50 protein-coding genes, 2 pseudogenes and 1 other annotated feature are annotated in these 51,859 nt (G+C 37.3%); of the genes and pseudogenes, 15 read left to right on the forward strand and 37 right to left on the reverse strand.

The genetic code is table 11. From position 1 onward, the window contains the following. Window positions 1-19: 19 nt before the first annotated feature. A complete protein-coding gene (acsA, locus tag BTHG_RS19590; RefSeq protein ID WP_010678446.1) occupies window positions 20-1,738 on the reverse strand; it encodes an acetate--CoA ligase in 1,719 nt (572 codons plus the stop codon). A 193-nt stretch (window positions 1,739-1,931) separates the two neighbouring features. Here acsA and BTHG_RS19595 point away from each other — a divergent pair, with 193 nt between their 5' ends. The 3 genes and pseudogenes from BTHG_RS19595 to BTHG_RS19605 all read left to right on the forward strand — a co-directional run bounded on the left by BTHG_RS19595 (window position 1,932) and on the right by BTHG_RS19605 (window position 4,385). Continuing rightward, window positions 1,932-2,564 (forward strand): GNAT family N-acetyltransferase, encoded by a 633-nt coding sequence (locus BTHG_RS19595; protein ID WP_010678447.1) that lies wholly within the window; start codon window positions 1,932-1,934, stop codon window positions 2,562-2,564. A 26-nt stretch (window positions 2,565-2,590) separates the two neighbouring features. Then, a pseudogene (locus BTHG_RS19600) lies at window positions 2,591-3,234 on the forward strand (acetoin utilization AcuB family protein). Then, a complete protein-coding gene (locus BTHG_RS19605; RefSeq protein ID WP_010678449.1) occupies window positions 3,231-4,385 on the forward strand; it encodes an acetoin utilization protein AcuC in 1,155 nt (384 codons plus the stop codon). The pseudogene BTHG_RS19600 and the gene BTHG_RS19605 overlap by 4 nt, the downstream one beginning before the upstream one ends. Window positions 4,386-4,416: 31 nt before the next feature. On the opposite strand, the gene ccpA is transcribed toward BTHG_RS19605, so the two are convergent. The 5 genes from ccpA to BTHG_RS19630 all read right to left on the reverse strand — a co-directional run bounded on the left by ccpA (window position 4,417) and on the right by BTHG_RS19630 (window position 8,154). After that, window positions 4,417-5,418 (reverse strand): catabolite control protein A, encoded by a 1,002-nt coding sequence (gene ccpA / locus BTHG_RS19610; protein WP_010678450.1) that lies wholly within the window; start codon window positions 5,416-5,418, stop codon window positions 4,417-4,419. A gap of 202 nt (window positions 5,419-5,620) precedes the next feature. Continuing rightward, entirely contained in the window at window positions 5,621-6,697 is a 1,077-nt protein-coding gene (locus tag BTHG_RS19615; protein ID WP_010678451.1) for a bifunctional 3-deoxy-7-phosphoheptulonate synthase/chorismate mutase, read from the reverse strand. Window positions 6,698-6,962: 265 nt separating this feature from the next. Continuing rightward, a complete protein-coding gene (gene ytxJ, locus BTHG_RS19620) occupies window positions 6,963-7,289 on the reverse strand; it encodes a bacillithiol system redox-active protein YtxJ (RefSeq protein WP_010678452.1) in 327 nt (108 codons plus the stop codon). Window positions 7,290-7,309: 20 nt separating this feature from the next. Further along, entirely contained in the window at window positions 7,310-7,702 is a 393-nt protein-coding gene (locus tag BTHG_RS19625) for a YtxH domain-containing protein (protein ID WP_010678453.1), read from the reverse strand. 14 nt (window positions 7,703-7,716) lie between these two features. Next, window positions 7,717-8,154 (reverse strand): DUF948 domain-containing protein, encoded by a 438-nt coding sequence (locus BTHG_RS19630; protein WP_010678454.1) that lies wholly within the window; start codon window positions 8,152-8,154, stop codon window positions 7,717-7,719. A gap of 192 nt (window positions 8,155-8,346) precedes the next feature. Between BTHG_RS19630 and BTHG_RS19635 the strand changes: the two genes are divergently transcribed. Then, window positions 8,347-9,462: an aminopeptidase gene (locus BTHG_RS19635; RefSeq protein ID WP_010678455.1), complete on the forward strand. Its 1,116-nt coding sequence runs from the start codon at window positions 8,347-8,349 to the stop codon at window positions 9,460-9,462. A 50-nt stretch (window positions 9,463-9,512) separates the two neighbouring features. Here the strand turns inward: BTHG_RS19635 and murC are convergent, their stop codons facing one another. From murC to BTHG_RS19670, 7 genes are all read right to left on the reverse strand, one after another. Then, complete coding sequence (gene murC, locus BTHG_RS19640) at window positions 9,513-10,811, reverse strand: UDP-N-acetylmuramate--L-alanine ligase (protein ID WP_010678456.1); 1,299 nt, start codon at window positions 10,809-10,811, stop codon at window positions 9,513-9,515. Between the two features lie 578 nt (window positions 10,812-11,389). Further along, window positions 11,390-13,906: a DNA translocase FtsK gene (locus BTHG_RS19645; protein WP_010678457.1), complete on the reverse strand. Its 2,517-nt coding sequence runs from the start codon at window positions 13,904-13,906 to the stop codon at window positions 11,390-11,392. Between the two features lie 282 nt (window positions 13,907-14,188). Then, a complete protein-coding gene (locus tag BTHG_RS19650; RefSeq protein ID WP_010678458.1) occupies window positions 14,189-14,986 on the reverse strand; it encodes a DUF1444 domain-containing protein in 798 nt (265 codons plus the stop codon). A 53-nt stretch (window positions 14,987-15,039) separates the two neighbouring features. Continuing rightward, the gene (locus BTHG_RS19655) at window positions 15,040-15,354 is read right to left on the reverse strand and encodes a thioredoxin family protein (protein WP_010678459.1); all 315 of its coding nucleotides are present in this window, start codon (window positions 15,352-15,354) and stop codon (window positions 15,040-15,042) included. 90 nt (window positions 15,355-15,444) lie between these two features. After that, window positions 15,445-15,942 carry a hypothetical protein gene (locus BTHG_RS19660; protein WP_010678460.1) on the reverse strand — a complete coding sequence of 166 codons (498 nt, stop codon included), beginning with the start codon at window positions 15,940-15,942 and terminating at the stop codon, window positions 15,445-15,447. Between the two features lie 178 nt (window positions 15,943-16,120). Further along, window positions 16,121-16,636, reverse strand: coding sequence for a DUF84 family protein (locus BTHG_RS19665; RefSeq protein ID WP_010678461.1), 516 nt, complete (start codon window positions 16,634-16,636; stop codon window positions 16,121-16,123). Window positions 16,637-16,701: 65 nt separating this feature from the next. Further along, complete coding sequence (locus tag BTHG_RS19670) at window positions 16,702-17,775, reverse strand: M42 family metallopeptidase (protein WP_010678462.1); 1,074 nt, start codon at window positions 17,773-17,775, stop codon at window positions 16,702-16,704. A gap of 173 nt (window positions 17,776-17,948) precedes the next feature. Between BTHG_RS19670 and BTHG_RS19675 the strand changes: the two genes are divergently transcribed. Continuing rightward, a complete protein-coding gene (locus BTHG_RS19675; protein WP_010678463.1) occupies window positions 17,949-18,257 on the forward strand; it encodes a PepSY domain-containing protein in 309 nt (102 codons plus the stop codon). A gap of 40 nt (window positions 18,258-18,297) precedes the next feature. On the opposite strand, the gene BTHG_RS19680 is transcribed toward BTHG_RS19675, so the two are convergent. Together BTHG_RS19680 and trmB are read right to left on the reverse strand one after the other, a co-directional pair. Then, window positions 18,298-19,143, reverse strand: coding sequence for a YtnP family quorum-quenching lactonase (locus tag BTHG_RS19680; RefSeq protein WP_010678464.1), 846 nt, complete (start codon window positions 19,141-19,143; stop codon window positions 18,298-18,300). 96 nt (window positions 19,144-19,239) lie between these two features. Continuing rightward, on the reverse strand, window positions 19,240-19,890 hold the full coding sequence (gene trmB / locus BTHG_RS19685; RefSeq protein WP_010678465.1) for a tRNA (guanosine(46)-N7)-methyltransferase TrmB: 651 nt from the start codon (window positions 19,888-19,890) through the stop codon (window positions 19,240-19,242). Window positions 19,891-20,269: 379 nt separating this feature from the next. Between trmB and BTHG_RS19690 the strand changes: the two genes are divergently transcribed. Beyond that, a complete protein-coding gene (locus tag BTHG_RS19690) occupies window positions 20,270-20,548 on the forward strand; it encodes a YtzH-like family protein (protein WP_010678466.1) in 279 nt (92 codons plus the stop codon). On the opposite strand, the gene BTHG_RS19695 is transcribed toward BTHG_RS19690, so the two are convergent. From BTHG_RS19695 to BTHG_RS19735, 9 genes are all read right to left on the reverse strand, one after another. Further along, window positions 20,543-21,331, reverse strand: coding sequence for a phosphotransferase family protein (locus BTHG_RS19695; protein WP_010678467.1), 789 nt, complete (start codon window positions 21,329-21,331; stop codon window positions 20,543-20,545). The two genes, BTHG_RS19690 and BTHG_RS19695, sit on opposite strands and share 6 nt — an antisense overlap. 300 nt (window positions 21,332-21,631) lie before the next feature. Continuing rightward, the gene (locus tag BTHG_RS19700; protein ID WP_010678468.1) at window positions 21,632-22,567 is read right to left on the reverse strand and encodes a diacylglycerol/lipid kinase family protein; all 936 of its coding nucleotides are present in this window, start codon (window positions 22,565-22,567) and stop codon (window positions 21,632-21,634) included. Window positions 22,568-22,784: 217 nt separating this feature from the next. Further along, window positions 22,785-23,504 (reverse strand): hypothetical protein, encoded by a 720-nt coding sequence (locus BTHG_RS19705; RefSeq protein WP_010678469.1) that lies wholly within the window; start codon window positions 23,502-23,504, stop codon window positions 22,785-22,787. 170 nt (window positions 23,505-23,674) lie between these two features. Next, window positions 23,675-24,361 (reverse strand): LrgB family protein, encoded by a 687-nt coding sequence (locus tag BTHG_RS19710; protein ID WP_010678470.1) that lies wholly within the window; start codon window positions 24,359-24,361, stop codon window positions 23,675-23,677. Next, window positions 24,358-24,753: a CidA/LrgA family holin-like protein gene (locus tag BTHG_RS19715; RefSeq protein WP_010678471.1), complete on the reverse strand. Its 396-nt coding sequence runs from the start codon at window positions 24,751-24,753 to the stop codon at window positions 24,358-24,360. Before BTHG_RS19715 ends, BTHG_RS19710 begins: the two co-directional genes overlap by 4 nt. Window positions 24,754-24,768: 15 nt before the next feature. Then, window positions 24,769-25,338 carry an RNA 2',3'-cyclic phosphodiesterase gene (thpR, locus tag BTHG_RS19720; protein ID WP_010678472.1) on the reverse strand — a complete coding sequence of 190 codons (570 nt, stop codon included), beginning with the start codon at window positions 25,336-25,338 and terminating at the stop codon, window positions 24,769-24,771. Between the two features lie 263 nt (window positions 25,339-25,601). Further along, a complete protein-coding gene (gene pepV / locus BTHG_RS19725) occupies window positions 25,602-27,011 on the reverse strand; it encodes a dipeptidase PepV (RefSeq protein ID WP_010678473.1) in 1,410 nt (469 codons plus the stop codon). An 11-nt stretch (window positions 27,012-27,022) separates the two neighbouring features. Next, window positions 27,023-28,168: an ABC transporter permease gene (locus tag BTHG_RS19730; RefSeq protein ID WP_010678474.1), complete on the reverse strand. Its 1,146-nt coding sequence runs from the start codon at window positions 28,166-28,168 to the stop codon at window positions 27,023-27,025. Beyond that, window positions 28,161-28,883 carry an ABC transporter ATP-binding protein gene (locus BTHG_RS19735; RefSeq protein ID WP_010678475.1) on the reverse strand — a complete coding sequence of 241 codons (723 nt, stop codon included), beginning with the start codon at window positions 28,881-28,883 and terminating at the stop codon, window positions 28,161-28,163. The genes BTHG_RS19730 and BTHG_RS19735 overlap by 8 nt, the downstream gene beginning before the upstream one ends. A gap of 368 nt (window positions 28,884-29,251) precedes the next feature. Here BTHG_RS19735 and BTHG_RS19740 point away from each other — a divergent pair, with 368 nt between their 5' ends. Continuing rightward, window positions 29,252-29,470 carry a DeoR family transcriptional regulator gene (locus BTHG_RS19740; protein WP_010678476.1) on the forward strand — a complete coding sequence of 73 codons (219 nt, stop codon included), beginning with the start codon at window positions 29,252-29,254 and terminating at the stop codon, window positions 29,468-29,470. Window positions 29,471-29,596: 126 nt separating this feature from the next. Here BTHG_RS19740 and BTHG_RS19745 read toward each other — a convergent pair whose 3' ends face one another. Further along, on the reverse strand, window positions 29,597-30,316 hold the full coding sequence (locus BTHG_RS19745; protein WP_010678477.1) for a pseudouridine synthase: 720 nt from the start codon (window positions 30,314-30,316) through the stop codon (window positions 29,597-29,599). Between the two features lie 241 nt (window positions 30,317-30,557). Here BTHG_RS19745 and BTHG_RS19750 point away from each other — a divergent pair, with 241 nt between their 5' ends. Then, window positions 30,558-30,770, forward strand: a complete 213-nt coding sequence (locus BTHG_RS19750; protein ID WP_010678478.1) for a hypothetical protein — start codon at window positions 30,558-30,560, stop codon at window positions 30,768-30,770. Window positions 30,771-30,854: 84 nt separating this feature from the next. On the opposite strand, the gene BTHG_RS19755 is transcribed toward BTHG_RS19750, so the two are convergent. After that, window positions 30,855-32,483 carry a putative polysaccharide biosynthesis protein gene (locus BTHG_RS19755; protein ID WP_010678479.1) on the reverse strand — a complete coding sequence of 543 codons (1,629 nt, stop codon included), beginning with the start codon at window positions 32,481-32,483 and terminating at the stop codon, window positions 30,855-30,857. 229 nt (window positions 32,484-32,712) lie between these two features. Here BTHG_RS19755 and BTHG_RS19760 point away from each other — a divergent pair, with 229 nt between their 5' ends. Together BTHG_RS19760 and BTHG_RS19765 are read left to right on the forward strand one after the other, a co-directional pair. After that, window positions 32,713-33,105: a thiol-disulfide oxidoreductase DCC family protein gene (locus BTHG_RS19760; RefSeq protein WP_010678480.1), complete on the forward strand. Its 393-nt coding sequence runs from the start codon at window positions 32,713-32,715 to the stop codon at window positions 33,103-33,105. 18 nt (window positions 33,106-33,123) lie between these two features. After that, complete coding sequence (locus BTHG_RS19765; protein ID WP_010678481.1) at window positions 33,124-34,398, forward strand: BaiN/RdsA family NAD(P)/FAD-dependent oxidoreductase; 1,275 nt, start codon at window positions 33,124-33,126, stop codon at window positions 34,396-34,398. 32 nt (window positions 34,399-34,430) lie between these two features. On the opposite strand, the gene BTHG_RS19770 is transcribed toward BTHG_RS19765, so the two are convergent. From BTHG_RS19770 to BTHG_RS19780, 3 genes are all read right to left on the reverse strand, one after another. Then, window positions 34,431-34,616, reverse strand: a complete 186-nt coding sequence (locus BTHG_RS19770; protein ID WP_010678482.1) for a sporulation protein Cse60 — start codon at window positions 34,614-34,616, stop codon at window positions 34,431-34,433. 266 nt (window positions 34,617-34,882) lie between these two features. Beyond that, the gene (locus BTHG_RS19775) at window positions 34,883-35,413 is read right to left on the reverse strand and encodes a hypothetical protein (RefSeq protein WP_010678483.1); all 531 of its coding nucleotides are present in this window, start codon (window positions 35,411-35,413) and stop codon (window positions 34,883-34,885) included. A gap of 217 nt (window positions 35,414-35,630) precedes the next feature. Continuing rightward, a complete protein-coding gene (locus BTHG_RS19780) occupies window positions 35,631-35,930 on the reverse strand; it encodes a rhodanese-like domain-containing protein (protein ID WP_010678484.1) in 300 nt (99 codons plus the stop codon). Window positions 35,931-36,286: 356 nt separating this feature from the next. On the opposite strand from BTHG_RS19780, the gene BTHG_RS19785 reads away from it, so the two are divergent. Continuing rightward, window positions 36,287-37,342: a M42 family metallopeptidase gene (locus BTHG_RS19785; protein WP_187370815.1), complete on the forward strand. Its 1,056-nt coding sequence runs from the start codon at window positions 36,287-36,289 to the stop codon at window positions 37,340-37,342. A gap of 782 nt (window positions 37,343-38,124) precedes the next feature. Here the strand turns inward: BTHG_RS19785 and leuS are convergent. Then, window positions 38,125-40,542, reverse strand: coding sequence for a leucine--tRNA ligase (gene leuS, locus BTHG_RS19790; protein WP_010678486.1), 2,418 nt, complete (start codon window positions 40,540-40,542; stop codon window positions 38,125-38,127). 58 nt (window positions 40,543-40,600) lie between these two features. Then, window positions 40,601-40,833: a binding site (T-box leader), on the reverse strand. A gap of 348 nt (window positions 40,834-41,181) precedes the next feature. Between leuS and BTHG_RS19795 the strand changes: the two genes are divergently transcribed. Beyond that, window positions 41,182-42,243, forward strand: a complete 1,062-nt coding sequence (locus BTHG_RS19795; protein WP_010678487.1) for a multicopper oxidase domain-containing protein — start codon at window positions 41,182-41,184, stop codon at window positions 42,241-42,243. 133 nt (window positions 42,244-42,376) lie between these two features. Here BTHG_RS19795 and BTHG_RS19800 read toward each other — a convergent pair whose 3' ends face one another. The 6 genes from BTHG_RS19800 to BTHG_RS19825 form a co-directional block, all read right to left on the reverse strand. Further along, window positions 42,377-43,153, reverse strand: a complete 777-nt coding sequence (locus tag BTHG_RS19800) for a 3-hydroxybutyrate dehydrogenase (RefSeq protein WP_010678488.1) — start codon at window positions 43,151-43,153, stop codon at window positions 42,377-42,379. A 9-nt stretch (window positions 43,154-43,162) separates the two neighbouring features. Then, window positions 43,163-44,482, reverse strand: a complete 1,320-nt coding sequence (locus BTHG_RS19805) for a GntP family permease (RefSeq protein WP_010678489.1) — start codon at window positions 44,480-44,482, stop codon at window positions 43,163-43,165. A 319-nt stretch (window positions 44,483-44,801) separates the two neighbouring features. After that, window positions 44,802-46,160: a sigma-54 interaction domain-containing protein gene (locus tag BTHG_RS19810; protein WP_010678490.1), complete on the reverse strand. Its 1,359-nt coding sequence runs from the start codon at window positions 46,158-46,160 to the stop codon at window positions 44,802-44,804. Window positions 46,161-46,254: 94 nt separating this feature from the next. Continuing rightward, the gene (locus BTHG_RS19815; protein WP_010678491.1) at window positions 46,255-47,445 is read right to left on the reverse strand and encodes an MDR family MFS transporter; all 1,191 of its coding nucleotides are present in this window, start codon (window positions 47,443-47,445) and stop codon (window positions 46,255-46,257) included. Window positions 47,446-47,599: 154 nt separating this feature from the next. Beyond that, window positions 47,600-47,761: a hypothetical protein gene (locus BTHG_RS19820; RefSeq protein ID WP_010678492.1), complete on the reverse strand. Its 162-nt coding sequence runs from the start codon at window positions 47,759-47,761 to the stop codon at window positions 47,600-47,602. 11 nt (window positions 47,762-47,772) lie between these two features. After that, complete coding sequence (locus tag BTHG_RS19825) at window positions 47,773-48,057, reverse strand: YtzC family protein (RefSeq protein WP_010678493.1); 285 nt, start codon at window positions 48,055-48,057, stop codon at window positions 47,773-47,775. Between the two features lie 245 nt (window positions 48,058-48,302). On the opposite strand from BTHG_RS19825, the gene BTHG_RS19830 reads away from it, so the two are divergent. Both BTHG_RS19830 and BTHG_RS19835 read left to right on the forward strand, forming a co-directional pair. Further along, a complete protein-coding gene (locus tag BTHG_RS19830; protein ID WP_010678494.1) occupies window positions 48,303-49,265 on the forward strand; it encodes a TIGR01212 family radical SAM protein in 963 nt (320 codons plus the stop codon). Beyond that, entirely contained in the window at window positions 49,262-49,834 is a 573-nt protein-coding gene (locus BTHG_RS19835) for a tRNA (mnm(5)s(2)U34)-methyltransferase (protein ID WP_010678495.1), read from the forward strand. Before BTHG_RS19830 ends, BTHG_RS19835 begins: the two co-directional genes overlap by 4 nt. A gap of 152 nt (window positions 49,835-49,986) precedes the next feature. On the opposite strand, the pseudogene BTHG_RS25460 reads toward BTHG_RS19835, so the two are convergent. After that, window positions 49,987-51,050 (reverse strand): annotated as a pseudogene (locus tag BTHG_RS25460) (tetraprenyl-beta-curcumene synthase family protein). A gap of 140 nt (window positions 51,051-51,190) precedes the next feature. Between BTHG_RS25460 and BTHG_RS19845 the strand changes: the two are divergent. Further along, window positions 51,191-51,742, forward strand: a complete 552-nt coding sequence (locus BTHG_RS19845; RefSeq protein ID WP_010678497.1) for a gamma carbonic anhydrase — start codon at window positions 51,191-51,193, stop codon at window positions 51,740-51,742. Window positions 51,743-51,859 lie beyond the last annotated feature (117 nt).

The following is a 51,859-nucleotide window of genomic DNA, read 5'->3' on the forward strand; positions in this document are numbered from 1 at the left end:
TTTTTGTTAGCTGTATTTTTTAATCTTCCATTGTGGAAAGGTCACCTGTTGGTAAATCAAGCTCCCATGCCTTTAAAACACGTCTCATGATTTTTCCACTACGGGTTTTCGGAAGTTTATCCTTAAACTCAATTTCACGAGGCGCAGCATGTGCTGCTAAACCCTTTTTCACAAAGTTTCTAATTTCTTCTTTTAACTCATCTGTCGGTTCATAACCATCAATTAGTGCAACGAAAGCTTTAATAATTTCTCCACGTACAGGGTCTGGCTTTCCGATTACCCCCGCCTCAGCAATTGCTGGGTGTTCAACTAATTTACTTTCTACCTCAAACGGTCCAACCCGCTCACCAGAGGTCATAATTACATCATCAACTCGACCTTGGAACCAGAAATAACCGTCCTCATCCATATAGGCTGAATCCCCTGATACATACCAATCACCAGGCATAAAGTAAGACTCATATTTTGCTGGATTGTTCCAAATTTGATGCATCATTGAAGGCCAGCCTTTTTTAATTGCTAAGTTACCCATTCGGTTCGGTGGTAATTCATTCCCTTGATCATCTACAATAGCAGCTTTGATTCCAGGGAATGGTTTACCCATTGAGCCAGGCTTAATTTCCATACAAGGGTAATTGCTTATTAGCTGAGCTCCTGTTTCTGTCATCCACCAGTTATCATGAATGCGTAAATTAAATACTTTTACTCCCCAACGTACAACTTCAGGGTTAAGTGGCTCACCAACACTTAACACATGACGCAAGGATCGTAAATCAAATTGTTTTACAAGCTCATCTCCAGCGCCCATTAGCATTCTAAATGCAGTCGGAGCACTATACCAAACTGTAATTCCATAATCCTCAATTGTTTGGTACCAATTTTCAGGTCTGAAACGTCCTCCTACAATGACGTTTGAGGCCCCGTTCAGCCAAGGACCAAAAATACCATAAGACGTTCCTGTTACCCATCCTGGGTCAGCCGTACACCAATAGATATCATCTTCTTTTAAATCTAGAATCCAATTGGCTGTTTGATATTGTTGAATCATCGCGTTATGAACATGCAAGACTCCCTTTGGCTTACCTGTGGAGCCAGAAGTATAGTGTAAGAGCATGCCATCGGTTCTTTCCACCCATTCAATTTGCAATTCTTTACTTGCCGTTTTTAAACGACCTTGAAAGTCAATAAAAGGACCTTCCTCTTTTACATCTTCACCGACAAGAACGATATGCTCTAATGCAGGAAGATCATTGAATGGAATTCGATCTACTAGCTCTGGAGTTGTCACAATAACCTTTGCTTCACTGTCTTCTAAGCGGTCACGAACAGCGCCTTCCATAAATGCTTCAAATAGTGGACCAACGATTGCACCTAATTTAATAGCTCCTAATACTGTAAAATACAATTCAGGAGAGCGCGGCATAAATACAAATACACGGTCCCCCTTTACCACATCAGCAGCTTGTTTTAACACGTTAGCCGCACGGTTCGTATATTCTTTCATTTCCTTAAATGTATATTTCTCATCACGTGATGGATCACGATAATATAGGGCAACTTTATTTTTCCTTTCACCCTCAGCATGGCGGTCGATTGCTTCATAGGCAATATTTACTTTGCCTGTTTCATACCAAGAAAAATTCTTTTCTACTTCTGCCCAATCAAAATTCGCATATGCTTCATCATAATCTTTTAAATTATAATTACCTTTTGTCACTGGTAGCGCTTCCACTTTCACATTACATTTCCCCTTTATGTAATTTATTTACTATTCTATTATAAAATAAAATTTACCTTTTCTCAATTTTTAAAATTTTGTTTATATATTATTTTTCTGTAAAATTGTATAATTAGTGTAATAACAGTTGAAAACGCTTCATTTTTACTAGATTCATGTATAATGATAATGACTTTAGAATGGTGGTGACATTGTGGAGCATAAGAAAACATATAATGCAAAGGAACTAAAGACCCCTCATGGTACACTTATAATAGAAGGTCCCATTTCTGGAGAAACCCTTGCTAGCTATGATTTTCACGAAGATTTGGTAGCATTTCGTACACCAGACCAACAGCATAAAGCATTGGTTGAAATTGCAGACCTACCTGAAGGAAGAATCATTATTGCGAGAGAGCATAATACCATCGTTGGTTATGTTACATACCTTTATCCAGACCCACTTGAGCGTTGGTCTGAGGGAAAAATAGAAAATCTAATAGAATTAGGTGCAATTGAAGTTATCCCAAAATTTCGAGGCTCTAGGGTTGGTAAAAATCTCTTAATTGTTTCAATGATGGATGATGCGATGGAAGATTACCTAATTATTACAACTGAATATTATTGGCACTGGGATTTGAAAGGCACCGCCCTAAATGTATGGGAATATCGAAAGGTAATGGAAAAAATGATGAGTGCCGGTGGACTCGAATGGTTTGCAACAGATGACCCTGAAATTAGTTCACACCCTGCCAATTGTTTAATGGCGCGAATTGGAAAGCGTGTAAATCAAGATACAATTGAAAGGTTTGATAGGTTACGCTTTATGAACCGATTTATGTATTAAGGAGTTTAAAGTAAGGGGGATCTCACATGATTGTTGAAGAAATAATGAAAAAAATGTGATAACGTTATCACCGAATGATACCATTTCTACCGCGATAAAACTAATGGACGAAAAAAAGATTCGACATATTCCTGTCGTAGATACAAATCAACATGTGATTGGGCTTATTAGTGACCGTGATATTCGCGATGCAAAGCCCTCCATCCTAGACTTTACTAATCAAGAAAAAACACTAGAATCACCAATAAAGGAAATTATGGTGAAAGACGTCATAACCGGTCATCCACTCGATTTTGTGGAGGAAATTTCTGCTGTCTTTTCTCAGAATCGAATTGGCTGTCTACCAATAGAATCCAATGGACAATTAGTTGGAATTATCACAGAAACAGATTTACTGCATACTTTTGCACAACTTACAGGTGCAAACCAACCCGGCTCCCAACTAGAAATAAAAGTACATAATCGAGCTGGTGCTTTGGCAGACGTTGTCAATGTTATAAAAAACCATAATGTAAATATACACAGTGTGCTTGTTTATCCTGACAAGAACACCCAATTTAAAATTGTAGTCTTACGAGTTCAAACGATGAATCCAACAAAAATTATTACAAATCTAAAAAATGAGGGGTACACTGTGATGTGGCCTTCCATTCCAGGGTCTCTATCATGACAAAAGAATCTGCTTTTGTCTATTCAGACCATTTGTTAAAATATCGTTTTAGTCATGATCATCCCTTTAACCAAACGAGGGTAAAGCTTACATATGATCTACTTAAAAGTTTGAACTTGTTAGATGACTCGGATATTATTCCACCTAGAATTGCTTCAGATGAAGAATTGCAGCTTGTCCATGATCCAAGATTTATAGAAGCTGTTAAGTTAGCTGGTGAGGGAAAGCTCCCTGAAGAAATTGGACACAACTATGGGATTGGTACAGAGGATACTCCTATTTTCCCAGGGATGCATGAAGCAAGTGCCTTATTAGTAGGCGCTACCCTTTCCGCTGTTGACCATGTGATGTCAGGAAAATCAAAGCATGCTTTAAATCTAGGCGGGGGATTACACCACGGCTTCCGTGGGAAAGCATCAGGATTTTGTGTATATAATGACAGTGCCGTTGCAATTCGCTATATGCAAAAGAAGTATAATGTAAGGGTACTTTATGTAGACACGGATGCACATCATGGAGACGGTGTTCAATGGACGTTCTATGATGACCCTGACGTATGCACACTATCCATTCATGAGACAGGACGATATCTATTCCCTGGAACCGGAAATGTTACGGAGAGGGGCTCTGGTAAAGGCTATGGGTATTCCTTCAATATCCCATTAGATGCATTCACTGAGGATGACTCTTGGTTACACGCCTACAAGACTGCCTTTACTGAAGTAACGGAATTTTTTAAGCCTGACGTTATATTTACGCAAAATGGTGTGGATTCACATTACTATGATCCGTTAACACATTTGTCTGCGACTATGAAAATCTATCGTGAAATCCCTAAGCTTGCTCACCATCTTGCCCATCAATATTGTGATGGCCGATGGATTGCAGTTGGCGGAGGAGGGTATGACATCTGGAGAGTCGTACCAAGAGCATGGTCATTCATTTGGCTTGAAATGATTGAAAAATCCGATATTAGTGGTGCACTTCCAGTTGATTGGATTAATAAGTGGCAGCCAAAGGCAAAATTAACCCTTCCTACATACTGGGATGACGAACCAAATATTTATCCTCCGATCCCAAGAAAAGCAGAAATTGAAGAAAAAAATGCCTTAACTGTTTCAAAAACTCTTTACCCTATACGGAATAAATAAAAAAAACACGGTTAACCGTGTTTTTTTATCTTTATTGTTTAGTTGAATTTCTATATTCAATCCGGTGTGGTAATACCACGATTTGTTCTTCAACATTTTCTTTGTTCATGAGCTTCGTTAATAGTCTCATTGCCACCGCGCCAATATCATACATTGGTTGTACAACCGTGGTAAGCTGTGGACGTACCATGAGTGCTAAACGGGTATTATCAAAGCCGATTACTTCAATATCATTTGGAATTGAATATCCTAAATCTTGTGCACTATGGATAACTCCTAATGCCATTTCATCCGTACCAACAAATATAGCAGTCGGCTTGTCCGCTAATTCATGAATCTTTTCAAAACCTTCAATACCTGAATCATATGTGTAATCACCTTCATATACATATTCTTCATTGAATGAAAGTCCTGCGTCCTCGAGGGCACGTTTGTAACCTGCTAATTTCTTTTCTGCATTAATCGGCTCGTTTAACGGTCCGATAATAAACGCAATTTTCTTATGTCCTCTGTTTGCTAATTCCGTAACTGCATCGTACGAAGCTTGCTCCGAATCAATTATAACGGATGGAACCGTATCTGAGCTTTCAACTGAAGCAGCCAACACAATTGGCACAGGTGACTTTTCGAATTCCTCAACATGTTCCTGAGTAACATTTCCACTCATAAAAACAATACCATCTACTTGTTTTCCTAGCATTGTATTTAATAGGTGAAATTCTTTATCCTTGTTTTGATCCGAGTTGCTTAGAATGATATTGTATTTATACATTGTTGCAATATCTTCAATTCCACGTGCAAGCTCTGAATAAAAAATATTTGAGATATCCGGAATGATAACTCCTACTGTAGTCGTTTTTTTACTAGCTAGTCCACGAGCTACAGCATTTGGACGATACCCTAATCGTTCAATTGCTTCTTGTACTTTTTTTCGGGTTGTTGGTTTTACATTGGGATTGCCATTTACAACACGAGATACGGTTGCCATTGATACATTGGCTTCCCTTGCTACATCATAGATTGTCACATTCATTGACAGCACTCCTTATTTCAAGTAACTCTTATATGTAGTATGAGCTTTTTTATACAAACAAATGTTAAATTTGTTCACTTTATCTAAATAATCATACGACACTTAGCTTACAAGGGCAATTAATTTGTGTAATTCTTAACAAATTCGTTAAAAAAACCCCTAAAAAACCTCCTACTATAGTAGTAAGAGGTTTTGATGAAAACTATACACGAACGGCTTGAGATGCCTTAAGTTCAGTGATCCATTTTTCAAATTGATCAAAATCCATTTGCTGTGCTGAGTCTGATAAAGCAACTGCTGGATCTGGATGTACCTCCGCCATAACACCATCCGCTCCAATTGCAAGAGCAGCCTTTGCACATGGCAATAATAAATCTCGGCGTCCAGTTGAATGTGTTACATCAACAAATACCGGTAAATGTGTTTCCTGTTTTAAAATTGGAACTGCAGAAATATCTAATGTATTACGAGTTGCTTTTTCGTAAGTACGGATACCTCTTTCACAAAGAATAATTTGGTCATTACCTTGAGAGATGATATATTCAGCTGCATTTACGAATTCGTCGATTGTAGCAGCTAATCCACGTTTCAACAATACAGGCTTTTTAACAGAACCTGCTGCCTTTAATAATTCAAAGTTCTGCATGTTACGTGCACCAATTTGAATAACATCGATGTATTCACAAGCAACTTCAATATCCGCAGGATTTACAATTTCACTGATAACAGCCATATCAAATTGATCAGCGACACGTTTTAAGATTTTTAATCCTTCAAGTCCTAATCCTTGGAAGTCGTAAGGAGAAGTTCTAGGCTTGAACGCACCACCACGAAGTAAACGTAAACCATGTTTCTTCGCTTCCTGCGCAACTGCAGCTGTTTGCTCAAAGCTTTCAACCGCACAAGGTCCAACGATGAATTGTTGTGTGCCATTACCAATTTTTACGCCTTTTACATCAACAATTGTATCTTCAGGTTTTTTCTTACGCGAAACAAGGAGAGCTTTGCGATGATCATCCTCTTGTATCTCAAGACCCGCCTTAAAGATTTCTTTAAAGATATGTTGAATAGTTGATGTTTCGAAAGGTCCTTCATTATGCTCTAAAATGTTATTTAACATTTTTCTTTCGCGTACAGGATCATAGCGGTTAACACCTTGTGTCTCTTTTACTTTACCAATTTCTTGAACTAATTTTCCCCGTTCACTAATAAGTTTAAGAATTTCAAGATTAATTTCTTCAACTCTTTCACGAAGGTTATCTAATTCTGCTTTACTCATCTCTCTCTTCCTTTCTCCCGCAAGTTATAAGTCGCAATTTAGTCGAAATTATGATATATTTCTAGTAATTAGAATTCATTATAAACGATAAAATTCAATATGTCACTAAAAACTTTATTACCTAAACGCTTTTAAGCAATAAAGTATTATATGCTTATAAAAATTATCGGTGACAACTAAATTAAATAGTGATATTTAAAAAGTCCATGGTTTATCCATGGACTTTTTGTAGTTAGAGAAAAACGGATTTCCGACTATTACTATATTATTCTCCAGCAGCCACTAATGATTCCTTTGTAATACTTCTATGGGATGCGTTCCATTTTATCTTGCCATCCTCAAATAGAAGTGCTTGAGGTGATTCATGTTTGATTCCAAAGGTTTCCGCTATGTAATTGGAAAGCTGTTTTGCTTCTTGTACATATAGAAAATAAGTTGGTACATCCTTATGTTCCTCTACAAACTGCTCATACTCATCAAATGCCGCTTTACTAATTGGACAGGTTAAACTGTGTTTGATAAAGATAAATTTATTTTCGTTAGTAAGGACTTGGTTAAATTCTTCAATTGTTTCAACTTTTGCTTTCCCCATGTTTACATCTCTCCCTTTGTTTATTGGTTATGTTGAGTATTACTTTCTGCTTCGGTTAAGGCTTGCTTTGCTTCGGCAAGCTTTTCCTGGAACAACTGCTCATTTTCTGCATGATCTTGGTTCGTTACTTCTGGCACTTCTTCTGTTTCTTGAATGTCTTGTTGTAATTCGGGCTCATTTTGCAAATTAGGTGCTTTAAAGTCTTTTACTTTCGTTAAAATTTGATTTGATTGCTCGGAAATTGTTTTGGATAGTGTATTTGTTTTTTCTTTTACAACACTTGCTTGATCATTTAGTTGCCTACGTAATTCCTGTCCTGTTTTTGGAGCTAAAAATAGAGCTGTTGCTGCTCCAACTGCAGCACCAACAATTGTACCAAGGATAAAATTTGAACCACTATTCTTTTTTCCCATCGAAATCCCCTTTCTTAATTTGAAAAATGTTTTTCATGCTTTTGTTTTTTATCTTTCCATTTATCCCATATCTCTATTACAGCGTTTCCTACTTGAACGACTTGTGAGATTTTGGTTTTGTTTTTCTCCAATTGCACAGCAACCTCATCTGTCACATTTCCAACTGATTTGTTAAAGCGTTGCAATGAAGTTCCAACATCCTTAACGGCATCAACTACTGTATTTAGACTTTCCGACTTCTGCTGAATATCATCTGCAAGCTTATTTGTTTTATTCAGTAGGGCAGTCGTTTCACTTGTTATACCTTCCATTTGTTTCTCTAATCCAGATAAGGTACCTGCAACATTATCCAATGTATGTTGAAGCGAACGAAGCGTTTTGGAGAGATAAATAACTAAAATTAAAAATGCTACTGCAATTACTGCAACACTTATGTAAACGATAAGAATCATTCGTGATGCACCTCCTTATATCTTTCTTACCCGTTTTTACCACAAATAATCATATTCTCCCATTGTTTAACTTTCGACATATCTCAACGAAATCCCTTCAGAGAATTAGTAGGCTTTTATTTAGTAAACAAATTTCTTTTATTAGGTTACAATAAGAATGTACATATGCAAATAGAAAATGGAGGCAAAATCATGAAAGATTCACGAATTGAAACACTCGCTCGAAATTTAATTAATTATTCTGTACGCCTTCAAAAGGGTGAAAAAGTTCTTATTGAAAACTTTGGGTTACAGCGTGAACTCGTTATTGCATTAATTAACGAGGCATATAAAGCAGGAGGATATCCATTTGTCTCTTTAAAGGACCATCAGGTAGACCGTGCTTTATTACTGGGAGCACAGGACAAGCAATTTGAAATGAAAGCGGATTTTGAAGCTAACGTTATGAGTAAAATGGATGCTTATATTGGCTTGCGATCAGGTGATAACATTAATGAATTCGCTGATGTTCCCGATGATAAAATGAAAATTGAAGGTAATACAGTCGGCAAAAAAGTACATCGGGAAATTCGTGTACCAAAGACAAAATGGGTGGTTTTACGTTATCCAAATTCATCAATGGCTCAGCTTGCAAAAATGAGCACAGAAGCATTTGAAGATTTTTATTTCAATGTATGTAATCTTGACTACGGTAAAATGAGCACTGCAATGGACGCTCTAGTTGAACTTATGGACAAGACAGACAAGGTTCGCCTTACAGGCCAAGGAACAGATCTCACATTCTCCATCAAAGGAATCAAAGCGATTAAATGTGCGGGAGAAATGAATATTCCAGATGGTGAAGTATATACGGCACCTGTTCGAGATTCAATCAACGGAACGCTAACTTATAATACACCTTCACCATATCAAGGTTTTACTTTTGAAAATGTTTCACTTACTTTCAAAGACGGAAAAATTGTTGAGGCTACCTCTAATGATACAGAGCGTATTAATAAAATACTAGATACAGATGAGGGCGCACGTTATATAGGTGAATTTGCAATCGGGGTAAATCCATATATTCAACATCCAATGCAAGACATTCTTTTTGATGAAAAAATTGATGGCAGCTTCCACTTTACCCCAGGTCAAGCCTATGATGATGCTTATAATGGAAACAACTCAAATATCCAGTGGGATATGGTAAATATTCAGCGTCCTGAATACGGTGGTGGAGAAATTTACTTTGATGATGTTCTTATTCGTAAAGATGGCCGTTTTGTCATCCCTGAACTTGAGCCATTAAATCCCGAGAATCTTAAGTAATTGTAAAAGGACCTTTGCGATTGATTCGCAAGGTCCCTTTTTTTACAGTATTATACTAAAGCTTTTTCATAAGCGTCCTGAAACTTTTGAATATCGCCTGCTCCCATAAAGATTAAAACACTGTTCTCATGTTTTTTAAGTATCACAGTATTATCCTCTTTAATTAGCTCTGAACCAGGGATTTTTCCTTGTAAGTCAGTGATTGAAAGTTCTCCTTTGTTCTCACGTGCTGAGCCGAAAATATCACAAAGATATACTTGATCTGCCTTTTCTAGGCTTGCAGCAAAGTCATCCAAAAATGTCTGTGTTCTAGTAAAAGTATGTGGCTGGAAAATAGCAACAATTTCACGTTCCGGGAATTTCTGACGAGCAGCTTCAATTGTTGCATTAATCTCAGTCGGATGATGAGCATAATCATCAATGACAATTTGGTTTCCAACTCGCTTCTCAGAGAATCTACGTTTCACTCCTTGGAAACTTAACAAACGTTCTTGAATAATTGACATATCAATATTTTCGTAATGGCATAATGCAATTACGCCTAAGGCATTTAATACATTATGATTTCCATATCCGTGGATAGAAAAGCTTGCAAAGAACGTATTTCGTACAAACACATCAAAGGTAGTACCTTCCGTACTCTTTTTAATATTACGAGCTTGAAAATCATTTTCTTCCCCAAATCCGTAAAATACGACAGGAACCTTTGCCTTGATACTTTGAAGATATTCATCGTCACCACAAGCAATAATTCCCTTTTTCACCTGAAGTGCCATTTCCTGAAATGCATTAAAAACATCTTCTACATTTGCAAAATAATCCGGATGGTCAAAATCAATATTTGTCATAATTGCATAGTCAGGGTGATAGCTTAAGAAATGTCTTCTATATTCACATGCTTCAAAAACAAAGTTCTTACTATCCTCAGAACCCTTTCCACTTCCATCTCCAATTAAATAAGAAGTAGGCTCTGCTCCCTGCAATACATGAGCAAGTAAGCCAGTCGTTGATGTTTTACCATGGGAGCCTGTAACGGCAACACTCGTATATTTTTTCATAAATTCACCTAAGAAACGGTGATATCGAATAACAGGTAATCCCATTTCGACTGCTTTTGCTATTTCTTCATGAGTATCAGGAAAGGCATTCCCGGCAATAACCGTCAGACCTTCATGAATATTTTCCTTGTTAAAAGGTAAAATCTTTATTCCTCTTTGCTCTAAAGGCTTTTGTGTGAAATAAAACTTTTCATGGTCAGACCCTTGAACTTCATAATTCATATCATGAAGTATCTGTGCCAACGAACTCATGCCAGTTCCTTTGATTCCAACGAAGTGGTAAACTGTCATATAAAGAACCTCCAACATTGTCTATCTGTAAGACAGTATATGAAATTCATCTAGTTTTGATAATTGTACCCATGATTTTGAGACTGGTGCTAATGAATTTTATGTATATATACAATCATCTCACATTTGTTCATTATAGCACTAATCAATACTGAAGACCATTATGAAAAAATGACTAGAAAACAGCCAAAAAATGAAGTATGTCCTCAAAACCAGTATTCAACGTGGGATGAGTTAACCTTATTATGAACGTAGGACCATAGAATTAACCTTTGCTTCGCTTATTTTTGTATCTATTTGAATTGTTATGTAGGTCCTTTTAACTACACATCAAAAAAGCTGATAACAAAAGTTATCAGCCCAGACTGTTGACAAACGCTCGCATACTGCGTTGCTTGCCTCCCTCGTCCGTTCATGAAGGCAACTTCTATTCGCGTCTTCGCTCAGCTGCGCGCCTTGTCTGACAAGCGTTCGCAAGACAGTCTGGGAATAGAATTTATATTTTGATATCCTTAATAATTCATATAGACAAAGTCAGCACTGACTTTGTCTACATTCTGAGCTGATAACAAAAGTTATCAGCCTTCATAAATCTCTGCTAAATCCTCTTCAGTTATTAAAACTTCCCTTGGCTTACTTCCTCGTGATTCAGAGATAATTCCTTGTTCCTCCATCATATCAATTAACCGCGCTGCGCGATTATAACCAATTCTAAAACGTCTTTGTACACTGGAGGTAGATGCCCCCCCATGTTCTAAAACGAATTCACATGCCTCTAAAAAGAGTTCATCCTCTTCATTTGTGATGGAGGCCTTCTTTAAAAGCTCTTCTTGCTCAAACATATAGCTTGGCTTCATTTCCGATTTTACAAAATCAACAACCGCTTCAATTTCATCATCTGAAACAAAATTCCCTTGAACACGGATTGGTTTTGATGACCCATTCTCAAGGAACAACATATCCCCTTTGCCTAACAGTTTTTCTGCTCCACTTGAATCAATAATGGTTCTTGAATCAACTTGAGAAGACACTGAAAAGGCAATTCGTGTTGGAATATTTGCTTTAATTAATCCGGTGATTACATCAACCGAAGGTCGTTGTGTAGCCAGAATTAGATGAATTCCACATGCCCTTGCTTTTTGAGCAATACGGCAAATTGAATCCTCCACATCCCCTGGTGCTACCATCATTAAATCTGCCAACTCATCGATGATAATGACAAGATATGGTAGTTTTCCACTTTTCTCATCATGTTTTTTCACCATTTCATTATATCTGCCAATATCACGTACTCCAGTATGGGCAAATAATTCATACCGTCTTTCCATTTCCTCAACTGCCCACTTTAGGGAAGCCGTTGCAGCCTTCACATCAGTAATGACAGGGCTCACTAGATGTGGTATATGGTTATATGGCGCAAGTTCTACCATTTTTGGATCAATCAATAACAGCTTTACTTCATCCGGAGAAGCCTTATAAAGCAAACTGACCAGCATTGCATTAATACATACGCTTTTACCAGAACCAGTTGCACCTGCAATTAATCCATGTGGCATCTTTTGCAAATCCGTCACAATTGGCTTACCAGAAATATCGAGACCCATTGCTACAGTTAATGGTGATTTATTCGATATAAATTCTGAGCTTTGGATGATTTCTTTTAAAAGCACTGGTTTGCTTTTTTTATTTGGCACTTCAATTCCTATCGTATTTTTTCCTGGAATTGGCGCTTCAATTCGAATATCCTTTGCAGCCAAACTCAATTTAATATCATCTGATAAATTTGTAATTTTATTTACCTTTACCCCTGGCTCAGGATGTACTTCAAATCTAGTAACGGCTGGACCTTGCGTTACATTTACTACCTTTGCACGCACTTTAAAATTTCGTAGAGTTTGGTCTAGAATATTTTGTTGTTCGACCAACCACTGACTGTCATCCAACTGCTCAGCAGGAGGTGCATTTAAATAAGATAGAACCGGAAACGAATATCCTGGGAGTTGATTTTCGTCTTCACCATTCATATCTTCTTCCTGCTGAATGATTCTTGCCGGTTGGATTGGAGCCACTTGTTCCACTGATACTTCCTCTTGTTTCGGTGGGACTTGTTCTTTTACTATTTCCTCATGTTTTGTTGGTTCCTGTTGGCTTTTGGGTTCAACAGGCTTTATTGGAGTTACTTGGCCTACTTGTCTTGTATCGCTTTGTGACAATTTCTGTTTGTCCTTTTTAAACATTAAAACATTAAATGGAATATTAGACCTTCTCGGCTTAGCATTTGTTTGCTCTGACTCTTGTGTCGGTTCAACCTGTCGTTGTGCATTCTCATCCGATTCTTCATTTTCTTCCACTTCATGCTTCATTGGAGTTTCTACCAATTCTTCCATTGGCTGTGGCGGTTCTTTTTCTATTAACATTTCAATTTGCTTCTCGTCTTGATCAATCACATTCGTTTCAACAATGTCCGCAGAATCTTCAGTTGTAAAAGTGTGAGCTGATGTTTCCTCACTACTCAAATCAATATTAGATGGGACAGTATTTACTCGTTCAACCTTTTCTAATTCTTCTTCCCTTATTAATTGATTGGCAAAGCTTACAACCTTTTGCTGTGTTTCGTCATTCGCTATTTCTTTTAGTTCGGATTCAACTTGCTCAGTTAGTAGAATTGTAGAAGCCACCTCTTCTTGTGCCTCTTTCCATGCCCTTGCAATTGATTCGGTATCCGCGATAGGTTTTACAGGAAGTTCATACTCTATGACTTCATCTTGAGGCTTCGGCTTACCTAGACCAAATACAGGGGATGGGGTTTCAGTTGGGCGAAAGGGTTGTTTCTCTTGTACTTTTACAACAGGTTTAGGATTTGAATGCCTTTTAGGTTCTGCGGCCCTTGTTTTCTGAGGTCGCTTTGTTTGTACTTTTTCCGTTTTCCTTATTTCTTGATCTGGAATAACGGGGAATCGAAATTTCCCCTTTGGGTATTCGTATGTAACTCTCGCCTCAGCAGGCTTGTTTTGTCGGATTTGAGTCGTTTTTATTTCAATTGGATCGTCATCGTCCGCCTGTAAAAAATGTAGTAATTTCTTTATCCAATTCACAACTATCACTCTTCCATTATCAAATACGCCTCGGCGTATTTGCGCCCGATTTTTTTAGGCCCACACGATGTGGGTCACAAAGACGTTGCCACAGGACGTGGCGTTCTTAGTCTTTGATCCTAAGCTCGAAAAACTTCCTTTGAAAAATCGTGGCATCCGCCGGAGGCTTTAACTTTATTCGGCAGAAGTTAGAGACTTCTGCTGAATAAAGTTAAATCTATTCCTTATTGTAACAAAAAAGCCGCTAGTTTTCCTAGCGACTTTTGGTAGAGGAGAATACATTTATTTTCTTGGTCGATTTTTTCCAAGGATAAAGATTGGTTCAAGTTCCCCCTCTTCAAAAAGAAACGATAGTGCTGTAATCGGAACTCTACCACTTGCAAAGAAGCTCATCGTTATCTGGGCAAGAATATCATATCCTGTTTCATTTTGAACATCTACAATAATCAAAACATCCTGGTGTGGCACTGCAACTGCCATGGTACCTTTGATTTGTTGGCTCATTTTTTGAAGAAAGGCATCATTTAAAATACGACTTGCATCATAGCCGTCATTTTTATTAATAAAATAAAAAGTATTACCAGCGACTTCATCCGTTTTATATGAAACATCTAAGGAACGAAGATTGAACCTTGCTATTTCGCGAATCCGTTCAAACTTCCAATTCTCTTTTTCGAGGAGCTTTTTATCAATTAATCTGTAAGTAGTCCCTAAATCAAGTGCATAATAAATCCTTGTTTCAGCTGTATGATCGTCGTATAAAAGGTCTTCCCCATCATTTGACTGTGTCGGAAACGAGGTTGAACGGATAACAGGAAAGATATTTTTTTCTTTCCCTTCAAGCTCCAGTTCACTATTCATGACAGTTAGAGATTCTTCTATATAATAAATGACTTCATCAAGACTTGCAGGACCTTCTTCTTGATATTTGGCAATAATACCTGGAAGTGTCACGGTTGTTCCTATTTTCGTTTCCTTGTCTTCAATACGCAAGGTATCCTTTTTTGGGTCGTAAGAAAAATTCCAATTATGCTTTGCGAGTTTTTCTTGGATGATTTTCTTTAACTTTTTCGAATCCATTTTCCGACTATTTTTTGAGTCCATAAAATCAATCTCCTCTCTTTTCTTTAATCTTAAGAGAGCCCATTAATGAATTGTTCAATCTCTTCCTTTGTTTTACGGTCTTTACTTACAAATCGACCGGTTTCTTTTCCGTCTTCGTATGCCAAAAAGCTAGGTATTCCAAAGACATTTAATGTCGCGCACAAATCGATAAATTCATCACGATCTACATAATAAAAGGTATAGTCAGGAAAGGAGCTTTCAATTTCAGGCAAAAATGGGTCGATAAAACGGCAATCTGGACACCAATCTGCTGAAAACATTAAAATGCTTTTTCCATTTTTAATTATTTCTTGATATTGATCTATATTCTCAAGTTTTTTCATATGTTTAACCTCCAAATACCGTATGTCCTTATTATGATATATTCTCTTTTTAAAAACAAATAAAAGCCCCTAGAATTTAGGGGCTTAACCTTAATATTTTACGGAAGATACGATTTTCATCATTTCTCCTGCACTTTCTGAAATATCACTTACCTTAGTTTCTGTTGTCATCTTTATTCCGCCAATGCCAACCGTCACTAAATATTGGTTGTCTTCAATTTCAAATACTTTTACATATCCAAACCGTTCTTTATCTGTATAAGTTTTATCAACTTCAAATTCTTTCGCATCAACTGCCTCATACAATACTTCACTGGTACGTTTTTCATTTGGATTTACAAATAAAATAAAGGTTTGGTCGCCTTTTTGAAGAATGACGTTATTTTCAACCTTCTCTTCTATTTTCATAGTAGAAGGTAGATAGAAGGAAATACCGTCATTTTCACTATTTGTTTTTTCAGGTTGAGCATTAAATGCAGTTTCAACCGATGAAACCGTTTCCTTTGATTCATCTTCAATCGATGCACAACCTGACAAAAGTCCTACCAGTACTAGTAAGGTTACAATAAGGACTTTCCTCATTTTCATTTCTCTCACCCCTTACTCAAACTTAACTTTCCAAGAAGTGGATAACCTCTTTGAAAAAAGTTAATAAGGTTGACTATCTCTCTATTTTCTATAATAAACCTATTATTTTCTAAGTTGCAAGAGTAATCTATTAAATTTTATCAATATGAAATAAGTACCATTTTTAATTCAATAAAACTTAAAGATTATTCTTGAATGTCAATTGACCGACTAGGAGTTTAACAACATGTGTAAACATGTCTTTGCGATTAACATAATGGTTGGTGAAGATGCCGATTGCGCCTTCATGGCTGCGAATGTCTTTTTGCTTTGTAAATTCCGCCATGACATCACCTAACTCGATTCCTACTTTTAACTCCCTGGAAATTTCATCTGGAAGAAGGATTCTTGCTCCACCTGCAATGATTGGCTCAATATCCTTATCTATAATCGCCCCCCAATTACATAAAAACATCCCAAATTCAGTTTGTACGACCCCACCCTCTAGGCCAATTCCAAGGTCAGCATTTTCCTCTTCAAGTGCAGATTTAGCTCGATTGATTGCACCTTGAATCGTCTCCTCATCTGAAAAAGGCTGCGCTGACACACCCGAAGATACAGTTGTAGGAACAAAGTTTGCCTCAATGCCACCAAAGCCATTTATGATTGCATCTACTTTCGCAGGATTTTTTGTCCCAATTGCAACTCGTAACATAATATATCACCTCATCTGCAAAACGAATGCTCGGCAAATGCCGAGCACGTTACTTTTAATTAATTTTACCCATTTTGACGGATTGAATCCACAGTAGTACGGTCAGATGCCTTCACAAGAGTAACAAGTAATTCTTTAGCTGCAGCATAATCATCAACATGAATAATTGAAGCATGTGTATGGATATAGCGTGAACAAATACCAATTACCGCTGATGGAACACCTTCATTTGAAAGATGAACTTGACCCGCATCTGTTCCACCTTGTGAAACAAAGTATTGATACTTTATATTATTTGATTCTGCTGTATCTAAAAGAAATTCACGCATACCACGATGCGTAACCATAGAACGGTCATAAATACGAAGTAATGCACCGCCTCCAAGTTTGCCAAATGCATTTTTATCACCAGACATATCATTAGCTGGGCTTGCATCAAGAGCATAAAAGATATCCGGTTTAATCATGGTTGCAGAAGTTCTCGCTCCTCTTAAACCAACTTCTTCTTGTACAGTTGCTCCAGAATAAAGAATATTTGGTAGTTCGACTCCCTGTAATTCCTTTAATAATTCAATCGAAAGACCACAACCATACCGGTTATCCCAGGCTTTCGCTAGAATTTTCTTTTCATTTGCCATTGGAGTAAATGGACAAATTGGAACAACTTGTTGACCAGGCTTAATTCCTATACGAATCGCATCTTCGCGGTCATCAGCACCAATATCAATCAACATGTTTTTAATATCCATTGGTTTATTACGCTGACTCTCTTCTAAAAGATGTGGAGGAATAGATCCGATAACACCGATTACAGGGCCATTCTCTGTTATAATTTGAACACGTTGTGCTAATAAGACTTGGCTCCACCAACCACCAAGTGTTTGGAAACGAAGCATTCCATTATCCGTAATTGAAGTAATCATGAATCCAACTTCATCCATATGTCCTGCAACCATGACCGTTGGCCCATTTTCGTTCCCACGGCGCACTCCAAATATACTACCTAATCCATCTTGAACTACCTCATCTGAGTATTTTTCAAGCTGGGAGCGCATAAACTTTCTTACCTGGTGTTCGTTTCCTGAAGCACCAGGTAGCTCGGTTAATGTTTTAAAAAGCTCCAGAGTATCCTGTTTCAAAATCATTCTCCTTCCCATTTTCATAACAGTTTATTGAACGTATTGATTACATCTATTTATGTACATTATTTAGTATATCGAAATTGTTTTTTTGTTACCATAGCCAACATGGCGATTTTTAAAAAATATAGTTATACTTATGATAAGGAAAAAGTTCCTTTAGGAGGGATATAGTGAGCTGGAATAAGTTTTTACTAGGTTTTGGTGTTGGGTTTGCAAGTGCATTTCTTTTAAAAGAAGTACTAAGTGACTCAACAATTCCCGGTGACAAAGCCTTAAAAATGGCAAAAGAAGCTTTCAAAAAAAATGGTCCAATTGATGGGTCCTGGATCCAAATGAATCCTGAAGATTATACAAAGTCTGGAATTGACTATCAAGTGTATAGAGGTGGCATTTCCCGTAAAATAAATCAAGAAAGCCACCAGTATGAATTTATCATAGATGCCAAAACCGGTTCTATTTTAGAAGTAATTCCACTCTAAGGCTACTTTTAGCTTATAAGAATATCTTATAAGCTTATTTTTATTCTCGGTTTCTTTTCAAAGAATCAATAACCTCTCCAGCTTGGTTCCACTTGATTGCTCGATAATAAGCGTCATGATAAAAAACATACCATGCTTCCTTCGCTAGTCCTTCACCCATCCATTTTTGTTTTTGTTCAATTGATTTCATTGGATAGTCATCGTACGCCAAAACCCATAAAACATTTTGGTGTGCATGAGTTGGCATAATATCGGCCATATGTATCGCTTGATCATCATTACTTTCAAATAGAATGATGGAATGACCATCACTATGACCACCTGTATGTACCATTGTAATTCCTTTGACAACTTCAATCTTTTCCGAGAATGTCTTCACTTGATGTTCAATTGCTTCCCAATTCTCCTTCCAGTACGTGGCCTTTGAACGGATATTCGGATTTCTCATTTCATCCCATTCCACATCTGAAACGATAATGACAGCGTTCTCAAAAGAAGGGACCCATTTACCTTGCTCCCATTTTGTAAGACCACATGCATGATCAAAATGAAGATGAGTCATGAGAACAACATTGATATCACGGGTTGTAAGTCCTAGTTCTGCTAATGATTTATCAAGTGAAGATTCTTCAAGAACCCCAAAATTTCGTTTTTGTTTATCTGTTAACTTCCCGTTGCCAATTCCTGATTCTACCAAAATATATTTTGAACCTGCCTTTACAAGAATTGGATCAGTTCGTAGTTCAATTTGATTTTTTTCATTATGCGGATATTTTCTCGACCATAATGGCTTTGGTACGACACCAAACATGGCTCCTCCATCTAAATTTGTTACACCGCCATTAAGCCAAGTAAGTGTAATATCACCAATTGTAAGTTGTTCCATTCTTTCCCCACCCTTCTTTTAATCGTGCTTTCATTTTATCATTATTAAGAAAATTTATAAAACAAAAAACCATGAGCCAAATGACTCATGGAAAATTTACTCTTTTTTATTTTGATATTGAACCTCTGAACGATAAATGGGATGGCCCATTTCAGAAAATTTCTCTTCATATTCCGTCATGATATTACCTTCAAAGTCCGATTTATGCAGATCCAAACTCACAAATGTTAGTAGTAGTCCGTATTCTGAGAAGCTTTTTAATGAAAATTCGAATAATCCACGATTATCTGTTTTAAAATGGATTTCTCCTTCTTCAACTAGAATGTCTTCGTACATTTGTAAGAATGTTTTATATGTTAAGCGACGTTTTTCATGTCGTGTCTTTGGCCAAGGATCACTAAAGTTTAAATAAACCCGTTCAATTTCACCTTTTTCAAAAAAGGTTCTAAGGTTTACAGCATTTTGATTTAATAATTTGATATTTGGAATTTCTGCTTCAATGACACGGTCTAAAGCTGAAACAATAACACTTTCGTACAATTCAATCCCAATATAATTGATATCTGGATGAGCTTTTGCCATTTCAGTCACAAATCTGCCTTTGCCAGTCCCTACTTCTATATGTATCGGATTATCATTTCCAAAAACTTGTTTCCAATTTCCTTTTTGTTCATCAGGATTTTCGATTACGTATTGTGGGTATGATGCTAACCTTTCCTTCGCCCACGGTTTATTGCGTAAACGCATAATTGCCACCTCATTTAAATGTGTGTTCAAAAAAGGAGGGTAAAAAGGACCAAGAAGTTCGAGGCGATGTAGCTTTGAGTAGCGGAGCGTATGCTTTTAATACGTGAGCAGACGATCTTGCACGCCGGAAAAGTGGTTTTCTTTTCCAAGGAACGGAAAAGCAAGCCAACGAAGAAATTCGATGTGTCATTTTTACCAGACTTTCTAAACATCAAGTTGTTCGCACAAAAGAATAACATGTCCTCACCATTCGCGCAAGGCTTTCTAGTCATTATAAAACGAAAACCCGCCTATGAGCGAGTTTACGTTTCCATCGTATAAAAAAGGTCATTTCATGGAAATGTAGTATATAGACAAAATCAAAAAGGAAGTGTTTTTTATGCCTATTGATCATTCACATCAATTGGACCTTTTAACAGATATTTTATCCAATCATCAAATGGATTGCTGTGGTACAGTATCTGAATGTGAGCAATTAGGTCGATTAATTCAATCCCTTCTTGCAAATCCAAACATTGACCAAAACGTTAAACAAGTATTAACTGATGTATATTCCTATAGTCAGCAAGGTCAATATACCCAGCATCTTGATAACCACATTGAGTCACACCAAAATCAAATCAGTCAGTGGATTACTGATATTGACCAGTTCTCATAACAACTGTTGTAAATATTGCAACCAATGAAGGACTTCTTTATTCTTCTTTTTGGACCGATACCAACCGGTAAGATGCAATGTTTGTGCAACGACATACCATTTCATCCGGAGAAGTAAGTTTTCCGTTAGTTCCATTCCATAGAGACTGATCCATTTTGGCCAGTCTTCTTTTTTTATATACCAATGTAAAAGCATGCCAATATCTACTGCAGGGTCTGCAATCATCGCTCCATCCCAATCAATTAAATAGAGCTCATCATTGTCTGATAATAACCAATTATTATGATTAACATCGGAGTGACACACAACATTTTGATCTGTTTTAACGTTATCGACTTCTTGCTCCAAGAATTTGATAGCTTTATTAACAATATCAAGTTTTAATAAATCCGGATGCAGATTACGTACAACTTCATGGAATACATCATCGACTTCTATCGGCTTCTTTCCTATACGTCTTAGCATTTCTAAAAGTTCGTTCGACTGGTGAATTTTTTTAAGCAAGTTCGCTACATTTTCCCCATTCATTTCAACCGGCTTTAATTCTCTACCACTGAGCCATTGTTGAGCAGTCACAACATCGCCATTTTCGAGTCTCTTCGTCCAAATTAATTTTGGTACAATTCCTTCCGCGGAAAGAACAGCCAGAAAAGGGGATGAATTTCTTTTCAGAAATATTTTTTTATCATTTAATTGGGCAAAATACGCATCTCCCGTTGCACCACCTGCTGGGGAGAATTCCCACTCGTTGTCTAATACGTATGTAAGCCAGTTTATCTCCAATTTCAACACAACATTTCCTAATAAATGTAAAATAAGAAAAGCACATGGTGTTCAGCCTTAGGTGACAAGCATAAGATGAGCGCTAACAGAAGGTACACTTCACCCTCTGAAGCGATTGGCTTATGACCTCAAGCCGATAGCGCCAGAGCTAGACATTAAAAAAGACAGCTATTGACGATCTATATAACAATAGCTATCTTATTAAATTTTAGCGTTCATTTACAATTAAAGTCAAGAAAAAGTAACTTTTCTGCTTTAGAAAACAGGGTAATTATCACTAGAAAATGATACCAATTAGTCTTATTTTACCAAAAACCTCATTTTTCTTTGTTGAACTTCAACCTGAACCGAGCCTTTTCCAAGTAACTCCCCATCAGCATGCACTAACATTTCTTCATCTGATTCAACACGAATCGTGGCACCTATATGCTGAGAAATTTCGTTAAACTTTGTATGTGCTCCGAAGAATACCGTCACAAATACAACCAGAAGCTTCATTCTTGAAAGGTTATGAACGACCGTAACATCCAACAATCCATCTGTTGTCTTTGCTTTTGGTGCAATCTTCATACCCCCCCCATAAAAAGGTTGATTTGAAATGGTTACAAACCAAACGTTTTCGTATTGATAATCTTGGCCGTCAACGTTTATTGTGGCATTCGTAAGTTTATAGGTAAAAAGAAGACGAATAAGGGCACCGACATAGGCTAAAGACCCCAAATGAACTTTATTTAAATACTTTTTCATTTTTGACTCATTTGTTAGTTTTGAAACCGCTGCGTCAAAACCTGTACCTAAGCTACTCACAAAATACGAACTTTTTGTTTTTCCTCGCACCTTGCATTTTCCGATGTCAGACAATTTCCCCTTACTGGTTTTGTATTGAATGATAAAGGAAAGTGCGCCTAGTGGTGACTTTGGAACCTTGAATCCCCTTGAAAAGTCATTTCCAGAACCAGCTGGGATATACCCAACCTTAATATCAGGATAATATACCATCCCATTGACAACTTCATTAATAGTCCCATCTCCACCGACTGCAATAACAGCCTCAACCTTGTCTTCAAACATGGATCCTATTTGTCGTGCCAGTTCCTCAGCATGGTTTGGGTACTTTGTAAAGAACGAGCGGTAATAGACTTTTTTCCTCTCAAGTTCTTGCTTAATCTTGTTCCAAACCTTCATTCCATTCCCATTTCCCGCATTTTGATTAACAATAAAAATCAATAGTTTCATAGTTTATCCCCTGAAGAATTCGACATTCATGACTTAATAGTATTTTATAATTAAAAAGTTGACAACCAAGAAAAAAACGCAAGGTTCTGCCAATCGACGACAAGCATAAGACAAACGCTGAAAGAGGTGCATTTTACCTTCCAAAGCGTTTGTCTAGACCAAAGAGCCTGCGGCACCTGAAACTAGACACAAAAAAGAAGGTGCACCCTTATGCACCCTACTCCATTCTACGAACACATACTGTCTGACAGTGTTGCAATAAAGCGTTACCCGCTTTTAATTGCATATGTTTTAACGGTGACCTCATATTCCGTAAAGAAGTAAACCATTCTTCATAATTCCTCTTTTCTACTAATTCCACATCATAAGGAACAAGTGGAAAATCAAAATAACCTGTACGATTCAAAATCACTTTACGAATCGGCAGTTCGATACCATATGCGGAATAAATCGTACGGATAATTCCATCCATCCGATCAAGTTCAATCATTGGAGATAACACTTTTTTTTCATGTTTTCCTGTTCGCTCTGTCCAAAATCTTTCATGTGACCCTAAAAAAACACTGTTTTCTTTGTCTTCAAGGATTGTGATAATCCAAGTTATCATAGGACTAATTAGTATAATTTCTACTTCAACTGGTGCTTTTTTTAATTTAAAAATAGGTTTGTATAACACAAGATACGTATCTGGAAAACGTTGTAGAAAATATTTTAAGTTCGGATCCTTATAAAATTCCTTATCTATATAGGATTTGTCTCGAACTGTGGAACTTGCCCACTTCATTTGGAATTCAAAGATATGATCTAGAAACTGCTGTTTCTCTAACACTGTCTTCTCCCATTGTTGTCTTTTTACACGAATAAACTGGCCAGGATAACGAAACATATCGACTTCGTACCTAGATATATAATCCTGCAATTTTATTAATTGTCCCAACTTTATTACACCTCATTATAAGAAAAGCACAAGGCGCCTGCTTATCGGCGACAAGCATAAGACGAGCGCTTCTGAAGATGCACTTTACCTTCAGAAGCGATTGGCTTAGACCCGAGAGCCGATGGCGCCAGCTAGACATAAAAACCTTGGTCAAATTTATGCCTTCTAATCTATAGAAAAAAAGAAACCAACACTGGCAACATAATTGATGTATACACAGCACTTAAAATCATTGCGATTGAGCTGATTGCTCCTTCGTTCGTACCTAGTTCCAATGCTCTTGACGTCCCAATACCGTGCGACGCTGTTCCAAAACCTAAACCAATTCCAACAAAATGAGTAACCTTACTTATTTTTAACAAAAGAGGACCAAACATGGCACCCGAAATTCCGGCAATCATTACATATACAGCCGCTAGTGCTGGAACTCCCCCAGTCACACTCGCAATATCCATTGCCACAGGTGTTGTAACAGATTTAGGAGCAATGGAAAGGATAATCTCAGGATTAATTGCTGCTATTTTTGAAAGATAAATACCTGTTACAATTCCAATTGTTGAACCTACGAAGACACCTATTAAAATTGGAATAAAAAATTGCTTTAATGATTCGTGGTTTCGATATAAAGGATAGGCCAACGCCACGACGGCAGGTCCGAGCAGTTCATCAATCCATTTACCACCCACCATATACGTTTCATATGGTATGGACAAAGTGAGTAAGAAAATAAGGATTACAAAGGTAGTCGTGGCAATTGGTACAAGTAATGGGTGGGCAAATCGGTTATAAAGGCGTGTCATCAACATAAAGATGGCAATTGTACCTACGATTGAAGCAATAGTATATACAGTATTCATGCTCCAAAGCCCTCCCCGATATTCTTTCCTTGTTTTTGTTGTTTCCTAGCTGCTATTTTTTCACCAACTACACTTGATGTAATCATAACTAGAAATGTACTTACTAACACAATAGCAACCGTAATAAAGCCCTTTCCTTTAAAAAAGGATAAATAGTCCATAATTCCAACTGTTGCAGGTACAAAAAGCAGAGCCAAAAACTTAAGCAAAAATTGTGCTCCATCTCCTAACCATTTTTCCTTAATTATCTTTGTTTGCAACAAGATAAATAACAAAGTCATCCCAATTATACTTCCTGGAATGGACGTATGTAATAGGCCTTGTATCAAGGTACCTACCCAATAAATTAGATATAGAATCGCGATTTGGAAACAAATCCTAACATATCTCATCGGAAAATTCCCTTCTTAGCTCAAGGTAAAAATAGACAGCGGCTGATATTTAGGCATTCGTTGCATATGAGTTTGATATAACACAAAATGCTCTGCTTTAAAAATTAATTGTTCTTCCTTGGGTTGTACGATTTCATTAAGCTGTGTTGGCAAAAATGGATTTTCCGACTTCCATTTTCTCGCCATTGTAATATGTGGAGTAAAGGTTCGCTTATCAAGTGAAAAATCCAAATCCGTACAGGCTTGATAAACATCTTTTTGAAGTGTTCGTAATGGCTCGCTTTCCTCTACCCCTGCCCATAGGATTCGAGGCGAATCTGATTTCCCAAATGTACCTAACCCACTCAACTGTAGCGTGAATTTGGAGTGCTTATTGGCGATTTCCGGCATTTCTTTTTTGATTGCAGTCAGCTGTTTAAAAGATGCCTGCCCACCTAAAAAAGCAAGGGTAATGTGTAAATCTTCTGGATGAACCCAAGACTTAAAAGGGAGTCGTGGCTCAATCATTTCTCTCCATTTAAATAAAAGTTCTTTTGTTTGAGCTGGGAGTGCAAGCGCAAGAAAATAATGGGTTTGATGCTCCATTTGAAAGCTCCTTTTTTAACATTTGTTATTCAATAATTTTAGCAAAGTTTATTGGAAAGGGAAACTAGGGGTGAAATACCGATTACAGGACGATTTAACTCATATTGTTTTAGGATATTTTCATCAAATGGTGTGTGTGTTTTAAAAGTGATTTTGACAATCTTTGAAGTCGTTTTTTCACGACTTTATTTTATTTCTATCGATTTTAGCAGTACAAACAACATAAAAGCCCACCAACCATGGCGGGCCACTTACTTTACTATTTATTTTGCCAATTCATATATTGCCTGAGCATATATAGCGGTTGCTTTTACTAAATCATCGACTAAAATAAACTCATCCTTTTGATGTGCAACATCAGGGCGCCCCGGGAACAATGGTCCAAAGGCCACTCCAGCTTCTAACGATCTTGCATATGTACCTCCACCTATCGAAACTAACGTTGCTTCTTCACCTGTTTGCTCTTCGTAGACTTTTTGGAGAGTTTGAATCAATGGGTGATCCTTGTCCACATGGTGCGGTTTAGAATCACTGAAATTGGTAAGCTCAAAGCTAACCTTTTTACAAACCTCCTCAAGACTCTTTTTTGTGTCATCCATATTATTCGTAACAGGATACCGTAGGTTAAGCCCAAGGCTCCCTCCTTTTTCAGGAGTATAAGAAAGCTTGCCAACATTAATGGTTAGATCACCTGTAATATCGTCGCTATAAGCAACACCTAAACTTCTTCCCCGTGAATCACCTACAAAATATTCATTGACAAAATTCAAATAATGCTTTGCTTTTTCATCTAATGAATACTTTTGTAAAAAGGAAGCTAAGTATAAGCCGGCATTTTTCCCATGGTCAGGCTCCATTCCGTGAGCAGATACACCTTCTAACTGAAAAATAACGGTGTCTTCATCACATATACCACGACCCACTAGTGAGTTTTTCTGTACAAACTCTTGAAATTCCGTCACCATCCCTTGAAGATCTCCTTTACCTTCAAGCTTTGCTTCTGCGAAATCAGGAACCATGTTGTATCGACGCCCTGAACTAAATGATTCTAAGCAAAGGTCGCTATTAGACGACAGGTCCGATTTTTGAACCAAATCAAAATCCGCAATCCCTTTTTCAGCATAAATGATTGGAAAATCGGCATCTGGTGCAAAGCCCATTGTCGGCATTTCTTCGTGTTTGAAATAATGGTCAACACAACGCCAGTCACTTTCCTCGTCTGTACCAATAATCATGCGAACCCGCTTTGAAAGTGGAAGATTTAGTTCTTTAATTATTTTCATTGCATAATAAGCAGCCATTGTTGGACCTTTATCGTCTAACGAACCTCTAGCAATTAATTTACCATCATGAATTTCAGCACCATATGGATCAACTGACCAACCATCCCCTTCTGGCACAACATCTATATGACATAGGATTCCGATAAGTTCATCTCCAGAACCCATTTCAAGATGTCCTGCATAACCATCTAGATTTTTTGAAGTAAAGCCATCTTCACTACCTTTATCTAATAAGTAATGCAAAGCATCATCAATGCCAGTCCCGAACGGGGCAGCTGGAGTTCCATTTTCTTCATCAAGGACACTTTTTATTTTCAAAAAGCCTTGGGTATCTTTTATAAGTTGGTCTTTACGCTTTGTGACTTCTTCAAGCCAATTGATTTGTTCCATATGAATTCTCCTTACAATATAATCAAAATTAGTACAAGCCCTACTATTGATATTACAGGAACAGAAATGAAATTCACACTATAGTGTTCCGCCTGAGCGCGAATAATATCATCTTTTCTTACGCTTACGATAAAATGGTTAGACATAATCCGGTTATATACAATCTTTACCCATATTCTTACCATGATAATATAACCAAAAAAGATAATGCATTTGATCCAAATTGGCGGTATGACAAACAAGGCTACCGTTGAGATACTTGAGATTTGTAAGCATTGCAACAAATAGGTCTTATTCCTAAAAAATGCTTTTATGAATAATTCTTGCAGGCTCTTCCTCCGATTTCGTTTTTTATAAATTCGTTTTGAGTTCCGATAAAATAAGGGGCTTCGCTTCTTTTCGCTTGGAACTTTTTCTACATATTCGGAAAAAGCAAAAATACTTTTTACATACTTAAGCTTTGTTTGTTTCTCAATAACAACATCGTTAGAAAATGTTGTAAGTCTGTTTATCCTTCTGAAGGAGTTCAACAAAAATAAAGCCCAATGAAAAAGACTTATTGCGAATAATAATAAAACAGAAGCATAAAAGGCCCATTTTACAAGCATGAAGGAAAAAGCCCCAAATGCAACGAAAAGGACAATCGTGTAAAGGCCCTTTTTCCATGTTGAACTTATATCATCTAAGTATTGCTTCCATCCAAGAATGAGTGCTTTTAAACTGACAAAATAAAAGGCTAAAGCGAGAATATCACTCCAGGATAGATTGTAATGATTGAATAAAAAAGGTGCCAATATACCAAAAAGAAATACAATTCCTACACTATAACCGGTCACATAAAGATTTCTTGTCCATTTTTTCAAATCGATAATAAGTGGCCGTTTTTGTAATAAAAACAATTGATCCGCTTCTTCCAAAAATGTCCGAATGCGTCCCTCCCAGCAAAAAAGGTATAGCAAAAGAAAGATAAAGGATAGTGGGATTCCATTCATCCAGCTTGGAATTTCAGACCACCATATATAATAATGATAGCCCCCTATCGCAAGGGCAGGAATGAATAAATAAAGGAAAATCGTCCAGTCTACTACACTTTTAAATACACCCCATTGATACCCAATCTCTTTACGAAGTCGAGTTCTAAATAGACGTTTATTCATCAGACGTTTCACCTTGTACAATTTGGTTGAAACACTGTAACAGGGAAGCCCCTGGTAGTTTGGCTTCTATACGAATGTTTTCAAGATTACCCTCGGCCTTAAGCCTTCCACCCGCTACTAACTGGAAACGATCACATACCTTTTCAGCCGTATCTAGGACGTGTGTACTCATTAAGATACCTGCACCACGCTTTTTTTCCGTATCAATAAGTGTTAAAAAATCCTGCATCGCCATCGGGTCTAATCCAACAAATGGTTCATCAATAATATAAATATCCGGTTTTATTAAAAAAGCTGTTATAAGCATTACCTTTTGCTGCATTCCTTTTGAAAACGTACTGGGAAACTTATGAATTACTTTCCCCATATGAAAAAGCTTTACTAACTTCATTGCCCTTTCTTTAAACTCCTCATCTTCTATCTCCATAACACCTGCTGCTAAGTCGAGATGTTCCCATAAAGTTAATTCATCGTAGAAGACTGGTCTTTCCGGAATATATGCATATGTATGATTATTGATAAAGTCGATTTTTCCATTTGAATTTTCTAATAATCCCAGAATCGTTTTTATCGTGGTACTTTTACCTGCACCATTCGGTCCTATAAGCCCAACAATTTCTCCACGATTTATGGAAAAAGAAAGCTCCTCAACAATTTTATTATTTTCTTCATACCCTGAATTCTGTATTGAGACATCCAATAAAGTCTGGTCCATAAACAATCCCTCCACCTTTACATACGAAATGCACGAATAAAAGTTCCAACCATTAAGATGCTTTACCAAACTGTAATAAAAATGTAAAAAACAGAATAGTAGAAATAATTTATGATAATAATAGAAGTAAATTGAAGATTCTTGACAATTTATGTAGAAATAGTCATACTATTCAGAAACAACTATATATATATAGCAAACGCACCTGTTAAGAGATGAGGTGATATGGGACATATATACGAAATTGTTTGTATAAAATATAAATACTTGTTGCCAATCGTTATTTTTGGATATTAATTTTGATTGTAGTTGATCGTAGGTAAGACTGAGGCATGTTTCCATGTACAAAAATGATAAGGAGTGGTTTTTTGAAACCTTCAACAAACCGTATGTTAACTCGTATCAAATCAGTCTACATGTTTATTAATGAAAAAGGGACTGTAACAACACAGGAGCTTGTGGATGAATTTGGAATTACATCTAGAACCATTCAACGTGATTTGAATGTGTTAGCATATAATGATTTGGTTCGCAGCCCTAGTCGAGGAAAATGGACAATCACAAAGAAGAAAGTCAAAATTTCATAGCAAAAATTTACAAGGGGCGCATGAAGAAGGTAGCAAAATACTTCACAATAGAAAGTCTATTCATACAGATACATATAAAGAAACATATATACAGACGAAAAAGGGTTGCCTTACTGGCAGCCCTAGTTAATTTTTCGTGTAATTTTTTAGTTGCATGACCTCATCATCAGTTAGTTCACGATATTCTCCTAGTTCAAGTGATTCATCAAGTGGCAACGGTCCCATTTTCGTTCTTTTTAAATAGATGACACGCTTCCCTACTGCTTCGAACATCCGTTTTACTTGATGGAACTTTCCTTCTTCAATGATAACTTCGATTTCAGAGCGCAATCCACTGCTTATGATTGTTAGAACTGCTGGCATCGTTTCGTAGCCGTCTTCGAGGGTAACCCCGTTACGGAAAGCCTCCACATCCTCTTCTGTTACAGCACCTTCAATAACGGCATGATATGTTTTGGGAACATGTTTTTTTGGAGAAAGCAGTTGATGGGCTAGCTGGCCGTCATTGGTCAGCAGCAATAGCCCTTCCGTATCCTTGTCCAAACGACCAACAGGAAATGGATTATAAACGGTATCTTCCATTTCCAATAAATCAAGGACGGTGTCATGGAGATAATCCTCAGTCGCTGAAATAACTCCTTGAGGTTTATTCAGCATTAAATAGATAAATTCCTTATATTCAACCACCTCACCATGAACGGTGACTGTGTCAGATTCTACTTTTACATGCTTACTAGAATCTTTAACAGGAACTCCATTAATTTGAACGGTTCCTGATTTTAACAAGCTTTTTACTTCCTTCCGACTTCCGAACCCTCGATTAGCAAGTAATTTATCAATTCGCATGTAAGTACCTCCTATCAAATACACCTTGGCATATATGCGCTCGAATTTTTCGAGCTTGTCCGAAAATTCGTGGCATCCGCCAGAGGCTTTAACTTTATGTAGTGGATTCAAACCCTACTGAATTATGTTAAATCCGCGAATACCCATCTTTATTAGAATAGGCTTTTTATTCATTGCACAAACGCCCTCAATACATACACTGTTACTGTACTTTTTAAAAAGAAAAGGGAGCGATACCACAATGTATTATTATGATTATGATTATCGTCAACAACCTCAGGGCTTCTTCCCTGGCTTCCCAGGAGTTCCTGGTGGCGGTGGTGTTGGAAATGTAGACCGCCGTATTGAACGTCTTGAGCGTCAAATGCAAAGACTTGAAAATCAGATTGACCGATTAAATCGCCGGGTTGACCGTATTGAGCGTCGTCTAGGCTTTGGTACTTTCCAAGGCTAACACGTATAAAACCTTCTAACCCTTTGGAAAACTCAATCCTCACACAATAAATTGTAGTTTCCTAATCTACAAAAAAGGCTGTCACTAGTGCACAGCCTTCTTTCTATTTCGTGATAAAAATGCAAAGCGGTTGCCAATTAGGACTTCCAATAGTCGCGAACGATAAGCTAAGTATAAATACACAACGGCCCCGACAGCAATTCCCACTATAAGAACAAGGACTGATTGCATTCTGCCATTATCATAGCTGACAACAAATGATAATAACCATTCTATTAAGAAAATCGCAAATGCCATAAATGTCGCAAAAATAGCCATTAATAGCGATCTTCTGGCAAACATTGAATAATTATATCCAGCATGTCTTGAAATCATCCAAAAACAATATGCGATTGCGACCGTGTATCCTAAGGCTGTAGCTAGAATTGAACCAATTTCACCGAACCAAGCGATAAACGGACTATTAAAACAAATCTTAAGGATGAGTCCCATAAACAAACTCACAACTGCAAATTTTTGCTTATTAATACCTTGTAAAATGGCTGCTGAAATCGAATAGAATGAGAATAGTACTGCAACAGGAGCATACCATCGTAAAATTCGACCGCCAGCCTCACTCATTTCAAATAGTGCATTAAAGGCTGGGTACGCTAAGACTGATAAGCCAACAACTGCAGGTAAAACCAACAGGACACAAATTTGAAATGTCTTATCAATTTGACTTCTAAGCAGTTTAAAATCTCCAGATGTAAATGAATTTGTAATTGTAGGAACGAGCGTCAAACTAAATGCAGTTGCCAAAGATACTGGAATCATGACTAATTTTGGAACCATAAAGGATACATACGCTAATAATCCCTCTGATACATCTTTATCAACTCCATTAGCCATCATTGTCCTGTTAAAGGTTAATTGGTCAACATATTGATAAAGAGGAATAGATAATCCCACTATGACAAAAGGTCCTGCGTAGGAGAGCAGCTCCTTATACATTTCCTTTATTGTCATTTCCGTTTGCGGTCTGCTTTTTGTGAGCATTTCATCTAAATATGGTTTTCGCTTAAACCAATACCAAAGGAGTACGGCGAGTCCTCCTAGTGCACCAATAAATGCTCCAAACGTAGCTAATCCAACCGCGAAAACTCGTCCACCATCGATTACTTTTATCACAATAAACGTTGCAGCCAGAACAAATAGGATACGAACAATCTGTTCCACAACTTGTGAAACAGCAGTTGGCCCCATTGATTGATGCCCTTGGAAAAAGCCCCGTTGAATGCTCATGATTGGAACAACAAGTAAGGCAAAGCTCACCATTCGAATGACATATGTAACATCTTCAACCGTATTGACTGCATTTTCTCCACCAAGAACAATTGGGGCAAGGATTGGTGCGAGCAAGTTAAGGATTGTAAAACTTACTATACCTGTTAATCCCATTACGATTAGCCCGGATTTATACATCCGTATTCCGGTATGATAATCACCTAACGAATTATATTTCGAAACAAATTTTGAAACAGCAGCAGGAATTCCCGCTGTTGATATAAATAAAAAGATTGTATATTGTGCATACCCATATTGATAAAGGGCAGTTCCAATTTTCCCAACTAAATAAACAAATGGAAAGACATAGATCATTCCAAGTACTCGAGAAATATATGTAGCAAGGGTTAAAACAAATGTCCCACGCAGTAATTTTGAATCTGACATATAAAATCCCCAATCTTTATTTTTGAAGACTAACTAATCAAGTTTATCATATTTTAAAAAATTATGAACCTATAATAATTTGTCTGTTTCATGAATCATTTCCATCATATCGCTTTATCATGTATAGTTTAGTCTTGTTAGATTGGAAATTCAACGTATTCTATGTTTCAACAAATTCTAAATCCCGTGATATGATATTAGTAAGGAAAACATGGGAGTGTGTATATCCATGAATGAGATTATTTTGTTTGATGGCGTTTGTAATTTTTGCGATAAAAGTGTTCAGTTTATCCTGAAACGAGATTCGTTACAACGATACCATTTCGCATCCCTTCAAAGTGAAGCTGGTAAGGCATTATTGAAAAAACACAGGGTTCCTGACGACCTTACTAGTTTTATATTAATTGAAGATGATCGTTATTATACAAAATCGACTGCGGCACTTAGGGTCTGTCGGAATCTAAAAGGTCCATATCGTTTACTTTTTATTTTTAGATTTATACCAGCACCAATCCGGGATATATTTTATCATGTAATTGCCAATAATCGTTATAAATGGTTCGGAAAAAAGGAAAGCTGTATGCTTCCTTCCCCAGAGGTTCGCAAACGTTTTTTAGACTGAGCATAAGGAGTGTTCTATTTGCAATATGATGTAGTTGTAATCGGAGGGGGACCTTCCGGCTTAATGGCTGCGATTGCTGCCGGTGAGCAGGGCGCGAAGGTTCTCCTTTTAGATAAAGGGAACAAGCTAGGTAGAAAGCTAGCGATTTCAGGCGGAGGGCGCTGCAATGTCACGAATCGTCTTCCAATAGATGAAATCATTAAGCATATACCTGGAAATGGACGATTTTTGTATAGTGCATTTTCTGTATTCAACAACGAAGATATTATCGCATTTTTTGAAAAATTAGGCATTCAATTGAAAGAAGAAGACCATGGCAGGATGTTTCCCACCACAAATAAAGCACAATCTGTTGTCGATGCACTTTTAAATCGACTCGAATCGTTAGATGTGCATATCAAAACAAATACACCTGTTGCTAAACTTGAATATAAAGATGGGCATGTTGCGGGTGTTCATTTAAAAGATGGTGAATACATCGAAGCAAACAGTATCGTTGTCGCAGTTGGTGGCAAGTCCGTGCCGCAAACAGGTTCTACAGGAGACGGCTATGCATGGGCAAAATCAGCCGGACACACAATTACTGATTTGTTCCCAACCGAGGTTCCCGTTACATCGGATGAAGAATTCATTAAAAACAAAACGTTACAAGGACTTGCACTACGTGATGTTGCTGTTAGTGTCTTAAATCCAAAGGGAAAAACAGTGATTACCCATCAAATGGACATGCTGTTCACTCATTTTGGAATTTCTGGACCTGCTGTATTACGGTGTAGCCAATTTGTTGTTAAGACCATGAAGAAATTCAAAGTGGACCGTGTAGTCATGAGTATTGATGCACTTCCAACGATGAATGAGGAGCAAATTTTTCAGCAAATTTTAAAACTAGCAAAAGAAGACCCAAAGAAAGCATTAAAAAATATAGTAAAAGGATTTCTACCAGAACGATATCTTTTGTTTTTATTGGAGAAGAATGAGATTGACCCTCAGGTTACGTTTGCAAATTTATCCCACGATCGGATTCGGTCATTTGCTAAGGATTGCAAACAATTTCAGTTCACAGTCAACGGGACCTTGCCAATCGAAAAGGCATTTGTAACAGGTGGTGGGGTGTCGATAAAAGAAATTCATCCTAAGGAAATGGAATCTAAATTAATGAAAGGACTCTTTTTCTGCGGAGAAATCCTTGATATTCACGGATATACAGGTGGTTACAATATTACTTCAGCTTTTGTTACAGGCAGATTAGCTGGTGATAATGCAGGAAAACAAGCCATGGATTTACGAAACTAAAAAAGAGCCTCACTCACACTCATTTTTGTGGGTTAGGCTCTATATATAATCATTGCTGAAAAACAAAAAATTTGGTCATCCTCTTGATCACAGGAAACGCCGACCTGGAATTTAACTTCGATCACATCCCGCTCATCAATTTTTTGTAAAAAACGGTTCATCTCATGCTCTAAATCCTCTTCATGTTCTTCATCAAAAACCTTCACTTTCAATGCCATAACTCCACCTCCACCACTAGTATTGACAGAGTTTTAGAATTATAAGCTTTTAATCTAGGATATTTCCAATTCAATCCAAAAACTACACCTTATCTGATACTTTCATCACGATATTTTCCTTTTTTATCCAAAGGTCATACCTTATCTTACACTTATGCTGCGTCATTTTCCAGTTTAACCCAAAAGTTATACCTTATCCAATCCTTATACCACACCATTTTCCAATTTAACCCAAAGGTTATGCCTTATCAATACCACCAAGAAAATTAGTTCATTTCCTTTCTTTCAAACAAGCCGGTAAATAAAAAGCAAGTAATGAAAGCTACTATTGTTACTATGATAGCCATGACAAGTCCGATAAATGCCATAAATGTATCATCCCCAGGAAATTGTGGTTCAAGTGTAACAATCATGTAGGTGAAAACTAGTGTGAGTAGTAAATAAAAACTACTGCCGACAAACCCTCTTAGGATTCGTCCCTTTTTATCACCATTCCAAGCATATAGTAGAATAATCCAGGATACCAAACTTACGATAACAGCCCCTACCATAATGAATAAATGGATATATGGGATTAGTAGGAAATTCAAACCAAAGAGTATGAGTACAGTCGTGCCAAATAAAAAAGCATTTAACACAAATAAAAATAACCCGCTAAGCCATGGGTTTTGGAACCACCCAAAGCTTGATAGTTTTTTTACTAGACTATTATTAGGACCAATAATAGTCACAAGTTTGTTTCGATTAATACCCACAATAATTAACAAAAATACACCGAGCAATAAAAAAAGTGTCATATTTTCCTCCTGTAAATGTAGACTTTCGGTTAACATCTTACTTTGATTTTATCGAATATTTTATTGTTTTTCAATAAATAATTATTTATTATTAATATATTGTTGTTGTTTCGCAACCGTATACTTTCTAAAAAAGAAAAAAAGCGTGAATTCTTATAAGAATTCACGCTAACGTCTAATTTACTCCATTAACGGAGCAAGTTACAAAAAATCTTTCTTATTTTGTTTCCCCTGTCCAATTCATCATTCCACCGACCATGTTTCGTACTTTGTATCCTTGGTCATCTAGATAGGAACAGACGTTGAAGCTTCTGCCACCAGAACGGCAAATGATGATATATTCTTTGTCCTTATCAAAATACTCTAGATTATCTGGAATTTCACCCATTTTAATATGCTTTGCTCCAGGGATCATGCCCTCTGCTACTTCCTCATCTTCCCGAACATCGACAAGCTCTAATTTTTCACCATTTTTAAGCTTTTGTTTCAGCTCTTCTGTTGTGATTTCTTCAATCATAGGTACCATCCTTTCAGTTACTCATCTCGACTATTATAACAAAGAGAAAATATGGAATACAATTTTCCACGTTTTGTAAAACTAGAATTTCAATATAAAAAGGAGTAAGATAAAACTAGCTTACCTTTATTCAGCAGAAGACCCTTAACTTTTTAAGTGGTGGGATAAATGCAATAAGAGTATAAAATCTGTAGGGGTTTATTACATCTGAATAGAAGTTAAAGCCTTCGACAGATGCCACGATTTTTCAAGAGTCATTTTTCGAGCAGTTTAAATCAAAGACTAAGTAATCCACTTCCTGTGGGCCAAAAAATCGAGCACAAATACGCCAAGGCGCATTCCATAATTAGGGGGAAATGAAGTTGACTTATCCGAATATTGATGAAACCATTCAACTCATAAAAGAACTTGTTTCAATTCCAAGTCCATCTGGTAATACAAATGAAGTTATTACATACGTTGAAAAACTTCTTGCTGAAGCAAATGTGGATACATACAGAAATCGTAAGGGCGGTCTTATTGCTACCATCCCTGGAAAAGATACTCAAAAACATCGTATGCTTACAGCCCATGTTGACACATTGGGAGCTATCGTAAAAGAAATCAAACCTAGTGGTCGCTTAAAACTTGATCTCATTGGGGGCTTTAAATATAACTCCATTGAAGGAGAATATTGCCGCATTGAGACGTCAACAGGAAAATTCTATACTGGTACAATCCTGATGCATCAGCAATCTGTACACGTTTATAAAGATGCTGGAAAAGCTGAGCGTAACCAAGAAAATATGGAGGTCCGTATCGATGAAAAAGTAAAAAATGCGGACGAGGTTCGAGCACTTGGAATTGAGGTTGGTGACTTTGTTTCATTTGACCCGCGGGTTGAAGTAACATCCAACGGCTTTATCAAGTCTCGACATTTAGATGACAAAGCTAGTGTTGGAATTCTACTTCAATTAATCAAACAAATCAAACAAGAAAACATCGAACTTCCTTATACGACTCATTTCCTTATTTCAAATAATGAGGAAATTGGGTATGGTGGAAACTCTAATATTACTCCTGAAACAGTTGAATATTTAGCAGTCGATATGGGGGCAATGGGGGATGGTCAATCAACAGATGAATATACAGTTTCCATTTGTGTAAAGGACGCGAGTGGACCCTATCATTATGCTTTCCGTAAAAAGCTTGTCCAGCTTGCTGAAAAACATGAGATTGGGTATAAATTAGACATTTACCCTTATTACGGCTCTGACGCATCTGCTGCAATTCGTTCAGGACACGACATCATCCATGGATTAATCGGGCCTGGAATTGATTCTTCACATGCCTTTGAGCGTACACATAAGGACTCAATTGAAAATACGACAAAATTAATTTATCACTACCTTCAATCTGAAATGGTTGAGTAAGTGTAAAAAGGATGACAAATTTTAACGGGTTCTGTTTTGTAGTACAAAATATGAAGGAACATTTCTTTTCCTATAAGTAATTCGCACCATAATTAAAAGCAAATTAGCAAGTAAATCTGAAAGGTAAAAAGCTTGGAGACATATGCTCCAAGCTTTTTTATCCCAAGATAAATACCGGTTAGAGTTTTCAGGGTCTTCAAATATTACTAGCAAATAAGCTACGAAAAATTAAGGGAGAAATTTCTCTTATTAAGGAAATAGAACGAAAAACAGATGAAATAGAGGGAAAAATTCCCCCTATATACTCAAAAAACACGAAAATTGACCATTTGGCATTGCTTTAGCGGAAAAACTCCCCTTATATCTCCCGAACCAAGCACTGTTCTGTGGAATAAGGGAAAAAGCTTCCCTTATTTAAACAATCAGAAGTAACTCAATTTTGGATAAGAGAGAATGTCTGCTTCATTTATCTGCCTTTCAGACATCAACACTCACCCCTGCTAGTTAAAAATCATTTGTAGCACACCAATACGCCTAACAAGTAGCATACGAATTTTCATGGTGACAAAAACATATGACACCGCTTTAAAGTCAGGGCGGATTTACCGTTTATTTTAATAAACCCCAAATACATCAATAAAAAAGAAGCAGTTCAATTCAGTTGCGAATAGCGCTGTTACTTGGTGTGCTAATTTAGTTTTTGTATTCAAAATCCGAACCCGATAGCAAAATTTGGCATTCTCTTTACATATTTAAAGCCCTCCAAGTGGAGGGCTTTCGTATTAATTCGCTACGATATTCACTAGTTTTCCAGGTACAGCAATCACTTTACGAACTGTTTTACCTTCAATCTGTTCTTTGACTGGATCAGCACCCATTGCAATTTGTTCAAGTACTTCTTTTGATGCATCAGCAGGAACATGAAGCTTTGCTTTCACTTTTCCATTGACCTGAATGACAATCTCAATTTCAGATTCCACTAATTTTGCTTCATCAAATGCTGGCCATGATTCATAGGCAATTGTTCCTGTATTACCAAGCTTTTCCCAAAGCTCTTCCGCAAGGTGTGGAGCAACTGGAGCAAGTAATTTTACAAATCCTTCAATGAATGGCTTTGGTAATTCAGATGCCTTGTAAGCATCATTGATAAACACCATTAATTGTGAAATGGCAGTATTAAAATGTAATGCTTCGTAATCCTCTGTCACCTTTTTCACTGTTTGGTGATACACCCGTTCAAGTGAAGTATCATTTGAATCAGCTTTTACTTTTGATGAGATGTTTCCATTGTCATCGATAAGTAAACGCCAAATCCGATCAAGGAAACGACGAGAACCATCAAGGCCGTTTGTTGACCATGCGATAGAAGCATCTAATGGTCCCATGAACATTTCGTATAAACGAAGTGTATCTGCACCATGAGAATGAATAATATCATCAGGGTTTACAACATTTCCTTTTGACTTACTCATTTTTTCGTTACCTTCTCCAAGAATCATCCCTTGGTTGAAAAGCTTTTGGAATGGTTCTTTCGTTGAAACCACGCCAATATCATAAAGTACCTTATGCCAAAATCTTGCATATAACAAGTGAAGAACGGCATGCTCTGCCCCACCGATATATATATCAACTGGTAACCATTCTTTTAATTTTTCTGGGTCAGCCAGAGCTTCTTCATTGTGTGGGTCAATATAACGTAAATAGTACCAGCAGCTACCTGCCCATTGTGGCATTGTGTTTGTTTCACGACGACCTTTTTTACCTGTCTTTTCATCAACGACATTTACCCATTCAGAGATATTTGCTAGTGGTGATTCTCCAGTTCCTGATGGTTTGATTTCCTTCGTTTTTGGAAGCATAAGCGGAAGCTCTTCCTCCGGAACAGTAGTCATAGTTCCATCTTCCCATTGAATGATAGGAATCGGTTCACCCCAATAACGCTGACGACTAAATAACCAATCACGTAGTTTGTAGGTAATTTCCTTTTTACCAATCTTATTTTCTTCAAGCCAAGCAATCATTTTACTAATTGCTTCTTCTTTATTTAAACCATTTAAGAAGCCTGAATTAACATGGCCACCATCGCCAATATATGCCTCCTTGGAAACATCTCCACCGGCAACGACCTCTTTAATCGGTAACTCAAATTTCACGGCAAATTCATAGTCACGCTCATCATGGGCTGGAACTGCCATAATTGCACCTGTTCCATAGCTCATTAGGACGTAATCCGCAATCCAAATTGGCATTTTTTCTTGGTTTACAGGGTTGATTGCATAGGCACCTGTGAATACACCCGTTTTCTCTTTTGCTAAGTCTGTACGTTCTAAATCACTCTTACTCTTGATTTTGTCTAAGTAGGCATTAACTGCTGCCTTTTGCTCAGGTGTCGTGATTTTATCAACAAATGGATGCTCAGGAGCAAGTACCGCATAAGTAGCACCAAATAAAGTATCCGGACGCGTTGTAAATACAGTGAATGTTTCATCATGCCCATCAATGGAAAATGTAACATGCGCTCCTTCAGAACGACCAATCCAGTTGCGTTGCATTTCCTTTAAGCTTTCCGGCCAATCAAGTTCTTCTAAATCTTCAAGTAAACGCTCAGCATATGCAGTTATTCGTAATACCCACTGTCTCATAGGGCGTCTTTCTACTGGATGGCCTCCGCGCTCACTTTTTCCATCAATTACTTCTTCGTTTGCTAATACTGTACCTAGTGCCGGACACCAGTTAACAGGAATTTCATCCACATATGCTAAACCTTTCTCATATAGCTTTGTGAAGATCCATTGAGTCCATTTATAGTAGTTAGGATCTGTTGTATTAATTTCACGATCCCAATCATATGAAAATCCGAGTTCCTTAATTTGACGTCGGAAAGTATTGATATTTTTCTCGGTGAATTCAGCAGGGTCGTTTCCTGTATCTAACGCATATTGCTCTGCTGGTAACCCGAATGCATCCCATCCCATTGGGTGAAGTACATTGTACCCTTGCATTCTCTTCATTCTCGCTAAAATATCAGTAGCTGTATACCCCTCTGGGTGGCCTACATGTAGTCCAGCACCTGAAGGATATGGGAACATATCTAATGCATAAAATTTGCGCTTTCCTTTGTCTTCAGTTGTCTTAAATGTTTTGTTTTGTTCCCAGTACTGCTGCCACTTTTTCTCAATCTTTTGGTGATTAAAACTCATAAGACTTCCTCCTTAATCAGATAAAAAAACCTATAAAAAACAAAAAACCTCTAATCCCAAAAGGGACGAGAGGATATGTATTCTTCCCGCGGTACCACCCACATTAGTGACAAATTGTGCACTCACTTCATTTATCCTTAACGCGGACCATACGATAAGCACTAGTTTACTTTTGGCATTTCATGCTTATTGCTCAAAGGCGAGTTCATGTTCATCAACGATTGACTTGCACCATCCGTCAACTCTCTAACACGTATGTAGAACATTACTACTCCTTTTCAACGCCTCTTCAATTTATTGAGTATATTCAGTATTGTATAGAATTTGTGTAAGAACTGCAAGTAAAATAGAAAAACTTGGGCTTTTCCTCCACCATTATTCCCATATTTTTATTACCTAAACATATTCAACAGCAAGAAAAGTGTGAAAGATTATTGTCTAAAACATGCATAAAAAGGGCGTTTAAACCCTTATCACTATTGGAAAGTTGCTTATATGCTCACCCTTTCACAAACTGTACACAGATTAAGACGAAAAACGTGATTTATATCACTCTTCAGGGTCCCCCCTCTGAATATGATAAAGGTGTAGAAGGAAATGAAAAACCAAACAATAACCGAGTTCAAGGGGGTAAACAGTATGAACAAGAAAGTGAAATGGTTACTCGCATCTTTGGTGGGAACTTCAATTGTTTTATCTGGTTGTGGGAAGCAAGAGGTAGCATTAGAAAAGAAGGTCGAGGCAGAAACAACTGCTTCAGATACAATGACAGGGGAAATTATCGCCCCACACAAAGACCTTAACCAAGAACCTGTTCCATTAAAAGTAGAAAGAGTTTCTGAGGATGTTGTAAACGTTGAGATGACTGCACAGATTACTGACATTGAAATTGATAAAGGCTACACCTACAAAGCATGGACCTTTAATGGGGAAGCACCAGGACCTGTGGTAGTTGTAAACGAAGGTGACACCATTAATTTTACACTTAAAAATATGGATCCAGCTATCCCTCACAGCATGGACTTTCACGCTGTACATGCTTCACCTTCAAAGGATTTCATTGATGTAATGCCAGATGAGAGTGGAACATTCTCTTATCCAGCAAACAAACCGGGAGTTTTCATGTATCACTGTGGTACAAAACCTGTGTTATCACATATTGCAAACGGCATGCATGGAACCATTATTGTAAAACCGAAAAATGGCTATCCGACAGATAATGAGATTGATAGAGAATACCTTATCATCCAAAACGAATGGTATAAATACAATGATTTAGATGACATGACAAACGGTGTACCTAGCCAAGTCGTATTTTCAACAAAAGCTCTTAAAGAAGGAGACTTAAATACGAATGGTGATACTTTCTCATTAAAAGAAACACCACTACTTGCAAAAGTAGGAGACAAGGTTAGACTTTACATTAATAATGTAGGTCCAAATGAAGTGAGCTCTTTCCATGTAGTAGGTACAATATTTGACGACGTGTATATCGACGGTAACCCATACAATCATATGGAAGGACTACAAACAGTTATGCTTCCTGCAAGCGGTGGAGCAGTTGTAGAATTCACCGTAATGAAAGAAGGAACATACTCAATCGTTACCCATCAATTTAACCACGTTCAAAAAGGAGCAGCAGCATTGTTAAAGGTGACTGCAGATGGAAAAGATGATGGAAGTGCAGCAGCTGGGCATTAAAAAAGACCCTATAAAAAAGTACACAACCGGCACTCCTTTACACGGTCAACCAAAAAAGTCTATATAAAGTTTACCATAAAAATAGAAAAAAAGCAGAAAAAGAATCTCAAATTCTGAGATTCTTTTTCTATTTCTATTGAGCCGTATAACCTCCATCGATTACACAAGCCTGACCTGTTATTCCCTTTCCATGCTCACTTGCTAAAAATAGCACATAATTCGCGATCTCATTTACTGCTAATAAACGTTTTTGTGGCACGAGTGGGTAAATAACATCTTCTAACACTTTTTCCACATCAACATTTCTTGTCTTAGCTAAATCTACTAACTGGTTTCTCACAAGTGGTGTATCTACATACCCAGGGCAGACAGCATTCACAGTAATCCCATGCTCTGCACCTTCTAAGGCCGCAACCTTTGTTAATCCAATTACACCATGCTTTGCACTATTATAAGCAGCTTTTCCAGCAAAGCCTATTAAACCATTAATGGATGCCATATTAATTATCCGACCAAATTTCTGTTGTTTCATAATCGGAAAAATATGCTTGGTCGTTACAAACGGTGCTGTTAGCATAACTGATAGTAAAAGTTCAAACTTTTCTTTTGGAAATTCTTCAATTGGGGATACATGCTGAAGCCCTGCATTATTGATTAAACAATCAATCCTTCCGTACCTCGAAACTGCATGATTAATCATCTCAATTATTTCTGCCTCATTTGTAACATTACATTTTAATCCGATTGCTTCATAACCTGATTTTTGAAGCTGTAATGCAGAATTTTTCACCTCTGCGGCATCTATATCTGTTAACACCACACGTGCGCCATTTTCAGCAAAGATTTTTCCGATTTCAAAGCCAATCCCACGTGCAGCACCGGTGATTAAAATGACTTGATTTTTAACCATAATGTCCTCCTAAATTCCGAGACCTAATGAGAATAAAATAATAGCGATAGCTACCCCTATTGTTGGAACAATCACAGTTAACGCTCCAACCGCACCATATGCATCCTTATGTGACTCTCCACAAATAGAGCGAACGGTAGTTACTACATAGCCATTATGTGGAAGTGAATCTAAAGCACCTGAGGAAATAGCAGCAACCCTATGAAGGGCTTCTGGATTAACCCCTAAATCCATGTAATGCGGAGCTAGAAGTGGTAGTGCAATTGCTTGACCTCCTGAAGCAGATCCTGTCATCCCGGCAATAACACTAACTGCGATTGCTCCTCCAATTAAAGGACTTCCAGGTATATTTGTCATCGCATCAACTGCCACTTGAAATGCAGGCACTGCTTTTGCAACTCCACCAAAACCAACTACGGCTGCTGTATTGCCGATTGCTATCAACGCACCCATGGTTCCATCTGAAAGAGCTTTTCCAACGGATGTAAAATACTTACGATTCAATAAATAAGTTGAAATAACCCCACCTAATAAAGCAATGATGAGGGCAGATTGTGCAAGCTTATCATGAAAGAAAAATGAAATAATAAGAACCACGACTAACGGAATAAGTCCTGTAATTGGATGTGGCAGTTCTTTATTTTCAACAATTGGGTCATTTTCCCTTGAAACAAACGTTTCTCCTCTTGCAACTGCCTTATTAATCATACGTTTTAACCACCAGCCGCCAAAAATCATCATAAATACCGCAACAATTAAGCTTACTTCCCAGCCCGCTAATGGTGATGTACCTAAAAATTCGATGGGAATCCAGTTTTGGATTTCTGGTGATCCAGCAGATGTCATTGTAAATGTTACAGATCCGAATGCTAATGTTGCTGGAATAAATCTTCTCGGTAAATTTGCTTCTTTAAATAGGCTAATCGCCATTGGATAAACAGAGAACGCTACGACGAATAAACTCACTCCGCCATACGTTAAAACTGCACAGGCAAGTACAATTGCAAAAATGGCAAATCTCATCCCAAGTTTATCTACAATCCACTTTGATACACTATCAGCAGCACCACTATCCTCCATCACCTTTCCAAAGATGGCACCTAGTAGGAACATGAGGTACCAGGACGTAACGAAGCTTGAGAATCCACTCATATAATTTCCAACAAAATTAGCTTCCCCCTCACCCACCAACTGCGGAAATAATGGCAATCCACTTAACACTGCAACAAACAAAGCACATAAAGGTCCCGCTATTAAAAGGTTCATTCCCCTCATTGTTAGAACAATAAGCAGCACTAGGCCGCCAATCAGCCCTATCATACTAAGCATTTTGTATCCCCCTCACTTAATTAAGTAACCGTTTTCAATTCTTTGATTGTCGTTTGGTAATTATTACTGACTCATTGAATTTTCATGATTTATCACCATCCATTTAGATAAAATTTTCAACTAATACTTTTGCAAGTGGCGTGCCAACTTATGAAAAGTCATAAAATCGCCAAATATTAAGTTCAAATGATTTAGTATATTCCAGTTTTCTGGAATGCTAGATTTTTAATTTCGAATGAAAACCTATATGATTGGGCTAAAAAAAGATTCCAGATAACCGGAATCGAGTTCCGGAAATCTGGAATCTATATTTCTAGTTTTAACTTTTAAGTTTTTCGTACATACTAGACTTACTTATACCGAGTGCTTTCGCAGCTAATTGTTTATCATTATGATATTTTTGTAATGTTTTAGCAAGGACTCTTTTTTCAGTATCGTCAAGGATTTCCTTCAATGTTTTTTGTCCAATTAATAATTTCGGATCATCCATTAAATAATCTGGTAATGATTCAATTTCAATTTTCTCACCTGTTGTTAAATGGATAGATGCTTCAATGACATTTTCAAGTTCACGCAGATTTCCAGGCCATTGGTGTGCCTGAAATATGTTCATAACTTCTTCATCAATAGAGGTTATTCGCTTTCCAGTTCGTTTTGAAGTTCTTTCAACAAAGAACTTTGTTAAGGGTTCAATATCCTCTGGTCTTTCTCGAAGTGGAGGGATTGTAAACGGGATCACATTGATTCGGTAAAATAAATCCTCCCTAAATCGTTTTTCTACAATCATTTGCTCCAATGGCCGATTTGTCGCTGCAATTACACGAACATCCACAGGAATCGGATTCAATGCTCCAACTGGCTCGACTTCTTTTTCCTGAAGTACTCGCAATAACTTAATTTGCATATGCAATGGCATATCTCCAACTTCATCTAAAAAAATGGTTCCGCCATGTGCGAGTACAAACTTCCCTTTTTTTCCACCCTTTTTTGCACCGGTAAATGCACCTTCTTCATACCCGAACAACTCGGATTCTAATAAGTGTTCCGGGATTGCCCCACAATTGATTTTTATAAAAGGATTTTGGCTCCTCTCACTCAATTGATGAATACTATGTGCAAATAATTCTTTGCCGGTTCCGCTTTCTCCTCTTATTAAAACGGAAATATCCCCTGAAGCGATATTCTTCACTTTTTCTTTTAATTCAAGAATTTGTCTTGAAGCGGTCTTAATATCATTTAGTGTATATTTCGCTCCATTACTCTCCTGCCAATCTTCAATATATGTTTGGAACTGTGACATCAAGCTCTTTATATGACTGTTCATTTTACTTAATGCCTTTGTATCTCGAAAAATAACTGCTCCAACAGCACCAATAATTTTGTTATCTAAATAAATCGGAATTCGATTTGCAATCATATAATTTCCTTTAATATAATGCGGGCTGCCAATCTCTTCTTCCCCAGTTTGAACTACAATGTGCATCCTACTATTCTCTATGACTTCTGTTACGTGTGTTCCAATTACTTCTTCACGATTGACCTCTAAAAATTCACAGTAATTTTTGTTAATGTAAACAATGTTTCCTTGATGATTCACCACAACAATCCATTCATAGGCGCTATCAATGATCGTCTCGAGTATTTTATTTTTGAATTCCATATCATCATGATTAAACATTTTCCCACACTCTCCCCTTACTCTCATCATATCATCTGAATATGAATTCATTAAAGAGGCCAATAAAAAAAGAAGACCCGATACAACCGATGTATCAGGCCTTCGCTCTTAGGACAATATTGCTTTTATCTCTGAGCTTTTTGTCATAAATGACAGTTGTAAAAATTGAAACAAATAATAATACTGCTAGGACTGTAAATAACATGCTCATTCCCCATAAATCAACAAGCAATCCACCAAGGACAGGTCCAATCATTCTGCCACCGGTTGCAGTACTATTTACAATTCCTTGATAAAAGCCTTCTCTTCCTTTTGGGGCAAGATCATTTGCAATCGTAGGAACTGCAGGCCAAACAAACATTTCACCTACTGTTAAGATAATCATCGCTACTAGAAATCCACTAAATGAACCAGCTGTCGAGACAATGAGAAACGAACAAATAAAAATAAGAATTCCTATGATAATTTGTTTTTTCAAGGATTTTGCAAAGTATTTTATCACCATGTTCAGCAATGGCTGCCCGAGAACAATTAAACCACCATTCACTGTCCATAATAAGCTATATTGCTTTAAAGTAATTCCGATGTCTTGAGTATAGCTTGAAATAGTTGCCTGCCATTGTACATAGGCCACCCAACATAACACATAACCTATACAAAGAATTAACAATGCAGTTAATTTTGACCGGTTTTTTACTGTTTTAGATTGTTCTATTAAGCTCGATTGGGTTGCTTTCTCGGCATGAATTCCGCGATAACCGAACACCGCCACTAAGAAAAATAAGACATACATAATTGTGTTTGCCATAAAAATATAATCAAATGAATAAGATGCAACAAACCCACCGAGCCCTGACCCAATCGCAACACCAAGGTTTTGAGCAATATAAACGGCATTAAATGCCTTTCTCCCACCTTCTGGCCAAACAGCACCCGCCATTGCAAACATCGCTGGAAAAACCATTCCTGTACCAAGACCAATGATGGTTAGGAAAATAACATAATGTGGCCAACCATGGTAAAAGGTAAGTCCAGTAAGAGCCACTAACGAGATTAAAATTCCTGCTAGTATCGCCTTGTACCCACCAATTTTATCAAATAATACGCCACCTACTAAATTACCAATAACGGTTGCACCCGCATTTACCATTAACACAAGTCCTGCAATAGATAAAGTTTTTCCAAGATGGCCATGAATATAAATGGCATTTAACGGCCATAAAAAAGATGAACCAGTCACATTGATAACCATTCCAATAATGATCATCCAAAGTGCTTTCGGCATACGGGCACCTCCCTTTTTTATACGTATCTTCGCATATCAAAATTTATTTTATTCCTTTCCATATCTTTAATCAATTTAAAAAAGTATTCCGATAAATGGACATGTTTAAGGTATGTAAAGAACCGACAAGTGAAATCCACTTGTCGGTTCTTGTTTATTCAGGACGCTGCTTTGATTTAACTGGCTGCCCTTTTTTTAGGTAGTTTTGCTTTGATTTTTTAACAGGATCAAAATCCTGTCCAAATTCCACATCATTGCTATTTATACCGTTTTTCGTTTTTTGCTCTGGGTTGTTTTGATCTGAACGTTTTTTCATATCCTCATCCCCTACATTTTATACTCTTGAATGATATTCGCATCTAAAGTCATATCATTTTGGAGTTGTTGCAGTTGAAGTCGCATCCGGTGCAATTGCTCACGTTGCTGGTCATTACAGCTTTGGGCTAGTTTTGCTAATTCGTTTGTGACTTCCTCCAGTTGCATTTGTGCACCCGTATACTCTGTTGTATTATAAGCTTCTTGTCTTCTTGCAATCGTCATTTGTTCTTGGGCATTACGGATTGAATCTTCACAACGCTGAATAAATGCCTCTACCGATTGTCGAGTAGCCATTTTTCTCCCTCCTACAATACGAAATGAGAAATGAAAGCTTTCTCTTTTATAGTGTGTTCATCCTCAATTTCTTCTCTCAGAAAACTTATTTCCAATTTATGAAGCCATATGGGGGGAATTACAAAGCCGTTGCCACGTAGACTTTGCGTTCTTAGTCTTTACTCTTTTGAAAACCATTTGAGTTCTTAAAAGTCTCCATGTTAAACTTTAACGTAGGTATTTTGAATAGTTAGGAGGGGCGTATAATGCCTCAAATGAATCCATTTCCATACTCAACAGATAATAAACGTTATCATACATGGAATTATCATTTACGAAATACATTTGGACATAAAGTATTTAAAGTTGCGCTTGACGGAGGATTTGATTGCCCAAATCGAGATGGAACAGTTGCACATGGTGGTTGTACCTTTTGTAGTGCATCAGGATCAGGCGATTTTGCAGGAAACCGTGCAGATGATATTCTCACACAATTCCATTCCATTAAAAATAAAATGCATGAAAAGTGGAAGGACGGAAAATACATGGCATATTTTCAGGCCTTTACAAATACTCATGCACCCGTTGAGGTATTGCGGAAAAGATTCGAACCCGTTTTACAGCAAGAAGGAGTTGTTGGCATTTCGATTGCTACAAGACCAGATTGCCTTCCAGATGATGTTGTCGAATATTTAGCAGAGCTGAATGAACGAACCTATCTATGGGTTGAGCTGGGTTTACAAACCGTTCATGAAAAAACAGCACAACTAATCAATCGTGCCCATGATTTTCAATGTTATGTTGATGGTGTAAATAAGCTTCGTAAACATAATATTAGGATTTGCTCACATATTATTAATGGACTTCCACAGGAAACACCAGAGATGATGATGGAAACAGTTTATGAAGTTGCAAAACTTGATGTACAGGGCATAAAAATTCACTTACTTCATTTATTAAAAGGTACGCCGATGGTCAAACAATACGAAAAAGGATTATTAAAATTTCTCGCGTTCGATGACTATGTACAATTAGTATGTGACCAACTTGAAATTTTACCTCCCGAAATGATTGTTCACCGTATCACAGGGGATGGCCCTATAGACTTAATGGTAGGACCGATGTGGAGTGTCAATAAATGGGAGGTATTGAACACGATTGATGCTGAATTGCTACGACGAGACAGTTATCAAGGAAAATATTTTAAAAAGGTTGCGGAAAACGTATGAAATTAGATCGCATTCTTCCATTTGCAAGAAACCTCCTTCAACGCGCTATCAATGAAGGGGATTACGCTGTTGACGCTACAATCGGAAATGGTCATGACACGGCAATGCTTGCTTCATTAGTAGGTGAAACTGGACATGTTTTCGGCTTTGATATTCAAAAAGAAGCAATCGACAATACGACCGCTCGGTTACGAGAACAAGACCTTCTAAATCGTGTTAGCTTATTTCATAAAAGCCATGATCAACTATTAACCACAATTCCAACAGAAACCCATGGAAATATTTCCGGAGCTGTATTTAATTTAGGGTATTTACCAGGAGGAAATAAGGAAATTGTCACGAAGCCTACTTCCACAATTGAAGCGATAGAGCACTTACTTTCCGTTATGAAGCCTGAAGGAATTATTGTAATTGTTGTTTATCACGGTCATGAAGAAGGAGCAATAGAACGGGATCGACTCTTGGATTATTGTTCAACACTTGATCAAAAACGTGCGCATGTTCTCATGTACCAATTTATGAATCAAATTAACAATCCACCATTTATAATCGCCATTGAAAAAAGATAAAGATCAGTCTGTTGACAAACGCTGCAGCCTACGTTGCTGGCCTCTCTCGGCCACACACTTTGTCTAACAAGCGTTTTCAAGACCGTCTGGTAATGTTTATTCACTGATTTCCTATATAAAACAAAGATAGAGCGGTGCAGCTCTATCTTTTCTTATCCAAGTACATGTTGAAATCTACGGTAGGCTCGTCCGTTGACATAAAAGAAAAAGATGTCTTCCCACCAATTTTAATCATTTTCTTTGCAATTTTTAATACACTTCGCTGAGTCCTTACCTTTTCATCTGATAAATAGAGGCCTAATAAACCACGATTAATCATTCGGTGGAATTTTTCATTCGGTAATCCGGCAGTATGCTTATCAGCTTCCATTATAAAATGCTTAAGGCGATTGACTAATTCGTTTTCATGTGGATAGTAAAAACAGAAATTCAAATCTCCACCCAGACGGTCTTCTTCTTGATCGATGAAATAATCAAGAAGAATATGGAGGCCTTGAATATAAGGAAAATATCCATTTCGAATCTTAATTGCCATATCTTCGTTAAATTCTTCATGAAAGGCATAGGCCACTAAACAAAAAATACCTAATGTAGAACCTGAACACGCTGAGAACTCATACCATTCCATTTGAGGCAAATTACCTTGATGACTTTTAAACCAGTTCTCAAGTCTTGGTACACGTTCTTCTACTTTTACATGCTTATGTATTTGCAAATCACAATAATAGCTTGCTAACTCCTGTAAATAAATCGCAATCTTATCATAATGATTGATATTATGAAGAACATCCTGACAGGTTAGAACTAGACTCTCTAAGTAACCACCATCCTCTTGTTCAATACGATATTGATAATAGTTCTTTGTTGGCTGCCCTGGTCGTAATGCATCAGGCATGGAGTCGTGAAGTGAACGAAAATCGACAGGATCTAAAGAAGTACTGCGGTCACAAAGATTGTCTAGATAGTCACTAATGGTTTGATAGGCAACAATAAAACGGATGCACTCCTCCATTTTCCCTTCTGATAATAAGGCAAGAATTGCTCCACCTTCACAGTGAAATGTTTTTGTCTTTATACTAGCCAGGGCCTGCTTCCGAAGCTCTTCGTTTGGAATCTCTTCGGCTTTCTTTTTCCACATAGCTAGTTCACGGTGTACAATCGGAAATACCTTACGATACACTTTCTTCATTAAACTAATGGGTTGTGTTGGCACCATAGATATCACCTCATTTTGTTGGAACATTCAAAATATGTTGATTTACGACACTTGTAAAAGTTGATACACTTACCTTAAATGATTTTTTATCGAATATCAAACAATTAAAATAATGGTTTCAAAGAAAGGATGTACCTATTATGATTTATCCATACAAAGGGAAATATCCGCAAATTGCAGACTCTGTATTTATTGCGGACTATGTGACGGTAACGGGTGATGTGAAAATTGGTGAAGATACGAATATTTGGTTTAATACTGTTATTCGAGGTGATGTAGCACCAACAATTATCGGAAAAAGAGTGAGCATCCAGGACAACTCAACACTACATCAAAGCCCTAATAATCCATTAATTATTGAAGATGATGTCACAATTGGACATCAGGTTATACTACATAGCTCAATCATTCGCAATAATGCCTTAATTGGGATGGGGTCCATTATTCTTGATGGTGCTCAGATTGGCGAAGGTGCTTTTATTGGTGCAGGAAGTCTTGTACCACAAGGTAAAAAAATCCCGCCCAACACTCTTGCATTTGGGCGACCCGCTAAGGTGATACGTGAATTAAACGAAGAAGATAAGAAAGACATGGCTAGAATCCGCCGTGAATATGTTGAAAAAGGACAGCTTTATAAAGAAGAACAGCTTAATGCCTCCGATTATCGGCGACAAGCACAAGACAAGCGCTGACAGAAGACGGTCTTTGCCTTTGAGAAGCGATTGGTCTGTGACCTCGAGCCGATGGCGCCCTGGAGCTAGACATTGAAAACTAAGTATAACTAAAAAGCTCGCCAAACGGCGAGCTTT

It is taken from the genome of Bacillus timonensis (assembly GCF_000285535.1).
GTDB lineage: Bacteria > Bacillota > Bacilli > Bacillales > Bacillaceae_L > Ferdinandcohnia > Ferdinandcohnia timonensis.

Bases quoted from the DNA above. Each gene is read 5' to 3' on its own strand.
- BTHG_RS19770 (WP_010678482.1), bottom strand. From the start codon at position 34,616: ATGGCATTGAAAGTGAAGGTTTTTGATGAAGAACATGAAGAGGATTTA.
- pepV (WP_010678473.1), bottom strand. From the start codon at position 27,011: ATGGAACAAATCAATTGGCTTGAAGAAGTCACAAAGCGTAAAGACCAA.
- BTHG_RS19655 (WP_010678459.1), bottom strand. From the start codon at position 15,354: ATGAAAAAACTTGAGAATATAGATCAATATCAAGAAATAATTAAAAAT.
- BTHG_RS19830 (WP_010678494.1), top strand. From the start codon at position 48,303: ATGCCTCAAATGAATCCATTTCCATACTCAACAGATAATAAACGTTAT.
- BTHG_RS19785 (WP_187370815.1), top strand. From the start codon at position 36,287: ATGAAGTTGACTTATCCGAATATTGATGAAACCATTCAACTCATAAAA.
- BTHG_RS19805 (WP_010678489.1), bottom strand. From the start codon at position 44,482: ATGCTTAGTATGATAGGGCTGATTGGCGGCCTAGTGCTGCTTATTGTT.
- BTHG_RS19780 (WP_010678484.1), bottom strand. From the start codon at position 35,930: ATGATTGAAGAAATCACAACAGAAGAGCTGAAACAAAAGCTTAAAAAT.
- ccpA (WP_010678450.1), bottom strand. From the start codon at position 5,418: ATGAATGTGACAATCTATGATGTAGCAAGGGAAGCCAATGTATCAATG.
- BTHG_RS19760 (WP_010678480.1), top strand. From the start codon at position 32,713: ATGAATGAGATTATTTTGTTTGATGGCGTTTGTAATTTTTGCGATAAA.
- BTHG_RS19625 (WP_010678453.1), bottom strand. From the start codon at position 7,702: ATGGGAAAAAAGAATAGTGGTTCAAATTTTATCCTTGGTACAATTGTT.
- BTHG_RS19750 (WP_010678478.1), top strand. From the start codon at position 30,558: ATGTATTATTATGATTATGATTATCGTCAACAACCTCAGGGCTTCTTC.
- BTHG_RS19810 (WP_010678490.1), bottom strand. From the start codon at position 46,160: ATGTTTAATCATGATGATATGGAATTCAAAAATAAAATACTCGAGACG.
- BTHG_RS19710 (WP_010678470.1), bottom strand. From the start codon at position 24,361: ATGAATACTGTATATACTATTGCTTCAATCGTAGGTACAATTGCCATC.
- BTHG_RS19815 (WP_010678491.1), bottom strand. From the start codon at position 47,445: ATGCCGAAAGCACTTTGGATGATCATTATTGGAATGGTTATCAATGTG.
- BTHG_RS19795 (WP_010678487.1), top strand. From the start codon at position 41,182: ATGAACAAGAAAGTGAAATGGTTACTCGCATCTTTGGTGGGAACTTCA.
- BTHG_RS19735 (WP_010678475.1), bottom strand. From the start codon at position 28,883: ATGGACCAGACTTTATTGGATGTCTCAATACAGAATTCAGGGTATGAA.
- BTHG_RS19800 (WP_010678488.1), bottom strand. From the start codon at position 43,153: ATGGTTAAAAATCAAGTCATTTTAATCACCGGTGCTGCACGTGGGATT.
- BTHG_RS19690 (WP_010678466.1), top strand. From the start codon at position 20,270: ATGCCTATTGATCATTCACATCAATTGGACCTTTTAACAGATATTTTA.
- BTHG_RS19630 (WP_010678454.1), bottom strand. From the start codon at position 8,154: ATGATTCTTATCGTTTACATAAGTGTTGCAGTAATTGCAGTAGCATTT.
- ytxJ (WP_010678452.1), bottom strand. From the start codon at position 7,289: ATGGGGAAAGCAAAAGTTGAAACAATTGAAGAATTTAACCAAGTCCTT.
- BTHG_RS19730 (WP_010678474.1), bottom strand. From the start codon at position 28,168: ATGAATAAACGTCTATTTAGAACTCGACTTCGTAAAGAGATTGGGTAT.
- BTHG_RS19835 (WP_010678495.1), top strand. From the start codon at position 49,262: ATGAAATTAGATCGCATTCTTCCATTTGCAAGAAACCTCCTTCAACGC.
- BTHG_RS19605 (WP_010678449.1), top strand. From the start codon at position 3,231: ATGACAAAAGAATCTGCTTTTGTCTATTCAGACCATTTGTTAAAATAT.
- BTHG_RS19820 (WP_010678492.1), bottom strand. From the start codon at position 47,761: ATGAAAAAACGTTCAGATCAAAACAACCCAGAGCAAAAAACGAAAAAC.
- BTHG_RS19825 (WP_010678493.1), bottom strand. From the start codon at position 48,057: ATGGCTACTCGACAATCGGTAGAGGCATTTATTCAGCGTTGTGAAGAT.
- BTHG_RS19755 (WP_010678479.1), bottom strand. From the start codon at position 32,483: ATGTCAGATTCAAAATTACTGCGTGGGACATTTGTTTTAACCCTTGCT.
- BTHG_RS19635 (WP_010678455.1), top strand. From the start codon at position 8,347: ATGAAAGATTCACGAATTGAAACACTCGCTCGAAATTTAATTAATTAT.
- leuS (WP_010678486.1), bottom strand. From the start codon at position 40,542: ATGAGTTTTAATCACCAAAAGATTGAGAAAAAGTGGCAGCAGTACTGG.
- BTHG_RS19660 (WP_010678460.1), bottom strand. From the start codon at position 15,942: ATGAAAATGAGGAAAGTCCTTATTGTAACCTTACTAGTACTGGTAGGA.
- BTHG_RS19650 (WP_010678458.1), bottom strand. From the start codon at position 14,986: ATGGATTCGAAAAAGTTAAAGAAAATCATCCAAGAAAAACTCGCAAAG.
- BTHG_RS19745 (WP_010678477.1), bottom strand. From the start codon at position 30,316: ATGCGAATTGATAAATTACTTGCTAATCGAGGGTTCGGAAGTCGGAAG.
- BTHG_RS19665 (WP_010678461.1), bottom strand. From the start codon at position 16,636: ATGTTACGAGTTGCAATTGGGACAAAAAATCCTGCGAAAGTAGATGCA.
- BTHG_RS19615 (WP_010678451.1), bottom strand. From the start codon at position 6,697: ATGAGTAAAGCAGAATTAGATAACCTTCGTGAAAGAGTTGAAGAAATT.
- BTHG_RS19775 (WP_010678483.1), bottom strand. From the start codon at position 35,413: ATGACACTTTTTTTATTGCTCGGTGTATTTTTGTTAATTATTGTGGGT.
- trmB (WP_010678465.1), bottom strand. From the start codon at position 19,890: ATGCGTTTACGCAATAAACCGTGGGCGAAGGAAAGGTTAGCATCATAC.
- BTHG_RS19845 (WP_010678497.1), top strand. From the start codon at position 51,191: ATGATTTATCCATACAAAGGGAAATATCCGCAAATTGCAGACTCTGTA.
- murC (WP_010678456.1), bottom strand. From the start codon at position 10,811: ATGACAGTTTACCACTTCGTTGGAATCAAAGGAACTGGCATGAGTTCG.
- BTHG_RS19680 (WP_010678464.1), bottom strand. From the start codon at position 19,143: ATGGAACAACTTACAATTGGTGATATTACACTTACTTGGCTTAATGGC.
- BTHG_RS19700 (WP_010678468.1), bottom strand. From the start codon at position 22,567: ATGAAACTATTGATTTTTATTGTTAATCAAAATGCGGGAAATGGGAAT.
- thpR (WP_010678472.1), bottom strand. From the start codon at position 25,338: ATGGAGCATCAAACCCATTATTTTCTTGCGCTTGCACTCCCAGCTCAA.
- BTHG_RS19715 (WP_010678471.1), bottom strand. From the start codon at position 24,753: ATGAGATATGTTAGGATTTGTTTCCAAATCGCGATTCTATATCTAATT.